This window comes from Nocardia noduli (assembly GCF_019038455.1).
Lineage (GTDB): Bacteria > Actinomycetota > Actinomycetes > Mycobacteriales > Mycobacteriaceae > Nocardia > Nocardia noduli.
In genome coordinates, this window is record NZ_JAFMPL010000041.1 from 1 (window position 1) to 57,671 (window position 57,671).

Sequence of the window (57,671 nt, forward strand, 5' to 3'; positions counted from 1 at the left end):
GTGCAGGCGCGGCGGACTCGCATCGTGGTGTGCGCGTGGTCGACCGTGATAGGTGTCGTCGGGGGTGGTGTGGGCGGCCATGACGAGCAGGTCGCTCAGCGGTCGGGCATGGGGCCTCCAGTTCGAGAGCCCGGTTCCCGGCGAGGGGCGGGCAGGGAGCTGGGTCGCCTGAGGATTCGCGTCGTCAGGGTGCGCCTGCTGCGGGGGCGTGCCGCGCACGCACGCCGGGCGGTCCGGGGAAGCACCGGCGTGGAAACGACCGTGGCTCCGGGACCACTCGGGTCACGGAGCCACACATCGGGATCGGGGGCTCGAAGAGCCAAAAGCCAAATCCGCTTTACCGAAGTTCTTTTGGGAGTTTCGGGCGCAGATCAGGCGCTGCACCAAGCTTCACGTAAGAAAGATCAGAAGTCAACCCTCGAACGAAAGATTTCCCAGTCATGCTGGTAGAGAACATTTGCGAGGGGCGCCGCGCGATCGAGCAAACCTAGACCATGAACGCCGCCGAGGTCATCACGACGTTCGAACAGTGGGTCCAGACAGCCGCAGGCCGCAGCCCGCTGGCGTCAGCGTTGTCTACGAGATCATCTCCGACACCCCCTACCCTGCCGTCGGTGACCTATGTCGATGGCAACTCCGCGATGCAGCAACAGGCGCCGCTACGGCGCCATGGACGAAGAAGTTCGTCAACAGCTCGACCTACGTCATCCTCGGCGTGAGTGCACAAACCGAAGGAACCTCGGTCACCTGCCGCATCGCTGTGAACGGAAGACCGTCGATGAGAAGACCGCCACCGGCGAGTACGCGCCATCGTCGAATTCGAACGCTCCCTCATCCTGGAGCGCCAACGCGAAGGCATCGTTGCGGCCAGGACCCGCGGCGCCTACACCGGACGCAAACCAGCCCTCACCCACCGAACAAGCCTATCGCCTGTCCAGGGAAAGAGACCACAAGTTCGCAGCTGTCTGCAGCAGGCAGACACCGAGCTGACGAGGTGCGTCTCGGCTCGTATCTCCCCTCCGCTCACTGCTTCGGACCGATGTTGACGACGACGCTTCGGACCGATGTTGACGAGGGTCCGACCTCAATGTGCTTCGCCGCACCAGCCTCGGAATCATCGTCGGGATGCTGATCGGGATCCCATCCTGATACGGGGCATCCTCGCCGGATCCACCATCGGAGGTCTCGTCGGTATAGCCATCACCTGATTGTCCCCATCCCGGGCGCACGTGCCTCGGATGGACGTGATGACGAAATTCATTCGCTGCCAACAGGGTACGAGCCCTACGGCGGATAGTCCCCAACAGCGGCCGCGTCTTTGTGGGTCAGGCCGAGAACGCGACCGGGGCCCAGGATCTGCCCGCGTCGCGAGTCATCAGCAGTCGGTGTTCGGCACGCGCCAGTGTGACTCGGTCGCTGGGGAACGACCTGGTCTCCAGCACGAACCCTTGGAGCGGCGTGGTCATCGCGGTGTCGTCGTAGGTCACAGTGGACTCGCCGACGCAGGCGGGAGTATAGGTGGTTCGCCAGGTCAGGCCGTCATCGTCCGAGACGAGGATGGCATTGGCCGCGTCGGTGGGGCACTCGTGGGAGAGGCCGGTCGCCATCGTCGGCCCCTTCGGGGCGACGCCGAGCAACGCTACGCGCCTGCCGGGAATCGGACCGTGGTCGGTGAAGGTCAGGCCCGCGTCCTCGGATCGGTAGAGGCGGCTCTCACCCGCGGGGTCGTCGATATTCGTACGACACACCGCCACCAGGGTTCGATCCGACAGCGCCGTCAGATCGGTGAGCTGGTTGTCCTATTCCCTGATCGCCAAACTCGCCGACTGGGGCATCCGCGGACATATGGGCACCCTGTTCGGGCTACTCAACCAACTCCTGCTGCTGGCCGTCGCTCTGCTCCTCGTCACGATCATCGTGCGCGGCTACCGCATGTGGTGGCAACGCCGCCCCACCCGCGGCGCGACATGGGCGCTCGGAAGGCCGCCACTGCGCGGCGGCATCGCCCGAGCACCCCTCCCCGGCGTCATCGTGCTGGCCGTGGTCGCCGTCGCGGTCGGCTGGTTCCTGCCCCTGCTCGGCATCACGCTGCTCGGTTTCCTGGCCGTCGACCTGATCAGCGGCGCTCTCCGACGCCGAACCGGACCCCGATAACCGACACCCGCGCCGTCCCGACCACATCCCCGGCCTCACTGTCCACATCGGTTTCGGACCCCCACATGGCGATGGCTCCTGAACCTCATGTTCGGGAGCCATCGTCGAAGGTGCTCACTCAGATGTACGCGGTCTGGGTGGTACCCCAGCCACCGGTGATAACCGCCTTCACGTGATGCACGGGGGAATAGATCATCTTCGACCACGCCTGACTGCCGTTGTCGCCGCTGTAGCCCTGTTCGTAGCCGGTGTCCTGAACGACCTTGATCGTCGCGGGGACGAAATTGGCGGTCGCCCAGTTCGTCTTGCAAGTGGCCGACTACCACAGTTGGACATATGACTCGCCGTAGGTGCCGTAGACGGAGGCGCCGTCTTCGAGATGGGCGTCGGCGGCGCAGCCGGACGCGTAGGGGTCCTGGCCAGAGCAATAGTCGCCGTAGCACGCGACCGCCTGCGCCCGGGGGACGTGAAGAAGTTGGCCACCCGAGGCCAGTGCTACCGCGGCGGCCGCAACGAGGAACGGTTTGACCAACGAGACCGGCCGGGAGAAGAACTGATGAGACGACATCCAGGTACCTGCTTTCGTCACCGTGTAATCGGACCTTCGTTTCGGTTCTGGCGGCTGATCGCCGTCAGGTGGATCGGATCGGTGCGGGAGGGGTCGAATTCGGTTACTCGGACGACCGCTACGTGGTCGAGGTCGGTTGAGTCAGGATTGCGGCGGCGGGCGCTGGCACCGTCGACGGGCAACCGCGGAGTGCGCGTCCGGGGCGCGAGGATGCGCGGAGCGAGGACGACGCGAATACGCCGCTGCCCGCAGTAAGGCCGTGAACAGCAGCAGATTCCGGCGGCGCTTCATCGCGAACGCCCGGTATTCCCCTCCCATACCGGGATGCCCGTCGTTACACCGATGACAGTCGGTCGCCGGAATCAATTTCCAAGGGTGCTCCTGTGCATCCATTCCGCAGTCTCACAACGAAATTCGATCACGCCGCCGCGCAACGACGCCAGCAAGACGATGTTGAGTTCGATACTCGTGGATGGTATTCCGTCCAAGTGGTGCTTGATTCCGGGGTCAAGGAGATCACGGAAATCTCATGCCCGGGCCGCCGTCCGGGGCATACTCGACCCGGATACTCACCACCCAGCGAACTTTCGACGCGATGCGTCACCAGCCCAGATAGGGCATGCCGTGGGACCGACGATTCCGTCCTCGACACGTGAGCGGCTTCTGGCGGCCGGTCGCGAGCTACTCGTCGAGTTCGATGTCGGGGTGCTGACCAACGGACTGTTGGTCGAACAGGTCGCCGAGCGCGCCGGGTTGTCGACGCAGACCTTCTACAACATCTATCCGCGGCGACCGAACTCCGGCCTCCTCGGCGGCAAGGCGGCGTTCATCGACGAACTGCTGTCCTCACCGCCGCCGCGCGACCGCGCCGATCTCCGACGCCGACTCCAATCGGAGTGGGCCGATCAGTCGGCCGAGGCCACCGGGGACCCCCGCCGGTTCATCCGGGCCATCTGCCGCTGGGATTTCGAGCGAGTACGGGACTCGGCCGAGACGCAGCTCCGTTTCGTCATCTGCGCGTTCGCCTCCGACCATCGGGCCGCGGTGGCCGAGATCCGCGCCCAGTACAGCAGTGTCCTCGATATCGCCAACGAAACCAACGCCGAAATGCTTCGCTCCTGGAGCGCGAGTCTGCGTCAGCCATTCACTCTCGATCGCTTGGCGGTGGTGTTGTCGGCACTGGTCGAGGGGCTGGTCTTGCGTTCACGCTTCGATCCGGACGCCGTTCCAGCAGATCTGTTCGGAGAAGCGGTCATTGCGTTGCTCGGTTCCATCGTCGATATCGATCAGACCCACGAGCACATCGACGATGTCATGGCCGCGCTGGCGGAGGCGGCGATCGAGAGTTATCAGATCGCCCACGCCACCGAACTTCCGGACGATCCCGAGCAGGCCATCATCGATGCGGCTGGCATCGAGTTCGGGCAGCGTGGTTACTTCGCGACCGAACGCGCCCATATCGCCACCCGAGCCGGCGTCGATCTCGAAACGCTGCGGTACCTGTTCCCCTCGAATGTCGATATCGTCGTCGCGGGCCTGAAGCCGGTGTACGAGGCTCTCGCGAAGAGGATCTCGGCCGATACCCGGTTACAACGGTCACTGGTCAGCGTCGTGCAGCGATACGGTCTGCGGCTCGCTGACCTCATCGCGGCCAACCGATCCTTCTTCGACGCCATGGCGTTGGTGATCAGCCTGCAGACCGCTCAGGCGCCGGTCAACGCTACCCGGTTGCGTGAGGAAGTCTTCTTTCCGGGGCTTATCGTCGAAACCTTCGCACAGGGACAGGCCGACGGGGTCTTCACCGCCGATGTGGCGGCCGTCGAACTCGCGGCCACCTACACCAACAACATCGTCTTTCGTTGCCTGACGCGACGCGACGAGCCGACGACATCGGTCCTCGAAGTCATCGATCGGCTTTTCCTGCACGGACTGCTCGTCCGAACCGCGGCAGCCCGAGAAGGTTAGAATGACAACACGTATCGGTACCGCCCGGAGTGACACGATGCCACGACCAGAGCGCCCTCTCGATCCGTCGGCCGGACCGATTCAGGCATTCGCCGCCGATCTACGGAAGCTGCGCGAGCGTGCGGGAAACCCGAAATATCTCCAGATGGCTCGCGTTTCAGGACGATCGCGCACCGCGCTCGCCGAGGCCGCGGGCGGCTACCACCTCCCGACATGGGAGACGACCGAAGCGTATGTCACCGCGTGCGGCGAGGCTCCGGCTTCGTGGCGCGCACGGTGGGAAGACCTGCACGAGGCAGGTCGACGACAGTCGTCCGGAATCGGTTCGACCAGTACGCAGCCGGAGACCGCGGGGGTGGATACCGGCAACTCCATCGGTCCGGGTTCGGTGGTCCCGGCATCCGGCCACACCGAGGTACTGCTGAGGATGTGGCAGGAACAGCGGCAGCAGGCGCGACAATCGGAGAATCAGCGGGCACTGATGTCGGGCATCGTCGTGGTGGTCGCACTGTGTATGTCCGCCTATGTCACGCTGTCCGACGAGAGGCCCGTTGCCCGGCTCGCCGTCTCGATCGGAGTCGTGTTCCTCGGTCTCTTCGGCATGGTGGTCACCGCCAAGTACTACGAGCGTTTCACGATGCATATGGATGCGGCGCAGCGGTTACGAAGCCGACTCGACGAGATCTGGCCGCAGGCCGCACTGGAGGCCGATTGGCTTCGCAACCGCACCGAACACAGCGGCAACTTCGCGTTCCTGTACCGGACGCCGCTGCACCATCTCTGGTTGCTGGTGCATATCGGGGTGGCGAGCGCGGGCGCGATCAGCGCCACCGTCCTCACCGCCGGAATCTGAAGCGACGCGGCGTCGCCGATCTTTCCGACGTTGATCAGGGCTTTCTTCGCCCCGATCACGGAGTAGACCGTCGCCGCCCTTCGTTGTCCGTCGCCCGTCCGGACAACATCGATCCGCAATAGAAAAACTGGGCGGCACGCGGTAACCGAGGGAGCGATCCTGCATTCCCCATCGCGAGTCGGCGCAGAAGTTTCGGGAGCCGTCATGATTTCCCCTCCTCCACGATCGATGCCGAATCCGGTGGCGCCGTATATCGCTTCGGGCAGTGCACAGGCTTTCGAGCTGTTTCGCCGAGCATCACGCGAGATCGCCGGATACCCGGAGTTGCTGGCGTCGCGCGGTGTCCGCGTCGATGAGATACGGACCCCGGCGGACCTGGCGCGGATACCACCGATGACGAAGGAAGACATCGCGCATCTGCGCGCTCCTGCCACGACGGTCGCACGGGGCCGAGAACTACCGACGATGTGGGTGACGAGTTCGGGTACGTCCGGCCGACCCACCTATTGGCCTAGAGGACTGGCTTCGCTCGCCCAAGGCGAAGAACTCTTCGATCGCCTGTTCGGCGCCCGGACCTCGACCGGGTCCGGCAACACATTGGTCGTCGTCTGCTTCGCGATGGGCACCTGGACCGGTGGCACATACGCCCTGCTGGGATTGGTCGGGACGCGGGCGCGTGGTCGCGACATCTCGGTCGTCACCCCGGGGATCGACCTCGACGCCGCGTTGGACGCAATGGCAACGCTGGGTCCGCTGTACGACAAGGTCGTTCTCGCCGGGTATCCGCCCTATGTGCGCGATGTGCTCGACCGGGCGCCCGAGCATGTACTGCGACAGAATATCCACCTGTTCGTCGGGGGTGAGTCGACCAGCGAGACGTGGCGTGACTACGTACTGAAACGGATCGGCCGGGTAACGGAGCCGGCGCGCGTCCTGGCGGGCTACGGATCGTCCGATACCGGATTCGTCGGATGCGAGACCTCGTTGACCGTCGCCGTCCGGCGCGCGGCACGAACCGATCACGCTCTCGCCACCGCACTGTTCGGGCGATGCGCGGGCGACCACACGACCATGCCGACACTGGTCGAATACGACCCTGAGCTCTGCTTCGTGCAAACCGACGTCGACGGCTATCTGCTGTTCACCCTCGACGGCATCACCCCCTTGATCCGATACCGGGTGAACGACCGGGGTGAGGTGATCGACAGTGACCGCTTCGCCGAAACGCTGCGATCGACCGGCCACCGCGATCTCGCCGATATCGTGCCACCGGGTGTGGGCTACTTGCTCATGTACGGCCGCACCGACGTCGCCGCCATCTACTGCTCGGCCAACATCTATCCCGATCCGATCCGAGCGGCACTGTACGACTCCACGGTCAGTGAATTCCTGTCCGGAAAGTTTATCCTCGACACAATCGGCGACGACCACGGCCGCGACACCTTGCGATTACGAGTCGAAGCACGTCAGGGCACCGCCTCGGACACGGTTCCGGTGGACCGGGTCCGGGCAGTGGTCGTCGACTCGTTGATTCGAACGAACAGCGAATACCGCATACTCCACGAGCGACTCGGAGCGACGGCGGAACCTGTCATCGTCACCGAACCGTTCGGGACGGCGGAATTCACACCGGGTATCAAACATCGCGAGGTCGGCACCACGGGCTGAACACCTTGTCCGATCCCGTTTCGACTCACTGAACCGTATGGCTCACGAGCCGATCCTGCGGCCCGGCAACGTCTCCGGCACGCGGAGCGAAGGCGTCCAACAGCCGGGCGAACCCCTGATCGACGGCATCGGATCGATCCACCCACGCTCGCACGTGATCCCGGAGGGTGTCGGCGTCCGCAGCGAGTTCGCGATACCACGCGGATTTCTCCACCGTGCCGTGAGGTGCCACTCGGCCAGCCGCGACATGCGGCGCGAGTTCCCGCGCGCGATGGCCGATCGCGATGGTGCTCATGGCCAGGACAGCTTCGCGTACACGCGGATCCGCGTACTCGGGTTCGACGGCCCCGTGGAGCGGCCCGTCCAATGGGGCGAGGTCGTGACGGTGCCGCCGCAGACGCGGGCGACCGTCGCGCCCGAATTCCACCGGACTGTTCTTGCTCCCCGAGAGCAGAGCTTCCACGGCGACGATGGCCTCGTGGTGGTAGAAGGTGAGCGCCGGGTCCGCCGGGAGTTCACCACGCAGCGCTGTGCCGTCGCCGCCGTACGCGCCGTCGAGATGCAGGACATAGCCTCGTTTAGTGCCCGGATGCGGATCCTGCGGCGCCGCGGCGAAGAACGCGTAGAGACCGCAGAACCGGACTGTGGGATAGGCCGCCGTCAGCATCTCCTGGATACTGCCCTTCAACCCGGTGTCCACCAAGCAGACCATGATGTCGCCGGACTCCACGTCCAGACCCGACAGCGCGAAGTAGGCGGTGAGTCGGTCTCGGGAGCCCACCGGGTCGGCGGTGGACGTCGGGCGCTTCCGATAGACCTCGATGGCCGAGAAGTCCAGGCCCAGATTCTGTTCCATGTCGCGCAGGGCGCTGTCGACGAGCGGGCGCGGCAGATACATCGTGACACAGTGTCGAGCGACGAGATCCGGCTGGAGAATCCCCAGGACAAGCCCGAGGACGATGCCGTCGCGACCGACGAAGACGATCTTCGCGTTCGGCTCCCTGTCGATGATCCCGCGCAGATCCGCGACCATATCGACCACCACTTTGACGACGAAGGGCGCGAGATACCGACCGATGAGTCGATAGGCCTCGGCCACTGTCGACAGCTTCGCTTCGCTGTCGATGCGGAAGGCGCGCAGCACGCCGTCGACGACATCGGTATCCAGCCCGAGATCGGTGTGGTCGCGGCCGTCGGGCACGACAGCCCGCGGATCGAGCCAATGCTGGAGCAGGTCGCGCCGCTCGACTTCGGTGGGCACTGCGGCCCGGCATACCGGACATGGCGTCACGGGTGTGTCGACCTGCGTCACGAGCGTCCCGCTTGTCCGAGCCACAGGATCGTCTCTTCCATCATCGTGATGGCCAGGCGAATGATCCGCGCGCTGTACTCCGGCGACACGCTCTGGTGATGTATCGCGGTTTCGAGCAACTCGCTGACGGCCTCGTCGACCGCGTTCAAGACCAGTTCGACAAGGTGCCCATTCAGTCGGCTGCTGCTGTCGTCGTCCATTCCATCCTCCGGGTTCCATTCGTGCAGAACAGGTTCGGTGGGCAGAACGTAACCCGGCGAATATCGCGGTTCGGGCGGCCGATCGGACAGAACGCAACTACTCTGATCGACGGTCTGTCAAAGTTTTGTCGAACCGCTGATGGCGACTTCGCGATCTTTGTCGAAGTTCGGACAAAACTATTCGACAATCACCGTCTCAGGTAACGCGTTGTGGAGTGGAGCGGCCGGATTCGCCGCTGAAGGAGGGTGGCACGATGCCCGAGGGGGCAGCCGGTTTGCCTGTGGTCAGCGCTGTCGTCGTCGACCTTCATCGCGTCGTCGCAGTGGCCGACGGAGCGATGGATGACCGTGTACTCGCTGGATGTCCAGCGCTTCGTTCGCTGACCGCGCGGGTTTCGCAGGTGCCGGACAGGTCGGTCGAGGCGTCCGACATCCGAGCGATGATCCTCGCGGTGCGCGCGGCGGCGGAGCGCACGCCACGCCCGGACGAACAGGGTGCGAAAGAGCTAACAGATTCGGATCGAGTCGTCGTAGTCAGCCGATACCTTCGCCCCGAAGCGGGGGTTCCGAAACTGCGGGCGCCACGTGCCGAATTCGCGATGCAGGGTATGAGATCGGGCCCTCGCACGATGTATCGAAAATTCGATGAATACTTCGATTCCTTCGCGAACTCCGCCATTCGATATGCGCAAGCGAGCGGCGAGGCCGTCGACTTTCTATCGGAGTCGCCGGGCGCCGCGGCGGCTCGTCCGAGGATCTCCGATGCTCGCATCGAGCGGCTGCGTCGAATGTCGTCGCAATTGGCCGCCGATATCGATACCGCCAACGGAACTCGCGCGGCCGGTTCGGGAGCCGTTCGCGCGAAATTGAGCGCGGGCATGTACGTCACGCGAACCAAGGAACAGGCGATCAGGGCGGGGATGACCGGCGCGGGCACGGTGCGCAGATTCGTGGTCGTCGGCGAAGCCGGGCACGGAAAAACCAGCCTGCTCTGGTCCCTGCACCGATTCCTGACGTCATCGACCGACCGCACTCCGCTGTTGCTCTCCGCGACATGGCTTCTGCACGGTGATCGCGGCACGCCGGTGGTCACCGCCGACGATGTGCTCGGATTCGCCGAGGCCGAACCCGACCTCGTCGTCCTGCTGGATACCGCGGATCTGCTGCTCCACGGCGGACCCGCCCACGTCGAGACCCTCGATCTGCTCTATCGTCTGCGTGAACTGGGCATACCGACTGTCGTGACGACACGCCCTCGGGAAGCCATGGCGTTCGACGGCGACCTCGGGGTCGAGGTCGTTCTCGATCTCTACGACGACCGCGAATTCGAGGCCGCCGTGAAGAATTTGGTCGAATTCTTCGATGACGCCGCGGAAGTTCCCAGCGATCCGACCGCGACGATCGCTTCTGCCGCGGCTCGCGGACTGTTGGTGCGGGAAGTGTCGCGCAGCCCCCTGCTGCTTCGTCTCGTCTTCGAACTCGCCGCGCCGTCATTTCCGAGCCTCGAGATCGACGTCACCGGTCTGTACCGACGCTATTGGGAGTATCGCGTGCGGGGCGACAACCGCGGAGTGGTGGGCGATATCGACTATCGGTCCGATGACGACCTCGGCCTCGATGCCGGGTGGATCGGTGTCGCGCTCTTGGCGATGGGCAGCCCGGAGGCACAGGAGTCACATATCGTGCGGTACGCGTGCGAGGTCGCCGCTGACGCGGGCCACGCCAGCGTCACGCCCGAGCGAATCACGCGCGCGATTCAGATTCTGACTCGGCGCGGGGTTCTCATCAGGGGCGTGGAGAACATTCGCTTTCTCCACCAGACGTTCTTCGAATTCGCGGCGGCCCAGGGCTTGATCGCCCGGACGGGAAAGCGCGAGAGCGTCACCTTGATGCGGCGGGTACTCGCACATCCCGACGATCTCTTCGTCGGCGCGGTACTGGAGCAGTACTTGATTCTGCTCGGCGACGATCGACTGTCGCGGGTCGTCGTGACCGAGTGTCTGGACCGGTTGATCGAATCGGGTCACGCCAGTTTGATCGAAGTCGCGATGCTGGTCTGGGCGCACCACCCGCACGCGGTTCCGAAGACTGTGTCCCACGACGGTTCCCGGGTGCCGGTCGAGGCACTCCGCCGATTCGTCAGAGTCGTGCCGACGGTGCACGACGCCGAACCGCGAGATGTGATCGACCGCCTCGACTATGTCTGGCGCCAGGGGAATGCGGTTCGCTGGACGGTTACCGAATCGTTCGAACTCCTGGCCCGACGTGCACCCGATCAGGTCGCCGCGGCAGCGAGGGCGGGCGGGTACATCGACGAACTGATCGCGAGTCACCGCGATACGCTGCGTTCGCAGAGCACCGTCGAAGATCTGTTGCATTCGCTGACGCCGGTCGATCCGCGATTCGTCTGCGACTGCCTGATCGAAATCGTCCGCGTGCTGGCCGATGGCAGCAAGGGAAAAGAGGCGGCAGCACGCTATCTCGCTCTCGCGGAACGTGATTGGGGTGCGATCGGTTCGACGGAGTTCCTCGTGCGCGTCGAAGATCTCACGCGTGCGATGCAGCAGGGTTCCGGCGACAGCGACGCCAGACTGGTGCGCGATACGCTCGGCAGGGTGATCGCTGCGCATTGGCGTGCGGAGCTCGCGGGAGCGAGTGAGTCCGACCGTTCGCGATACTGGCTGGATACGGTCGCGGCGGTGTGCCGCGAACTCGCATCCGACGACCAGGACGTCGTCCACGGAGCCCATCTGATGAGCGTCGCCTACATCGTCCGGGACATGACGCGCGGCGACCTGCTGTTGAGGCAGACATTGAGTATGCTGTTCGCCCTGAAGGACTACAAGGCACCGAGGCAGCTGGCACGCGGCGCGATGACGCTGCTGTTGGCACAGCCAACGGCGGCAAGGGATCTGCTGACCGTCAAGTTCGGGGAACTGTTGTCCCACTTACCCGCCCGACACAACGCACCGACATCGGCGCCCGAACTCTGGGCCGCGGTCGCCCGGTCGTGCCTCATCGACGCCGAGATTCCGAGCGCGGTCGTCGCGGAGGCCATCAGAAGAAGTGGACTGGCCGCGCGGGCGAAACTGTGGCGACACAGTCACGGGCTGCTCGGTCTGCTGCCGGCGGGCGCGATGGGCGGGATCACCGAGGCGCGGAGCCAGCTGGACGCCGTCACGGCGGATCCGGGCGTCCTGGGTGACAACACGCAGCTGAACGTCTTCCTCGACCGCTGCGTCGACCGTGTGCCGCAGGAACCCGAACTGCTCCTGCCGCCCCTGATCGCCGTCGCGGCCAAGGCCGAGCGGCTCGCCGTCCTCACCAAAACAGTGCGTAGCGCGGAAATTCGCGCGTTCATTCTGCCACGAGGGCCGCAGCTAGAGGCCCTCGCCTTCGGCCTGATGCGAGGGTCCAACGCGCAGCAGCGCAAAGGCGCCGAGCTGCTTCTGGCGATCGTGGAAACCCGGGTGGTCGCGGTGGAATTCGATCGGTTGGCCACCGCTTTCGACACTGCGACGGCTCCCGCGGCGAAAGCACTCGTACTGCGGGCGATTCCGCTCGTGGTCCGCGACGCCACCGCGACGACGGCCGCCGCGCTAACGTTGTTCCGTTCGATCGCCACCGTCGAGGACGGTATCCTGTGCGCGGCGGACTGCCGCCGCGTGAATCCCATCGTTCTGGACGCGGTCCGCGATGCCTGGCTCGCGGTGCTCGGGCACATTCCCGATCCCGCGCCGTCGCTGTGGCGGACGGTCCACGGGCTCGCATTCGCCCCACGGCCGACCGGCAACCGTTCCGTGGACATCACGGGATTCGCGAGTATGTCGATGGTATTGGCCCATATGACGGAAGCGGGTTCGGCCGAGCAGGCGGCGTCCGCGCTCATCGAGGTGTGCGGTGCGCTCGGGGACGACCGTCTGCGAAAAGGGCAGAAGGAGAATGCCGCGAACCGCTTCCGCGGCGGTCTCAACTCGGTGGTCAAGAAATGCGGGAGAGCGTCGCTACACAGAATCCTCGACTGTGTCCTCATCACCGAAGCGACTATGGGCAAGATGATCGTGCACGCCGCGATACGGCATAGATACCCGGACTGCGAGCAGAAGATCGACCAACTCAGGGCGACGGATATCGCTGGTGAGGTCGCGCAGCAGATCGAGACCGACCTCCGATTCCGGATTCGCACCCGTGGCTTCGACAGCTTCGAAGAGATACTGAAACCGGCGCGCGGCGAAGGGTGAGCGCCGGTGCGCGAGCTGGCGCGGTACTACCGATATCCGTCGACGAGCAGCAGCCGCTGTTCACCGGCACGGTGACCGCTATCGAGAGGTCCGGCGTCACCTTCGTGGACATCGGGGGCGTGGCCGCGATGACCGACACCGCCAGATCCTCACCCGTGAGCCCGAGACTACGTGCTGGACAGCGACTTCACGAGGTGACGCGGGAGCATCGGGGCACACAGGCCGACTCCGCCCGGCCGCTACGCTCAATCACAAAGTGCGACCGGCGATTTGAAGCGCTCCCCGTCGACTTCCACGAGCCCGACGGCACAGACCGACCCGCGACTGCCGCTCCTGATCATCGGAGTCCACGCGGCGCGGATGTCCATCTTCTGCACTTTTTGCACGTCCCGCGCATCCGATCCGTCCGGGCCGGCTGCCATGCGATAGATGGTGGCTTCGATCTGCGCGGGCTGCTGGTCCAGCGGACCGAGCCAGGTGATCTTGGCCCATGCGGTCCCGCAGCGCTCCGACTTCACGATCTCCAGGAGGAATCGCGGATTCGCCGTGGTGGACTCGCTGATCTGCGGGTCGACATGGCAGTTCGCCTCGCGGAAGTCCCTACCGGCCATGGCGTCGCCGAGTTCATCCGGTTGCCGCCAGTGATCGATCCCGTAGCACGCGGCGAGTCCGAGCAGGATGAGCACCATGACACCGCTGAACGTCGCCGTGAACCACCGCTTCCCGCGACGTGCGGGCTCCGACGGCTCGACCGGCGAAGGAGTCGGGAGCAGCGCGGCGGACGCGGAACCATCCGCCGCGCTCAGGCTGGGGGGTGGCTATCACCCTTCCTCAGCCCCTCGGGCCAGACACGGCGAATCAGCTCGAGCGCGCGCTGGACCGCCGGCTCCCGTTGCTCGAGCCATGAGGTGATTGCCTCGATCAGTTGAGCACGGCCGTCATCCTCGTACACGATGCACGCCCTGACCAATTGCCCCAGATCCGAAACGGCGGTACTGCCGAGGGCGAAGGACAGGCCATTGCGGATGTAGGGAGGGAAGTGCTGCTTGAAGGCATTCCGACCATTGAATTCCTGAAGCGTCTCGACACGAGCCAGTGCGTTGGCGATATCGAGAGCTATGTCGAGGGGTCGCCCGGTGTCGCCGATGGTGACACCCGATCGACCCGTCCCCGGATCGCGGAGTTCGGTGATCGGTTTCTCACTTTCTGTGACGACAGGATCCAAAGCCTGCCGCAGGATCTGGTATGCGTCCGAATCCCTCGAGGTCGGCCGGATGATCTCGCTGTGATCGCCCGGGATGCTGCCGCCGCTGCCGAAGACAGCTCTGGCCGAGTGCGGCTTCACGATATTGTCCGAAAGGCCCGCATACGCTTCGAACCGGATCGGCACCGTGGTCGCCGTGACCTCCCGGGCATGCACCATCCGGTTGGTGACCTTGCTCAGGGTTTCGACAACCTCGCGTGTGGCGAGCCGGAGTTCCGCCTCCTGGGCATTGTCGACGAGCTTTCGGGCCACCCTGCGCAGAAACTCCAGGTAGTCGGAGCCCAGATTCGGGGTCGCGAACATCAGCACGGACTTGACCCTCCGCAGCTCGACACCGCGGCCGGCTTCGAGCTGCTGAACGAGGAATCGCTGCACGATCAGCCCACCTTGGCTGTGCGCGGCGAAGACAATCGGCATTCCGGCGGGCAGGCTCCTCTCGATCCGGCCGCGCAGACTGTCGGCTACCGAGGCGATGTCGGGGAACGTGCGTGCCGGCCTCCACTCCAACTTTCCCGTCGGATACACGAAATTCTCGATCTGTACCCAGGGATGAATGTCGGGATCGTCGCGGACCAGCGCGATCATCCGATCCCAGGCATCGGCGCCGGAATCGATTCCGTGTACCAGAACCAGCGCCACCTTCGCGGGCAACAGTTCCATCCTTCGAACTCGACTGTGGGTCCCAGGTCGACCCCCACCTGATGAGATAGCCGAAACCACAGTGCTACATACAGACCGGTTGCTCGATCGCAACCTCGTCCGGGCCCCGGCTCACGGAGGCAGTCGCGCACAGACGATCGGTCGGATCCTGCCGGACGATGACCATCGTGTAGGCCTGATCGACGTTCAACTCGTCGGCCCACTGCCGGGTCCGCCCCTGCGGATCGGCGAACTGGAAGACAGCGACCTTGATTCGCTCGCCATATCCGGCGCCGTCCAGGCGGTTCACCTTCGCCCATGCGGCATTACAAGCCGCCGAGTAGAGCAGCTTCAGCTCGAACGCGCCGCCCTCCGGTCGCGCGAGACCGGCGGTGACAAAATCGTTCAAGCACGCGGATCCCAGGGGATCGCCACCCGTCGCGATCAGCGAGTGCGCGGGCTCCCCATCGTCGTCGACGACCGATTTCGTCACCAGGGCGGTGACAGCGTTCGTGATGACAAGGCCGACGACCATGATCAACGCCCAGATCCAATTTCGATTCACAGGTCTGGCCCTGCCGTCCTTTCCAGAGTGCCGGTCACGATCAGACGGCCGTGGCCGAGCAGAAGCGGGTTCCTTAATCGCCATTGCCCGATTCGATCACGGGGGTCATCCCTCTGACCATCAATTGCGGCCTTGCCTCGGTACCCACTTTCGGACCGGGATTCGGCGCTACTTGACTCAAAAGTCAAGCGCCCGGCTAGGATCAGCCGTCAGTGTCAGTTCGACCGAACCGGGGAACCACCATGCCGGAGCGTCACCTGTCCGCACGACAACGGTTTCTGCAGGCAGGAAGGGAAGCGCTCGCAGCAGGCGATCTGAACCTGCTATCCGATGGGCTCGTCATCGACCGGCACGTCACGCAGCGCGCGGGCCTGTCCAAGCAGACCTTCTCCACGACCTATCCGCGCCGAACGGGTGGCGGCGGCGGTAAGGACCTGTACCTGAACGAGTTGCTGCGAACCCTGATGCAGGGCGGCGCACAGCGCGCGGCCGAGGTGGTCGAGGACGAGGTCAGCCGCCGTACCCACGCGAGCGGAGGCGATCCCCGCGCGACCATCCGCGATATGTGCCGGTGGAACCTGGAACAGGTCCGAACCGACCCGGGCACGCAACTCCGGCTCGTGGTCGCCGCCGCCGCCGGAAATCACGCCGGAGCACTCGAATCCGTCCGCGACGAGTACACCCGGACCACCAACATCTCAGCGCGCGTACACGCCGCAGCCCTGGAACGTTGGGGCGCGAGCCTACGTCAGCCGTTCACGGTCGAGCTGCTGGCGGTGACAGTGGCCGCGCTGGCCGAAGGGCTTACTCTCCGAGCCCGATTCGATCCCGATTCCGTGCCCGACGACCTCTTCGGCCACGCCGTCGTCGCTCTCTTCGCCTCCATCGTCGACCCCGACCAGACGCACGGGCACATCGATGACACCATCACCCCGCTGGCGGACAAAGCGGTCGGAGGATTTCAGCTGGCAGGCTCTACCTCGCTACCGGACGATCCGGAGAGTGCGATAATCACCGCCGCCACCACCGAATTCGGTGAGCGAGGTTATTTCAACACGACCCGCACGCGGATCGCGATCTCCGCCAATGTGGCGCCCGCGCTGCTGGATACGCTGTTTCCGACCACTCCCGACATTGTCGTGGCCGGTCTCACCACCGCCTTCCAGCAGCTCGCGAAACGTACCGACAGCGACACCCGCTACCGGCAGGTCGACGATGTCCTGCGCCGGTTCCTCACCCAGCTCGCCGAGCTGATCGCCGCGAACCGGACATTGATCGAAGCCATGACGATGATCATCAGTGTCGAGCGGTTCCAATCCCCCAACACGGTCACGCGGGTACTCACCGCGCTCGACTTCCCCGGGCTCATAGTGGACGCGATCGGGTCGGGCCAGAAGGAGCGCGCCCTCGTCGACGACGTTCCCGCCGCGACGATCGCCGCCACGCTCGTGAACAACATCCTGATCCTCAGCCTCCGCGACCCACAGGCAGCGCCCGCCGATGTCGCGGCGACCGTCGAGCGGCTCTGCCTGCGCGGTCTGCTCGTCGGGAAGGACAGGACCGGGCTCGGTGAGTGACAAGCGATCTTCACGACGACGCCTCACCGGAGAGCCGCGTCCACTCTCCCATGAGCTTCGCCGGGATACGACGGGAGGTGGTCGGAAGATCCCAGGAAACGGAATACGGTCGCGTCCACGAACACACCAAAGTTGCGCATTCGCCGCGTTTTGTGTGTTGTTGGGGTGTCTCCAACACCGCACGATGGCGAATCCGCTGCGTCACGAGTGTTGGTTGACCGTAATGACACCGGATCGATCAGGCACCGACCGAATCGCGGCCAATCTCGTCGTGGAGGGACACGCCGGTGAGCGACGCGATTCCAGCCCCAAGCCTCACGCTGCTGCCACATCAGGCGTTCGAAACGGGGCACAGCCAGCCTGTCGGCACCCACGCTGTCGGCTCGCAGTGGCGTGTGCCGCTGCCGCTGCCCGCACTCACCGCACCGGCGTCGAAGCCGCGACCCACGACCTACGACATCCGCCCGATCGATCGGGCAGGGCGCGTGCAACAAACCGTTGTTCGACGCGCTCGGCTGGTGCGCCGAACAGCGCTTGGGTGTCCCGGTGGTGTCGGGTGCACTCGCCATCGTCTGCTCTGCCGAGGGCGAACTGCATCTGGACAGGGACGGCTACCTACGGATACCGCTGCGCGTACGCCGCCGCTCCGGAATCCGGACCGGAGACCGACTTCTCCTGGCCGCCGATACCCGCGGCCGCCGACTGCTCGTCTTCCCTCCCCCAACCATCGATCAGCTCTTCGCAGGCCGGATCCACGAACTCGGGCAGGTACAACCATGACAACGCAGCAGCCCTCCGCCGCCGAACTGGCCGCAGCCCGAACAATCCTGGCCGGCCTCGGCATCGATGCCGCGCGCCTCCTCGACACCCCCACCCCGACGCGGCCGGTCCCCACATTCGCCGAGTACATCCCGGTGGTCTACGAAGCGATGCCCGACACACCGACGCGTCGACACCACATGTCCTACTGGACCAAACTCCTCGCCCAGTGGGCGCAGCGCCGCGTCGACGAGCCCTCGGCCTCCGAGCTGAGTCGATTCGTGCACATCACCAAGGAGCAGCGGCGGATGCGTCGCAGCGATCGAGGTGGGTTCGGCACCGAACTGCACTGCATCTACGCCCTGCAATGCCTGTACCAGCATGCCGTCGACGACAAACTGATCGACGCCGCGGACAATCCGATGACCACACTCCCCACACCGAACCTTCCACCCTCACGCAGACAAGCCCTCCCCCACGACGCACTCGCCGAGATCAACCACGCCGCCGCCACCGGCGGCGACGACCCCGCGCTCGACAGCCTCATCCTCCGTCTACACACCGAAACCGCCTGCCGACGAGGCGGAGCACTCGCACTACAACCCCACGACCTCGACACGGGCCGATGCCTGATCTTCCTGAAAGAGAAGGGCTGCACCACCCGATGGCAGCCGATATCACCCACACTCGCCGCAGCCCTGGCCCAGCATTCCGACACCAGAAAACCCGACCACAAGGCGCTGCCGCAACGTGCACGAAACGGCCGACCGATCACCGCCCACGCCAACCACAGACTGCTCCGCTACAGCAACGGCAACCCACTCACCACACGACGCTACGACGTCCTCTGGGAACGCCTGGCGCGCCAACTGCCCTGGATCGCCGTCCACGGAGTCACCACCCACTGGCTACGCCACACCACACTCCGATGGGTCGAACGCAACTTCGGCCGCGCCGTAGCCAAGGCCTACGCCGACCACTCCCACCGGCGCAGCAGCGGAGACGCCATAGACATATACACCCGCGCCACCATCGAGGAAGTCGCACAAGCACTTTCAATGCTCACTGGCGAAGCACACCCCCTCGCCTACAACTCCACAGAACCTTGGTGGAAAGACACAGATCCTTCGACCCGCTTAGTCGAATTACCCCTCACGACAACACAACTGAGCTGACAAAGCCGGCCCGAGGCACTGCAACTGTCGTATCCCGTCGGGCCGCAGTGCCCGGCGGGCGAACGAGAAAAACCCACGCCCACCTGACACAGGTTCCAGTTTTCCGGAAAGGGCTCGATACAGACTGGCTGACGCGACCATTGATCAGCTAGTTCGCAACCACGGGCAGAAACCGCCTAGTGCCTCGTCCCGAAAGGTTGATGCTGGAACCCGTCAGCGGGGTGGCGGGTTGATCATCGGCCGGTGACCGGCGATGCTGCCGGTGGAGGTGGTGCCGGTGGCTCGCAAGCCGGATGTGTTCGTCAGGGCCCTGACATCGGAAGAGGGCCGCAAACTCGCCCAGATCGGTCGGCGTAGCAAGCAGCCGGTCCGGATGCGGCGGGCGATCGTGGTGATGGCCTCGGGGCAGCATCAGCCTGTGGGGTTGATCGCGAAGTTGATGCAGGTTTCCGAAGCGTATGTGCGGCAGGTGATTCACGACTTCAACGAGAAGGGCATGGACGCGCTCGACCCAAAATGGAGCGGGGGCAGACCAGCGAAGACGGACCCGGCCACGCGTGACCGGATTTGTCGGATCGCCCGGTGCTGTCCCCGTGATCTGGGATGGCCGTACTCGACCTGGAGTCTGTCGAAGCTGGCGGATGTGCTGCGGGGCAACGGGATCGCCGACATCAGCCGGGAAACACTGCGCCGGATCCTGAAAGCCGGCGGGGTGTCGTGGCAGGCGACGAAAACATGGAAGGCCAGCAACGACCCGGATTTCGTGGCGAAGATGAACCGGGTCCTCGACCTCTACGACCACCCGCCCGCCGACGGCCGCGTGATCTGCGTGGACGAGTTCGGGCCGTTGAACCTGATGCCGCGCGCCGGCCGGGGCTGGGCGCGGGCCGGACGGCCGAAACGTCTGCGCGCGACCTACCACCGCTATCACGGGGTGCGGCACATGTTCGGCGCTCTGGATCTGCGGAGCGGCCAGTTGTACTACCGGATCCGGGACCGTAAACGAGCGATCGAGTTCTCGGCGTTCGTGAAATCGCTGCGGGCCCGCTGGCCGGGCGAGCGCCTGTATCTGATTCTGGACAACTACTCGGTCCACAAGCGGCGTGAAGTGCGGGAGTGGTGTGCCGACAACGAGATCGAGTTGGTGTTCCTGCCGACGTATTCGTCGTGGCTGAACAGGATCGAGTGCGAGTTCGCGGCGCTGCGGTACTTCGCGCTCAACGGTACCGACCACCGCACCCACGCCGAGCAGGATGCGGCGATCGGTGACTACATCCGCTGGCGCAACCAGCACGCCCGACCCATCCGAGACTTCGCTGTGGGCTCGAAGATCCGCAGGCCGGATTACCTAACCAACGTTGCGTGACGAGGCACTAGTGTTCCGCGCCGGAGATCCGTTGAAGATATTTAGCGAGTGATTCGAGGATCTCTTCCGCGGTTTTGCGCCAGACGAAGGGTTTCGGGTCGGCGTTCCATTGCTTGATCCAGGCACTGATGTCTTTGTCCAGTGCGGCAACGCTTTTGTGGACTCCTCGGCGCAGGAGTTGGTCGGTGAGGAATCCGAATCAGCGTTCGACCCGGTTGAGCCAGGACGAGCCGGTCGGGGTGAAATGCATATGGAACCGAGGATGGCGGGCCAGCCAGGTGTTGATCGCCGGTGTCTTGTGGGTGGAGAGGTTGTCACAGACCAGGTGCACGTCCAGTTCAGCGGGCACGGCTTTGTCGATCGCGATGAGGAATTTCTTGAACTCGGTGGCACGGCGGCGGGAATAGAGTTTGGAGATCACGGCTCCGTCGGCGATGTCGAACGCCGCGAACAGGCTGGTCACACCATGGCGGATGTAGTCGTGGGAATATCGCTCGGGCATGCCGGGCATCATCGGTAGCACCGGCTGGGATCTGTCGAGGGCCTGGATCCCGGACTTCTCGTCCACGCACAGCACGACCGCCTTCTCCGGTGGATTGTGATACAGCCCGACCACGTCGACGACCTTGTCCACGAACAACGGATCGGTCGAGAGTTTGAACCCGTCGGCCACATGGGGTTTCAGCTCGAACTTGCGCCAGGTCCGCCCGATCGTCGACGGCGACAAGCCACTTCGTCGGGCCATCGAGGTTCGTGACCAGTGCGTCGCGTTCACCGGTTTCTGTTCCAGGGTCGTGGTGAGGACTTCTTCGACCTTGTCCAGCAGGATCGACGGAGCCCGGCCCGGACGCGGCTCGTCGGACAGCCCCTCGAGACGTTTCCGCGCGAAACGCGTGCGCCACTTACCCACCGTCTGGGCCGTGATACCCAACTCGGCAGCCACTTCCTGATTGGATTTCCCTGCCGCGCAACCCAATACGATCCGACAGCGTTCCGCGAGCGCCTGCGACGACTTCGCTCGACGCGCCCACCGTTGCAACATCTCGTGCTCTTGGACGGTCAACACGATCTCGACTACCGGCCGCCCACCGCGATCACGATCGACCAGCCCTTCCACACCCTCGTCGGCGAACTGCCGCCGCCATCTCGCCACCGATCCCACCGAGACACCGACAAGCCGCGCGGCACCCGCATTCGACATACCCTCAGCACACACCAACACGATCCGCGCCCGTTGCGCCGCACGCCGATCCGACGATTCCACCATGCCCATGAGCACCACCCGCTCAGCATCGGATACAACGATCTCAACAGCTGAAGGCCCACGATGCGACACAAGAACAGGCTAACAACTTAAGCTATGGATCTCAGGCGCGACACACTAGTCGGCAGTCGAGGTATCGACGCGAGTTTTCCCTCGGGCGGAGTTCAGCGCAGGCGTCCACTGCGGGCGAGGCAGTGGGCGCGATCGTGGAGTCGGTGTCCGGTCCGGCTCGCGCCCCACTGCACGGTGAACGGTTCGGTGCGGCCGAGAACTGTACGCAGCTGGTCCCTGACCGCTTCCGAGACCGGATAGTTTCCGACCACGCCGGTGGTGAGTGCCGAATCCACCGCGTCGACCGCCGCGACACAATCGGAGAGTATGTGCAGGGTCCGTCCGGCGAGTTGCGGCGCGGACGCCGCCTCGCAGATCGCGATGACCTCGCTTTCGGTCGAGGAGATGCCCCACGTGCAGCGGCCGCTGCCGGTACGACCATCGGCCGCCATCCACCCGTATCCGCCCGCACTTCCGTAACCGGACGCGTCGACGGCCACTTCGAGCGGATCGTCCGTGCAATATCCGGGGACTTCGTAAAGCGGCAGGGGGTCCTCGGCAACCGCCCGCTCCGGCGCGACGGCAGTGATCAACTCCTGGGCGAAATCCGACGCGGTGGCGAAGTCGAAATCCTCGTCTTCCCAAACCTTACGATGCGCCGCGACCACTTCTCGAACCTGTCGATACATCTCGGGATGCGCGCGAGCCACCGCAGCGGCCGCGACGGTGTGGCAGTCACTCACTATTCCGGCCTCGGCCTGCTTCACCGCTGTAGCGACAGCGTCCCGCAGTTCGTTGTACACGCGCAACGCCACGCTGCGATGCACGCGCAGGACAGCGAACTCCTCGTACAGTTCCCGCAGACGAGTCAATTGGTGCTCGGGCGCTCTCCGAGCGGAGCGGCGTAGGCGGCCCCGAATCGATCGCATGTCTTCTCGAATCAGGAGTTCGACCCGGCTCAGGGCGCGCCACCAGCGCTCCACGACCGGTGGTTCATCGAAGCCCGCGATATATTCGACGGTCAACGACCGCCGCACCGTGTCGACGAACGCGGACTCCCCCAAGGCCATCACCCGGTCCGTCTCCGGCGTCGACCGCGGCGTCGACCACCCGTGCTCGACGCCCCACGCATACCAGTCGTGCGACGGCAATCGTCCCCGATCCGGGCAACCGTCGGCCACGATCATCGCCGAGCCAAATTCACGCGAATAGTCCTCTGGCAACAACAGTTTCATCAGCCAGGCACACATCTCCTCGAAGGTTCGCGGGCCTGAATTACGATGTCGATCCGCGAGTTCGGCACGCCACCGGGACAGCGCGGCGAGCCGCAGCGTCTCCGCCCGCTGATAGGCCGAGGCGGCCTCTCGGCGTCGCGAATCTCTGCCGGAAAGCCTGCACACGTGCATCTCGCCCTCGAACAGAGTTTGCACGTAATGCAGGCCGTGGGTACGAACCCAGCACAGTGCTGGACTGTGCAGTACAGCGATGACCTCAGGCGATGCCGTGCCCTCGATCTCGGCGCGGCACGCCGCCGCCAGCACATCGAAATCGGACAGCATCGACTCCACCAACGGCTCCAACACCACGGCACCGACCATCGTCGAACGATAGGCCGTCCCACCGACAACAAACGCGGTCAGACATGTTCGGCGATCGCCGATCCCGTGACAGACCAAATCATTTCAGGAAATCGACGGGATTCGTTCACCATCGTGCACCAAGTCGCAGGAGGCCCGCCACGTCCAGTCGGTGAGTCGACATCTATCGGAAGCAAGGGGAACCGAGCCACGTGCCGATCATCCATCCACAAGACAGCGTTGACGACGCATCCTGATCAACTATTTGACATGGAGCACACTCCAGGTCGTAGCGTCGTCTCCGAACTCGACGGGCGACCCGCCGCACGGTAGGACGCATTCGCGGCAGTGAAGGAGAAGATCTCCGCATGATCCCGACCAGGAAACTCGGTGAACTGTCCGTCGGCGCGCAGGGGCTCGGCTGCATGGGAATGAGCCAGGCCTACGGTGTCCGCGACAACGACGAGGAGTCGATCGCCACCATCCACCGCGCGCTCGACCTCGGCGTGACACTGCTCGACACCGCCGATGTCTACGGCTCCGGAGCCAATGAGCGACTCGTCGGCCGCGCGATCGCGCGGCGCCGCGACGAGGTGGTCCTCGCCACCAAGTTCGGCATCGTGTGGCTGCCCGAAGGTATGAGCGCACGCGGCGACGCCGAGTACGTGAAGAAGTGCTGTGACGAGTCGCTGACCCGCTTGGGCGTCGACCACATCGATCTCTACTACCAGCACCGAGTCGACCCGAAAGTGCCCGTCGAGGAGACCTGGGGAGCGCTGTCGGAACTGGTCACCGCGGGCAAGGTACGCCATCTGGGTATCTCCGAGGCATCGGCCGCGACGATCCGGCGGGCGCACGCGGTGCATCCGGTGACCGCCCTGCAGAGCGAATGGTCGTTGTGGACCCGCGACGTCGAGGCCGATGTCGTTCCGACCTGTCGTGAGCTGGGGATCGGCATCGTTGCGTTCTCTCCGCTCGGGCGCGGTTTCCTGACCGGCGCGATCACCTCCACCGCCGATATGCCCGCCGACGATATGCGACGTGGACTGCCCCGCTTCAGCGAAGACAATGTCGACCACAACCTCGCGGTCGTCGCCACACTGCGAGAGATCGCCGCCGAAAAAGGCATCACCGCAGGACAATTGGCATTGGGTTGGGTAAAGAGTCAAGGTGCCGACGTGGTGCCGATTCCGGGAACCAAACGCCGCGCATACCTCGAGGAGAACATCGTGGCCGCCGAAATCGACTTGAGCCCAGCAGATCTTGCACGCATCGAAGCCACCGCACCGGCCACCGCATTCGCCGGTGCGCGCTATCCCGAACACCTGTCCCGGGCCGTGGACCGCTGACCGGCGTGTGCCCGGCAGCGAACGACTCGCAGCGACCACCGGGCACACGCCGATGTCGCTCCCGGTGTCGGCGGCGCCAGCGTCACGGCGCATCCTGGGGCCGATGGGCGCGGTCGTCGACGTCACCGCAACGTCGTACTGGCGTGTGAGGCCAGATGTGTAACGGTCCGGCGCCGGACGTGATAGTAGTTGCGGTAACGGGTTCGAAGCTCGTCGGTGTGGTGATGGAGGGGCAGTGAGGATGGAACGCACGGGCATTTGGGACTGCTGCACGGATCGGTGACATCTGATCTGTGGTGCCGTGAGGCACTGCTGGAAGGATGTATGCCGTGCCCAAGCCCTACCCCAAAGAGTTCCGCGACGACGTCGTGCGCGTAGCCCGCAACCGAGAACCCGGCCAACAACTGAAACAGATCGCCGCCGACTTCGGGATCAGCGAGTCATGCCTGGCCGGCTGGCTCAAGGCCGCCGACGTCGAGGACGGCGCCAAGCCCGGAATCACCAACGAGCAGTCCGCCGACAACGCTGAACCGCGTAAACGCATCCGGCTCCTCGAGCAGGAGAACGAAGTCCTGCGCCGCGGCCTATCTCTCGCAGGCGAACCTGCCGGGAAAATGATGTACCCGCTCGTCCGCGAGCTGGCCGCCGACGGAATTCCCGTCGCGGTGACGTGCCGGGTCTTCGAGATTGCGCGCCAACCGTATTATCGGTGGCTCGCCGATCCGGTCACCAATGCTGAACTCGAGCAGGCGTATCGGGCCAACGCGTTGTTCGACGCTCTCCGTGACGACCCCGAGTTCGGGTACCGGTTCCTCGCTGACGAGGCCGCCGAAGCGGGCCAGCAGATGGCGTCGCGGACCGCGTGGCGGATCTGCTCGATCAACAAATGGTGGAGCAGCTTCGGTAAGAAGCGCGGGGCGAAGAACCGTCGATCGGGTCCGCCGGTCCATAACGACCTGGTCGAGCGGAACTTCACCGCTGATTCACCAAATGCGTTGTGGCTCACCGATATTACCGAGCACCACACCGGTGAAGGGAAGCTCTATCTCTGCGCGATCAAGGACGGGCGGTCTCAAGGAACCAACGCAACACTGCTGATGAGTTCGTTCAGTTTCTCACGAGGGGTATGGAATCCGAGAGTCTTGCGGGGGCGGTTGTTGAGCTGATCGACCATTGCCTCGATCGCGCCGTCGGAGACGTTGTTGAAGTTTGTGCCCTTCGGGTAGTAGTCGCGGACAAGGCCGTTCAGGTTCTCGTTCGAGCCACGTTGCCAGGGCGAATGCGGGTCGCAAAAGAACACAGGGCATCCGGTCGCGATCGTGAAGTCTGCGTGTCTCGACATCTCCTGCCCCTGATCCCAGGTCAATGTTCTCCTGAGATGACTTGGGAGGCGCATGATTTGGTTGCGGATGACGTCGATCACCGTGATCGAGTCGCGCACGCCGGGTAGCCGTTCTATCAAGGCGAAGCGCGTGTTCCGCTCGACGAGCGTGACGATTCCGGAGTTCCCGGGCCCGACCACGAGATCTCCTTCCCAATGCCCAGGGACAGCACGGTCGACCGCGGAAGCGGGACGGTCCGTGATCCGGGCCCCCGCCAACCACGGTCGGACATCGCGGGATGGCAATCGTGAGGCAGGTGCTCTGCGAGAACGACCTGAACGCAACGCCTTGGCGACAGTCAGTTCGTGCCGCAACGATCCCCTGCCCTGGACATAGAGGGCTTGGTAGATCGTTTCGTGGGACACCCACAACTCCGGCTGGTCGGGAAACATCACCCGTTGTCTCCCTGCGACCTGCTGCGGCGAGTGCTTCTCGTTCAAGCCCGAGACGACGAGTGACCGCAGCTTACTGCAATCAAGTTTGCGTGCCCTCGTTCTCACGCGCGAGCGCATCGTGTGGTGCTGCGCGACTCCGGCATGGTATCTCGTCTCCCGCGACGCGCCTCGCCCTCGCCCGGTCTCGACTCTGTGACGTCGAAGCTCCCGTGAGATTGTGGACGCGGCAACGCTCAGGTGCCGGCCGATCGCTCGTATCGACCACGCGGGCGTGCTGCTGATCGCCATCTCGATGAAGACACGGTCCTCGTGAGTCAAGCGACGGTACCCGCGCTGAGGGTTCAATGCCGACATTGACTCATCGACAGGCTCGATGCCCCCTCGGGCTCCCATGCGGATCACCATGCCCGCCAGCCTTGCCCACTCGACGACCGCTCCCGTGTTCACACCGAATCGCCTCGCCGTTTCCTGAGCGGAAGCACCCTCGAGAAGCATCGAGTACGCGATACATCGATCGTTCCACGAAACCGTCACGACAACCTCCGAATGAAGGTGTTGCGTTGGTTCCTTGAGACCGCCACGTGTTCTCGAACCGGATCGTGGGCTACTCGATCGACTCGCGGATGAAAGCACGCCTTGCCGTCGATGCACTGAATTCGGCTGTGGCCCGACGTCGCGCCGCTGGCGAGGATGTCGCTGGTTGTGTGGTTCACAGCGACCGCGGGTCGCAGTTTCGGTCACGAAAGTTCGTCCGCACCTTAGGTATTCATGGTTTGGTCGGATCGATGGGCAGAGTCGGGGCGTGTGGTGACAACGCCGCGATGGAGTCGTTTTTCGCATTGCTGCAGAAGAACGTCCTCGACCGTCGGCCCTGGATGCGTCGTGAGGAGCTTCGGATCGCGATCGTCACCTGGATCGAACGGACCTACCACAGGCGTCGGCGCCAGGCCGGGCTCGGCAAATTGACCCCGATCGAATACGAGGCCATTATGGCCACACCAGCTCTTCGAGCTGCGTAACCGCTGTCACCGGATCGTGCAGCAGTCCCTGCCTCCCTCGGACGGGGCTTGGGACTGATATTTCGTGAACCGGCAAAACCCCAGGCCACAGGCACCGACCGAACGGTATGTATCGCCGATACACCGAAGGACACCATAAGTTCGCACCCCCTCAGCAGCACCGCCCCAGCAGTCCAGCCCGACCCACAACACGGCATCCCGCGAAAGCCAAAGCCCCTGACACGTGCACAGATTCGCGCCCACCACCGCCGCCGACACCCGCATCGACCGAATTCCACAGCGCCATCACGGCGTTCAGCAAGCATGAGGCCGACCCCGCCGGGCCCAACCGCCCTCTACGCCTGCACTCGACCGGGGCGGGCCGACAATCGGCGCGACCGATCTTTTACGGTAGACCGCGACAAAACCCGGTCGAGAAAGCCAGGGGGCCCGACGCAACAGTCCGCGTACGGCAAACCGACAGACTCTCAGCCCCGATTTTTCCCGACTGACCTCACGGGTTCCCCGGTGACAACCACCACCAGTGGGTTTCCGGAATACCAGGTGGGCGCAGGTTGTCGGGCAGCGGCGAGACCCGATGCGCGCGTTCGTGTAGCTCCTCGTCTGCCTCCCGCAACAATTCGACGTCGTAATCACCGGCGTACAACAACGCGGCGCCGTCGAATTCGTCCATGACGAACTGCACCGAGGACCGGCGTCGACACGCCGATGTCCACGAATCCCAGCCATCCACCGAGGAGTGCAGTGCCGACTCGGTGGTGGCGTCTATGTAGTTGTGGAACGCCCACCCGTTGCGCCGCATGAGACCTATTACCCGCTCCCGGAATTCGGCCCACTCGGAATCTGCCTTCACCGGCTCGGAGTCCAGGCAGACCTCGAACAGATACGCCATCGCCCGCCCGAACACGGAATCTCGCCGGTGCATCACATCCTCCGCGCCGGAATCCGCGATCATCGCGGATTCCTCGAATGCCGCGATCGCGTCACGCATCAACTTGTCTCTCACCGTCGAAGCCATCTGCCGTCTCCGCCATCGTCGGAACTGCGCCATTTCGACCCCCGTACGAATCATCCGAAATGGGCTGAATGGGTCAGCACCTTAGCTGATTCCGCTCGCATGTCCATTGTCGACCTCTGCAAGCGGATATCGAACGTCAGCGGCCGATCCTGCGATTTCCCGGCGCGAGCGACGGGCATCGCCGCATAGGTTTGCGGGATCGTGTGCTGAGCCATCTCGATCGTTTCCCGCAGGTGATGTAGTAGGTCATCTGCCCACGGTCACATATGTGCTGCGCCGTTGCCATCACGCCAGTGCTTGAACCAGCGAAGGCACCGAGGTGGACGCTGGCAGCGCCATTCCCGTTCTTCCGCCGCGCGCGGTGACCCAACGGAGCAGTGATTCTCACCTTGAGGACGAGCCCGGCAGAAACCACCACCAATGATTTTCCGGAATCCCCGTCGGCGGCTCCTCACCTGACAGCAGCGACACCCACGCCGCCTGCTTGCGCAAATTCGCGTCGGCTTCGGCCATCATCTGATTGTCATAATCGGGCGAAGCCAACAATTCCGAGCCATCGAACTCATCCAGCAGGAACTGTACTGTGGACCGATACCGACAGGCGACCTCCCAGCTATCCCAGTCCTCGAGCGCAGAATGCAACGCGTGGTCGAGGGTGTCATCGATGTAGTTGGTCATCGCCCCGCCACTCGCTTCGATCAGGCTTGTCGCCTGATCCCGGAAATCGACCCATCCAGCAGACCGCCGCCCCACCCCCCCGAGGCAGATCGAATACAGGTCCGACATCCCCTCGGCGAACGCCTGATCGCGTCGCCGAATCAGATTTTCCGCATTGGATGCCACGATCTCTGCCGCCTCACCGAACTTATCGATCGCTCTCCGCATATGCTCTGCGCGCGCGCTCAGATCCATTTCTTCCTCCCCTTGTCCTATGTGACGAACCACGATTTCTTCAAATCCTTTCGCCGCGCGATCAGCTCAGATGTGCCGAATAGGTCAGAACCTTATATGATTCCGCGTCCAGATCAGCCCGACGCTGAGGCACGCTGACATTGAATGTCAGCGACTGATCAACACGGCGGTCCGCGATCGGGCCGACGGGATCGATACCGCTGATCGGGTGCGGCACGGTCTGCTGGGCAATCGCAAGTGTTTCTCGAAGTCGTTGGAGTAGGTCAACAGCCCAAGGAGCCGTACCTGCCGCGCCCGCGTCGAATGGAGCATCGCTGGACTCCTGGCGGGGCCTGAGCGACAGGAGAGGCGGCACCACGAGTATGGGCCGCGGTAGGTGGGTCGGACCGGTCTCCACATCGTCCGATGAATCGGTCGGCGGTCTCTCACCAGGTCTGTCGAAGCTGTATTCCGGGAGTGGGTCCTTGTTCGGGCCGAGTTTCTTGGCCTTCGGTTTACCGTAGGACGCGAGAGACGCGCGGCCCTCCCGATCGACCCACACTATCGCCTCAGTAGTGGTGATTCTTCCTGTTCCATCATCGATCAGCCGGTGGAAGACCAATTTCGTCGCTCCGGTCTCCGGATCGAGGTAGTAGTCGACCAATCGACCCTCACGCACCGTCTTGGCCGCGCTGTTCTGGTATGCGTCGATCTCGTTCAGGCCGATCTTCTCGATCGTCGGATACTCGCGCTCATGCTTGTACGGGTGATAGGCGGCGGAATACTCGTCAGCGAATCCCAGTCGATCCGCATCTCGGACAGCCTGTACCAGAGCCGCCTCCGTCAGATTCGCGTCGATGTTCACGGCGCCTCGCCCGCTCTGGCGGACGAGTTCCAGATCTAACGCGAGCAGCTCATCCGCCATATGGGGTGTGAAGTCCTCGGCCGCGAGTTTGCCCAGATTCTTGTTTTGTTCAACGGGGTGTTGAGCGACTTCTGATACCGCTTGAACTGGACCTGGTAGTACTCGTACGCATTGGCGAATCTCCCGGGATTGCCCCGCGCCTCCTGCGCGAAAGCCCACCGGATCGCATAATCACGCTGCCCTGCCAGCACCGCGTCCTTCGGGAAGGCCGTTCCACCGCCGACCAGTTCCGCAGCGCGCGTCCGTGCGGAGGCAGGCAGGCCTCCCCAGATCGCGTCCGCCATCGACTCATCGGTTCCGTCGACCTTCATACCTCTTAGGATCGATTCGCCTTCAGCGCGAAACTCCAACTTCGCTTGACTGACCGGACGACCGCCTTCGGTCTGAGGCATCGTGGATCCCTCACCCTGCGACGGCTTCGTGGACCCGCTCCCCTGGGGCTCCGGCCGACCGGAAGGTCTGCTCGGCCCGGGACTCGGCGGCACGCCGACCTCACTTTCGGCACCGGCCCGGGCGCCGAGACCGTCGAATTCGCTGCCGAGCGCGGGCCCGCGCGGACCGACACCGTAGGGTACGGAGCCATCTGCGATCTGTGCTTTGGCTTCGGGAGACAGTCGTTCGAATCGGTCGATGGCGGACCGGGCCGCGGCCATAGCCTCTGCCTGGGACATGCCTTCGGCCAGTGCGGCCGTGGCGGCTCGGCGGCCGATTGTCTGCGCGGCGGCGCGTTCGGCGAGGCTGAGGCTGAGGTCGATTCCTCCGGTCACCAGCAGGCCGATGTTGAGGCCCGCGAGTATCTCCTCGGTGGTGCTGTGTTCGGGCGCGCGGTGCGTGACCATCGGGTGCAGCGATCCGTCGGGCCCTGGGGTGAGGGTGGCCATATCCAACAGCGGCGCGTAGAGGCGGTTGTAGGCCAGGTCGCCGAGGATGTCTAGGTCGCGGCCGATGCCGTGGGCGAGATCTATGGCGCCCTGTACGCCGTTGCCGTCCGGGGGAATGCTGCTGCGGCTGGCGGGAATGTCGCCGAGCACGGTTCGAAACCTTGCGGCCCGTCCATCGAAGACGCGCAACCCGCAGTGAACGGCACCAGCGCAGATGCGCAACCCACGATCATTCCGGTCCGCAACCAGCGCAGCACCTTCCCACCCATCGCCATGTCGGGCGACCAGCGTAGATCGCGCCGACAACGATGGGGGGACTCCGGTAGTAATTTGGGGCGAACTCGGTCATCGACGTCGCCTTCACACGCACTGCCGGAACGTTCTTCACCTCGCTCTACAGCATCAACTTCACCTCGGCGGCACTCGCGACAGGTGGACTCGCGACGCCGTGAGCAGTGCCCTCGCAACACCCGCATAGCCCGATATCTTCATTACTTCCGCGCACGAAGGCACGGCCTTCGACCGCCCACCGGCAGAACAGCGGCGAACACACGCCGACGGTGATCCGCCCGCGATCAGCCCGATCCCGCGTCCGAACAGCGCCGTCGATCTGGCGCGAGACCAGCGCCGGGACGAATCCCTGCACCGGACATGCCTAGGCGACTCAAAGCAGCGGAAGGGAAGTCGTTTCACCTACGTCGAAACCTCGATCGCAAAGTTCGAAGTCGTACCGTCCTGTGCGGTGGTGTGACCGGACCGAAGGTGTTGAACGAGCTCACTGCGCTGCCCGCACCTCGGTAGAATCCGGTCGCCCCTGTCACTCGTACGGCGAATGCGGCGAGCGTGGCGGCCATCTGATCGTTAGCCTCGACGACCGGCTTGGCCAGGTTCGGAAGACTGTGGGCTCGTGCCCATTCGCATACGATCTGGGAGTCGCGGCTCATGTCGGGCAGGATGCTCTCGTTGAAACATGCCCACATCCCCATGTACCGGCCCGCGTGTTGTGGCTGCCGATGATCTGTGCGGGTGCGGTGGCGGTCTTGTCGGGGAAGGTCCATGAAATCAGACCTGTGCGCTGGTCGAGATCCCCACCGATCCGCCGAGCCCAGCCCCCAGGACATGTGCGCATTCGCCAGCTGCTCGATCAGATCTTCGCCCTGCGCCAGCAACAACGCTAGGTCAGGCTGATCGACACCCTCTCCGGACCTTCTTCTCATGCACATCCTCGCCGTGAGCCGAGCCGATTATGCGACCTTCCGTGTGGGATCGTCCGGAAAGTTCCAGTCGATCTCGACCCGCGCCTGCGGCACAACCTGTAGGGCGGCGCGGGTGACCGCTTCCTCGAAACCGGGACGCCACCGATCGAAACCCGCAATCAGGACCGGCGTGTCCTCGGTATAGCCGAAACTGCTCCACCAGCCGTCAGGCTCCTCACGCCAACTATTGAGCACGTCCTCACCCAGATACTCACGATCATGGACGTCGCCGAGGGCACCGAGCACCTCATGCGCGTGCTCCCGGTCCCTCAACCCACTCACTCGATACCCGTAGTGAACTCTCGTAGCGGTGCAGGCCCACGCTGAGGAGAAGTACTCTGCGGACCGCGCCCCACGCAGCGCATTGTCCGCCCGGAAACCCGTCGCCAACCGCGCCAGTTCGGTAGGTACTTCGTAGAAGTAGTCGACCTCCGCACTAGACGCCTGATTCGCACGCGCGCGGGCCAAAAAATCGGCGAACTCGCCCGGCGGATCATCTTCGTGTTCGAGGTGATCGACCGCAACATCCCGATCATGACGCACGCCCCAGATCTGCCGCCCGTCGCTGAACCCCGCCGCCGAACTACTCGGTCCGAATGAGGACTCGTAGTACGCCACTACCTCGGCCCCCTTCGACAGTGGTCGTAACACCTCGGGATAGCGCAGAAACCCCGGCGGATTCACATAGGGGTCGAACACGATGTGCCAATCGGCGAACGACACAGACTCTGCACCGGACGCCCCGCTCTCGATCTCGGCCAGACCCAGCACATCGAGAACCGTTGTCCTCGACCGTCCACGCACCGCGACCCACGAAACGATATCTCCCACGGCTCAGACTCTAGATCGGCGATCCAGGTCCGCAACTGCCCTGGACACCGCCGGACAGCCCGGAAACCGACAGAAGCACGCCCTCGGTACAACGCCCTGCACACCATCGCGTTGACGCAAGTACGTATGCCGGGCACCCGGGGCCGGATCTACTACGACGGCAAGATGAACCGCCCCCACTTTCTGGCTGATTTCATGGTTGAGTCATTACCGGCTGGGATGGCTGAGATCCGCATGATCAGAGAGTTGTAGATGGTCTCCCAGGCACCATCGACACGGCACATGTGAGGCATGTACCTGTACCCGACGTCCCGTGGCCCCCCGCGACGCCGATCCGCACGGGCCGCGCGCCCCATCCGAGACCGAACGGTCTGACCGCTACCCTTCGTCCTCTTCTTCCAGGCGCTCGTATTCCGCCGCTGCGTCATTGAAGGCCTGGTATACGGGATTGATCAGCTTCAGCCTGATCGCGCCGGTGGGCTTGGGCGGGGATTGCACCGGATAACTAGCCGACAACACGATGACCGATTTCGGCAGCTCCCAACCGACTTCCCGGTCGAGGCCATCGTCTCCGGTAGACCACCGTGTAGGTTCGGCGAGTTCGGAGGTCAGGCGCGCGGTCAGGCCGGCGAACGCGTCGGTCAGGTCGGCGTCTACATCACCGACGGTGGTGACGTCGGTGATGTAGACGCTGAAGTCATTCAGCATTGTTCGCGACGGTCGCCATCGCTTGACCTCGAGGACACTGGCCCGGGCGAGGCCGTCCTGGCGGTTGACAGCAAGATCGGTCGTCACCTGGAGGCTCAGCGTCTTGCTTGTTTTGGGGAATGGCTCGAAGCGCCAGCCCGCCGCGGCACAGAAGGGCTCTACATCGGCAACGGTCCAACTCCAGTCGAATGCCGCTGCCAGCCGCGCGATCCGGACCGCGCCGTCGTAGTCGACCTGCATGTTGTGTACTACTTCCTGTTGAGATGTGACGGCGATCGCCGTTGTTACGCGGCCGGTTCTCGAAGCTGGTGGCTAGCGTAGGTGGGCACCGAGTCCAAGCACTCTGACTGCTTCCTGCGGGCTCGGAGTGGACGAGTCGATGTGCGGGGTGACGATGTTGACGGTCATCGACTTATTCTCGGATCTGTTGGCGAACAGTATCGCGGGCGCGCTCGGGATCGCCGCGACCGCGGCAGGGGTCGGTGCTGGTGGTGGATTCGCCATCGACCGGGTGAACCCGATCAGGCTGTCGGTCCACGAGTCGAACCTGGTTCCCAGCACCGAGCCCATACCGAACACCGCACCGAGACCGCTCGACCACGGTTCGATCGACACTCGCGGTATTTCCCACGCGATCGGACCGGCGGGTGGGGTGGTGTTCTGTGGTACCGACTTCCCGAATGGCGCCCGACCACCGAAGTGGGTGGCGTCGATAGGTATCCGCGGCATACCTTCGATGTCGAACTCTGACACGGTCGCTTGACCGTCCTCACCGACCTTGACCAGTTTGTATTCGACATTGCTCAGGTCTCCCGCCTCGACCGCGTCCACCAATTCCGGGTTCGTGACACGCAATTGTGCCAAGAACTCCTCATCGGTTCTCATCAGATACCGCAGATACTCGGCCGTTCCTTGCTGCTCGTTGTGCCAAAGACCCTCCTCGGGCGATACCCACCTCGCACCCAGCCGGGCCCCACCACCTTTGGCCTCGATCACCATCAGTTTGCCGTCGATCACACCGACGACATCGAGGTGATCGCGACCTCCCGGACCGACATAGATGACCTTCCCGCCCAGCTGATTGATGTAGTCCCTGGCACCGATCACCCCGAGCTTCTCGGAAGCGTTGGTGACCGGCGTGATCGCCCCTCTGGCGCGATCATCCAGCGCGGCCAGTTCGTCGGCCTCCATCTTCCTACCACTGTCCCGCAGGTTTTCTATGGCATCTTCAATCGACTTCGAGCTCAGGTTCTTCGGGCTGCCGTCGATCTTGAACGCGGGATCGGCGACGCCGTGCTCCATCGCGTAGTTGTCGCGTTGCCGTAGTAGTTCGTCGCGCGCGCCGATCGCCTCGGCCCGTTCTCGCAATGTCCGGTTGATCTGCCAGCGGGCATACCAGCTGGGCTGGAACGCTTCGGTTCCCTTGATCATCGCCGGGACGACGTCGTCGTTCTTACCGATCCGCCCCGGGATCGCTGGTTTGACCTCGTCAGCCAGGGCACCGGGACGGAAGGCACCGAAAAAGTCTTCGATTTCACCGCGAACGGTATCGACCCACCCCGCCAAGCCCCGCGGCTTCTGCCGCGGGGCGCTCGGCGTGGACTCGGGGGCGACGGGCCGGTCCGGGTTCTTCATGATCTGCCCGTTGGGACCACGTAGGTTGCCATTGCTGTCGTACCAGGTGCCCGGCTCAGCTCCTGGTTCATAGCCCTCGGGCGTTCTTAGGGGCGGGGGTGTCTGGGAACCAGCCGATCGGTCACCGTCGCCACTGGGGCGCTCACTGCCCAGTTTCGATCCTGGGTGATTCGAGGGAAGGTCAGGATTGCGGGGTTCTTCCACTGCGGGGCCGAGCCCGTTCAGCGTCGGATCGTGCGGGTCCAGAAGTCCCGCGGGTAGCGGTGGTGGTGCGCTCCGCGGGTTCGGCGTCTGGTCCGGACGTCCCGGTACCGGATGCGCAGGCCCGTCCGGGCCATCTCTCGGCGTATTACGAGGAGTACCGCCGGGAGAACTTGGAATGCCATCGCCACCAGTGCGCATATCGAACCCTGGCTTCTCCCACGGTGCCGCTCCTCTCGGATAGCCGCCGGGGAGGGCAGGGATCGGATGCGATCCGAATCCGAGGCCGAAATCGCCGAGGCCGCTCCGAACAGCGGGAGGAATATGCGGTGAAGGCGTACCTCCACGCGCCGCTCGGGGAACTTTGGGAAGGAAGAACAATGACGTGCCGAGTACTGCGTCGCTGAGCGTCTGGCCGGGTTGCTCGTCGAAGTTCGACAAGTCCGCTCCGATGGCCAACTGCCCGAACAGATTCAGTGTCCCGAGAACATTGTCCTGGGCTGTGGACGAGGCATCATCACGCAATCCCCCACCGAACGTTGCGTTGTAGCCGTCCTCCACCATCAGCGCAGCACCGAAGAGCACCGCGGACGGCATGAGTATCATGTCCAACCAGGCACCATTTCGATTCAGCCGCTTGGCTTCTTCGGGTGAGAGGCTGTCGTCGCCGTAGGTCTTCGAATTCTGTCCTACCAGCGATTTGACACCGTCGACGAAGCTCTCGGCAGAATTGCCCATGTAGTCCCAGGTCTTCTCCCAGTTGCTCCTGGTGTCCGGGTACACACGTTTGGGCGCCGGTCGGTTGACAAGAAGCTCACCCTTGCCGTCGACGACGACGAGTGAACCGTCGTCGCCGAGTTTGGTGGTCGTTCCCTCACTGTTGCGGTAGGTGAAATAGCCCAGCTCCGGGGAGATCTTGGAGGTGAATCTGTCACTGTAGGCACCGGTCTCACGGTCGATCGTCTGCGTGTGAACGCCGATCGAGCTCTCTTCGATCCGATTCAGCAACGGCGAGTCGGGGGTGAGTTCCCAGCGTTCCGGTGATCCCGAGGTACCGGTCGGTAGGTTGAACCAGCCGGTTCCGTCGCTGTTTTCCTGCCCTTTCTGCCAGCCGACCATGCCACCGGATTCGGTGGATCGGTTCTGCCAGTAACTCAGGTTTCCGAATTTGTCCCGGTAGACGTTCTGATACACGTCGGGACTGCCGTCCGGGCTCGGTACGACTCCGAGTTGCCCTACGACTTCACCGTTGTCGATCAGTGGAAATGCTTGTTGGAAGTCGGGCAGGTAGGCCTTGGCGCTGTCCGGTGCGCCGGTCGTCGGTGTGCCCTGGTTATAGATCCCCGCGTACGGATTGGTGTAGGTCGTGTCCTGGCCGAGGTAGATCGAGGGACCATCCTTGACGTCGATCCACTCCTGGAACCCGCCGCCCTGCTCGTTCATGGCGGCGCGCATGGATCCAAGTAGTCCGCCCTCGGCGCCGACGACGCTGATATCCACGGACTTGTTCCCGTTACCTTCGGGAATTCGGTAGTTGACGATCTGACCGTCAGGTCGGGTAACCGACCACTGGTCGCCTTCTTTGCGTCCGCTCAGGTCGGGCATCCCGCCGAAATCGATCTTCGGCTGCGGTCGGCCCGATACATCCGACTGTTGGGACGGTGAGGGTGCTGCGGGCGAGGGGGACGGGCCCTTGTCCAGCGGTGATTGTTGCCCTCCCCCTACCCCGTTAGTATTGGATGGGACCGACGGTGGCAGTGAACTATTCGAACTGGGTGCGGGCGTCGTGCCTGGCGCTGCACCGGCCTTCGGCTGGGTCGGTCGCCGTTCCGGCGCTTTGCGGCTGTCATCCTTGGTCGGTTTGTCAGCCGGATCTTTCGGTGCCATCGGATACCTCACGGTTTTGCTATCGGGCTCCAGTGAAAAGACCGAGCCGGGATTGAATGCACCTCGACTGCGGGTGGTGAGGTGCTGGCTTGTGGATCGGACCTGCCACTGGAGTGCCGGTCGACGTCGTCGGGCGATCCGACGGGATTTGGTCAGAACGAAAAGAAGACGCCGCACCCGACCGAGAGGTCGAGCACGGCATGATCAGGAGTTGAATGCTGGAACTGGGCGGTATTTCGCTCAGCCTCATCGCCAGGCTTTGCGACAGCGCCTCGCGTAGGGTGACCTGTTCGTAGGCTCGCTGATGTCGAGGGTCGCCTGTGCGAACCCGGCGAGTTGCCGTTGCTGTACTTCGAGGGTGACGTCGTTCTCGGCGACCGCGACACTGTTCGGGCGGCGGCGAGGAAGTCGGACATCGCCATCCGTCGTACTCAAGATGCTCGTGCCGAGGCGCCCGTCCTTCTGTCGTCGGCGCGCCTCGAGGGCCTGGATACGGCTGTGGCCTCGGAACCGATGCGGTTCCGAGGCCACAGCTCGAGCTCTGTGAACGACCCTGTAATAGCTTGTCGTATCAGGTGATTCGTATGTAGGTGCCGCTGATATTGATCGTCGCTGGCGAGAGGCTGGCCAGGCTCTGGCTGTCGCTGACTTCGAGGGTGATCTTGTCGCCTGTGGCGACGGTGACGCTGGTACTCACGGTTGCCGGGTTGGCCGCTGATCCGGTGGCGATGACGGTGCCGTTCTTCTTCAGTCGTGCGGAGATCGAGTTCGCGAAGGCGCCCGCGGTCCATGCCACGTTCGCGGTGACGGTCGCGGCCGCCGTGGCGCCTTGGCTGAGGAGGGCGTTGGTAGCGGCGTCTACCGTCGAGCCGGGATAGTTCGTGGTATCAGCGGTCCAGTTGATCACCTGTACCCAGGAGTTGGCCGCGTTGGGACCGGGCTGGGTTCCGGTCTTGTTCATACCCGATGCCCGGAACCCGGGCACCGCGGTCGCGGCCAAGGTTCCGCCACCTGCGAACGGTGCCGAAACCGGTGCGGCCGGGATGACACCGCTAGCTTTGGCTGCTCCGAAGAACAGCGGTAGCACTGCAGCACGGGGATGATCGTGGCCGACAATTCACCGACACCACCGGTGGTGGCATGGGCCGACACCGCCCGGCCCTCGCTGCCGAACGTCGCCGAAACAAGAATCGAAATCGAATTACCTGCTATAACAGCGGATTTCACCGATCTTTGCGCGGCGAGGCCTGCGAGGTCGGTCGGTCGGGGAACGAGTACCACGGCGAGTTGCCCGTTCGCACTGTTCGTTGCCGACGTCCTCGCTGGGGCGAGCGTATTCGCAAGCAGAGGTATCCGCAGTGGCCGATACCGTATTCTTGACGGCGAGACTGCCCGTGTCGCCGTCGGCTCGTCCGACTCTCCCGGCTCCACCCGCGAACATCGTGACGCTACCTTCAGCACCGAAGACCTCCGGCAAAGGCTGGTACGTGCCGTTCATCGCCGCCGCCCTGACCGGTGCTGGAACGCTCCAAAATATTGTAATCGAGGCTATTTCGATGCTTCGGCAGGCACCTGCGACGGGTTGCCGGTGGCGCGTCCGGTTGTCTCCCCGACTGCCGCGCTTGACCATCAAAGAGTGGGCGATGACCGAGACGGTTCGGTACGTCCCCCGTCCCGTTACCACTGCTCGTCGGGTCGGTTGGCAAGATCCTCGTCGATTCGGTCTTGCTCGGCTCGGTACTGAGGGCTCGTCATGGCCACATAGTTGTCCCGGCTTGCCCGGCGAGCAACGATTACCACTGCGGGCAGGTCCCACCGAAGTTCGGTTTCTCTGCGACGGTTGGGCAGACCGAGCTCAGCCACCAATCGATCAGACAGACCGCGGAACCACACCGCAGGCAACTCGCTGGATTCGGCTTCTTGCTTGCCCAAGCGGTCCGTGACACTGAAGTCGATGTATTCGACACTATCGACATCCAGATATGCACGCCCTCCAGGCTTCACGATGTCGAGGTCCGTGGTAATCGATGCATGCAGTGGCCGGTATTCGGTGACGGTCCAGTGGGCGGCTGCACAGAATCTGTCGAGATCGTCTCTCGACCATGTCCAGTCGAAATCTGCTGCCAAGCGGACGATTTCGGCAGCACGGTCGAAGTCTCCACGCATGGCCGAATCATACTGCGATGGTGGCACTTGGGCACCCCCTGGTGTCGTGTCGGGCAAGGGCCTCGACGGGTCAGTTTGCAACAGTGCAACGAACGCCTGTGCGAAAGTTAGATGTGGGCGAGAGATCCGTACTCATGGAGTTCTTCGCCGCGAAAAAAGTCGCCGCGGGGCTGTGGCGTAGGTGTGATGTTGATCTGTAGCGTTTGGTTGGTTGCATGCTTTTGAGGTCGCGGGTTCAGGCCGATTAATGGCGGGATTCCGACCAGCAATGCCGCGACTCCGTTGACTGACGAGCCGAGACCGTCGAGCATCGCACGATTCAAGTCGGACACAATCGGCACGCCGATGTCAGATGCGATATCGACCAGGTTCACTCTCGGCGTAAACCCGGGGGGCGGCACATAGCCGGGATGTTTCGGACCCAACGATTCATTGAACTTCCAGTTGGTTATTTTTCCACTCGGATCGGTTTGTGTCGCACGATATTCAAAATTGGACAGATCCGGATTATCGCCGAGCTGTTGCTCCAGGTTCCAGCCGTGCTCTCTATCGAGCTCCTGGAATTTCTCACGAAGCCCCGGCTGCCGTCGCATCCTATCGAGGACGTACGGCGTCGTCCCTTCAAGAGCTTTGACTCTTTCTCCGGGAAATTCACCGGATTCTATAGAAGCCCCTTTGCCCAGGTTGGGCCTTCCACCGCCTTTCGCGTCTACCACGAGCGTCTTACCGTTCACCTTGCTGACGAATACGAGGTCCAGCACGCCGGGGCCGCGATCTATCGACACCAGCTCGTAATCCATTGCAGTGTCGGCAAATGCTTCAGCTATCGCACCCACTTCCCCCATATCCTCACTCGCCCGAGCTAGTTCGTTAACTTTAATATGATAAGGTTTCACGCTCGCACGGAGCTCGATAATCTGGTCCAATTTATCTGGGAAACTCTCTTCGAGATCACGGAACACATCCTCCCTACCTCCCCCGATGGTTTCACGAAATGTTACAGTGGTTTGACTTTCATTTGCGCCTTTTTGTATTTCGTCGAGTTTACTCTGCATCTTATCTTGCAGCGCAGTGGTGTCATCGACGGCGTTTTGACGTGCTCGTACGAATGGATTATCTTCTGCTAATTGAGCTTTTCCTGGCGTCGGGTCATAAACCTTCGCTTTATAGTGCAGTTCCTGCTTGGGTAGATCTGCGTAGCGTCCTCCATAGTGGAACTCCCCATCATATGTGCCGGACTTCTTCCACCTGTACTTCCCATTCTCGGCGGGCATGACGAGATCCCAGAAGTTCTCGGGATTCTCGCCGGGCCCCATGCCCCCTGGTTCGCTACCGACGCCGGGTCTGCCGCCGTGGGGTCCGCTGCCGTGCGCGCCGGGAACGTTGTCGCGCCGGGGAATCTGGATGCGAGGACGTTGCGGCCCGAGCGGAAAAGGATCGAGGTCGGCGAGACCGGAGCCGAGTATGCCGTTCGGTTCGGGTCGGTTCCATGGGTTGTGGCTCGGCCCTCGGGCCGGTGGCACCTTGCCCTCGAGCATGGGTGTGGTGACGGGAGGTTGGATGACCTCTCGCGTATTCCATGGCAGCTCGCCGGGTTTGGGGTAGTCGAGGATGGCAGGTACGGCCTCATCACCTGCACGCGCACCTGCACCCGCACCGAGATGTGTGCCCGCATTGTAGGGATTGGCAGGCTCGGGGATGAACGGTGAGGTTTCTGGATTCAGCTTCCAGGTCGCATTGAATGCAGGAGAACCCTCGGCCCCCGCCGCGCCGGCCCTACCACCGGTTGCACCCGATTTGCCGAGCGTGCCGAGTTCAGCCGCGAGTACCTGCTCGGTTTCACCGAAGAGTTTCCCGCCGAGGTGACTGAGTCCCTTTCCCAGAGGCTTGAAGACAGCTCCTGGGGTGAAGGTGAGGATCGTCATGCCCGCACCGAAGGCTGCTTGCCCGTAGTTGCCGTCCAAAAGTCCCTCTTGGAGGTCGTTGAGGCCGGTGAAGTCGCCGAGTAGTTCGCGGAAGTCGCCTTCGTTGAATTTGTGGCTGGGGCTCACGTAGGGCGAGTGGTCGGGTACGAAGGGGCGGCGTGGGTCTGTGGGATAGGACCGGTCGGTGGCTTCCAACGCTCTTGCCTGTTCGACGGTCAGCAGTGAGATGCCAGCGCTCGCCAGACGACTGCGGGCATCGACTGCTTTTTGCCACAGTACGTTTTGCACTTGGGAGGCGGGGATACCGGCGGCGAGAAGCCGGTCGACTTCCTTCTTGCGGAGCTCGTCATCGATCGGTAGGTATTGCAGGTTGGCATAGACCTGGTCATAGTCCTGGTCCTGCGAGCCGTAAATGGAGCGGCCCAGCAGTGGCCCTGCAGCTTCACGCGAACGCTCGCCCGAAGGAGTTGTTGTTCTTGACCATTGAGGGCCCTCGTCGACCTGAACAACCGTCAGCGTATAGTCGTGCGGGTTGTAGGTTGACTTCGTCTGCTTCGAATAGTCGAAATGGGTGTACACGCCGTCGATGTCGAGATACCCGACGGAGAGCACTTCGTTGGAACACAGGCCGCGGACTTCACGTTTCTCTACGCCACGGCTGTCGACATAGATCGAGAGAGTGTTGCTGTCTTTGGTAGTTTCGGTACGCCAGTGCAGTAGCGCACCGGGATCACCACTCGGGTCGGGCGCGATATTCCAGCGGGTTCCCTCGGGATCGGTCGACCAGCCGTAGCCCTCCTGGTTGACCTGACCAACCAACGCACCCTGGACGAAGCCGCCCTTGCCGTCGGGAATATCCCCGAAAAGAGTTCTGTTGCCCTCGGAGTCGAACCCCCCGCTGTCCCAGTTGCCACGCGAATTGCGACTGCTGTTCAGGCGGTCGACCGGATTTCCGTTCTCGTCGTACCGCACGGCCTCGACCTGACTGAGATTCGGGTTGCCGCCGAATCCCACATCGGGCGTACCGGATGTCGAGTTTCCGGGATCGTAGACTTGGCCGTAGACTCCGTCGGTCGTACCGCCCTGCCCCTTGTTCATGTAGGTGGCGGGCCCGTTGGTACTGTCGGTCCACGATTGGAATCCACCGGCGCCGTCGTCGACCATGCGGTTGGTGCTGGTGCCGCCTGCGCTGTTCGTCCAGGTTCGGTCGACCGATTGGTTACCGTTGCCGGCCGGGATGGTGTAGGTGACCTCGACGCCGTTCTCCGTCACCTTCCAGGTATCACCTTCCTTCTTGCCCGTGGTGTCGGGCATCTGCAGGTCTGCGGGCTTGTTCGGTTCGTTGGGAGCCATGTCCCATCACCTCGATATCGGAGTTTGGTGAGCTGCGGTGGGTGAGAACCACTGCGGGCTGGCATTTCCGCGACCGGGCACCGACATGTGGCGGTTCGGGGGCGGAAAACAGAAATGCTGTGCTCGACCTTGGGGTCGAGCACAGCATTTCGGGTGGGGTCCGGCGGACTCCGCCGCGGTCCTTCTCATTCAGATGCTTCTGCCATCGGTGCCCGTGTCGACGAGCCGTTTGCAACGATGTGTCGCCTCAGGTGATGCGCACGTAGGTTCCGGTGGCGTTGATGGTCGCTGGTGCGAGGCTGGCCAGGCTGTAGCCGTCACTGACCTCGAGGGTGATCTGGTCGTTCTCTGCGACAGTGACGGTGGCGCTGGCCACAGCAGGGTTGGCGGTGCTACCGGTGGCGATGACTGTGCCGTTCTTCTTCAGACGCGCCGCGATCGTGTTCGGGAAGGTACTCGCCGTCCAGGAGACATTGGCGGTGACGGTCGCCGATGTCTTGTTTCCCTGGCTCACCAAGGCATTGGTGTTCACGGTCGAGCCGGGATAGTTGGTGGTGTCTGCGGTCCATCCGGTCACCTGTATCCAGGTATTCTGGGCGTTGGGACCGGTCTGGGTTCCGCTCTTGTTCATTCCCGACGGCCGGAACCCGGGAACTGAGGCAGCCGTCAGATTTCCGGTGCCGGTCAGTGCGGCGGTTACTGGTGCGGGTGGGGTATTGGTTACCCCGATAGCGGTCGCCTTCGCGTAGAACACCGGTGCCGCCGAGGCTTTGGGCACGACCGCAGCCGAGAGTTCGCCGGCACTGTTCGACAGCGCGTTCGCCGTCGTGGCGCAGCCGGCCCCGTTGAAGAGAGCCGAAACCAGCACTGAACCCGTGCTACCCACGGCGACCGCGGCTGTGGCAGTTCCGGTGCTGGCGAGCACAGCAGCAACTGTTGGTCGGGCAACGACCGCGGCGGTGAGTTGCCCGGAAGCGCCCGCTGTCACCGCCAGGACTGTAGAGGCTTTCGCTGTTGTGAGTAGCGCCCCGGTACCGTTGAGTGCTGCGGTGATGAACGGCGGGATGATCGGAATGTCGCGCCCCGCGATAACCGAGGTCGGCGCCGAGGGCAAAGCGACTGTGTTCACGGGTGGGCCGGGGCTGGTCGGAGTAGCCGACGGCGACGCTGGCAGTCCTGCCGTCCTCCATGCGGTATCTGCCACTGCGGTTTCCTCCAAAAGTATTGTTGTATATAAGCTTTCGATGCGGCGTGATCGCCGGAGTTGTCAGCGACAGAGCAGGCCGGTGCCGCGCTCGACCATCGGCCGAGCGCGGCACCGAGCGGTTTCGACACGCACAGAAGCAGAACCGGCGACTCGCTGGACGAGTGCGCGGTCGCCTTCTAGCGGTGTCGTCCTTCCTATGCCGTGGCGGTGCCTCGGGCATAGAACGCCGGCCGCGCACCGGCATACACGGCCGTTGCCGTCGCCAATACGCCGAGACCGGTCAAGCCTGCGCTGGCACTCGAGGCATTGGTGTCCGCCCCGAATGACGCGTTCACCACGATTCGACTGCCGACTCCGCCCGCCACACGCGCCGTCGCGGACCCCGTGCCGCCGAAATTCGGAACACAGGACTGTGAGTACCTTGCTGTCGCGGTCAGCGAGCCCACGCCGCTACCTGCCGTGATCGTGGGCGAGGACGGCTTGAACAGCACTGTCGGCACGCCTGTGCCTGCGAAGAACGCTGTCACGAATGCCGGGACAACCGGTACTCGCGTCCCGTCGATGTGGGCGACCGGCGACGATGGTAGCGCTGTCCCGCCGGTCGACGGCGCTGGAATGACGGGAGCCACGGTCGGTGGTGCGGGGAGCGTTGCCACGATCAGCCGTTGTGAGGCTGTCATTTCGCCTTCCTATTCAATTGTGGCCCAGCCATTTCAGGCGGGGTCGGCGCACTCAGCTCATGGCGAAGGTGGGTGTGACGAGCAGGGTGCCCTGGGCTCCGAGGGTGGTGGAGGCGATGGCGACCTTGTCGATGAAGGTGCCGCCGGTGGCGGCGCTCCACAGTCCGGCGTGGGTGTAGGTGCCCGCGGGCAGGTTGATGGTGACCTGGCTGCCGGTGATCTGTCCGCTGGCCGGGGCGGACCAGGTGGTGGCGATCCGGGCGTAGGCGGGCGAACCGCCGGAGGCCTCGTTGGTGCCGGTGGTGCCGGGGTCGGCGGTGTGGACCGAGACGTAGACGGTGGTGGCGATGTTGGCGTAGGCGGTGCACAGGGCGTTTTTGGTGGCGGTGACGGCGATGGCCATGGTGGCTCCTTCGAGAGGTGTTGTGCGGAGGGTTGTTTCGCTGCCCCTGCATGTGCAAGGGACGTGGTGGTGAGCTAGGTTCTGACGACGATGCCCGCGAACCAGGCGTAGGTGGTCACCGGCGCGGTCGGGTAGGTCACGAGCATCGTGTACCGCGAATTGGCGGGGATGTCGTTGCAGGTCGCGGCTGCCACGTTCCATGTCGCCGCGGTCGAGGTGACGGTGGCCGACCAGGTGCCAAGCGAACTACCGCCGGGTGCGGTCAGGACGATCGATACCGTTGTACCTGCCGGAAATACGGCTCCGTCGGAGGGCTGGATCGTTTGTACGAAGCCGGCGCCCGTGGTCAGCTTCAACGGTTCGAGTGTGGGCTGATAGCCCAGATAGCCGGGATCGTTCGATGTGGTCATAGGGTTCCTTTCATGGTTGTGCCCCGTCCATCGGCTGCGGTGGACGATTCGGTTCGACGATTCGGTCGAGACCTGCCTCATCACGCCCCGAATGTTCAGACCGATTGCGGAGCGCGACATCCAATGGATGCGCGCCGACTGCTCTCACGGCAGAGGGGCCTGTTGGGTTGGCGTGATGTGCGCACGCTCGGAGCCAGGCGCGAATTCGATAGGGCGGCCTCGGAACGACTTGGCCGGTGATGCTCGTGCTGCGCCGAGCATTTCGAGCGTCAAGAGAAGGAGCAGAGGGTGCCGTCGAAGTAGGTTCGGGTGCCGGAGGTGTCGCCGTACATTCCGTTCGAGCCGGCGATGTAATAGCCCGGCGCCCAAACGGTCCCCTCGCCGGCGAAGACGACGAAGGTGCCTCCTGAGCGATAGACCACGGAGCCTTCGGTTTCACCGCCGCCGCGGACGAGTTTCCACAGTCCGCCTGGATTCGGTGCGCTCCACAGGGATACGTTGTAGAGGTAGCCGGTTCCACACGGCTGGTTCCATTGAGCGCTGACGTTCATGATGTACCAGCCGGGTTTGGTGATCTGGATCTGTCCGGAGGCCAGGTCGAGAACGTTGATCTTGTTCGCTTGGCGGACGGTGTCGAAGATCGTGCCGTACCGGTTGCTTCCCGCACTCTGGGTCACGGCGGTGGTGCTCTGTCGATACAGCGACCAGCCGGTTCCGACCACCGGTGGTGAGGTGGTGTCGGCTGCGGCGAAGGATTCGGCATCGAATCCGTAGTACATGGTCGTGCCGCCCCAACCTGTTTCGGCGAGGAAGGCGCTGTAGAAACCGACATAGCGGTTGTTCGCGCCGACCGGGGACGTGACTGCGGTGTCGGTGTAGCCGAGTCGGCTGACGCCGTTGATCAAGACCTCGTAGGCCGAGCCCGTCGCAGCGACGGTGACGGTATCCCCCGTGCTGAGTGTCAGCCCTGTCTTCTCGACCCAGGTGGTGATGGTCATGGTCCCACCGACCAGAGTGCCGCGCTGCAGCATCACTTTCGTCGTCCCGATCTGAACGATGACGAACGTGGAAAGGTCCGCGGCCGCGCGGATGAGCAGGCCACTGCCGGTGTAGTAACCGGCCTGGTTGGCTCGACCGAGCACTAGCGACACCGACTGGGCATCGGTCATCAACGGCGTCTTGTACAGCGCGAAGTCACCACCGGTACCAGTGTTGCCGCCCTTGGCGATACCCGCCTGGTTGGAGACGATGACCATGTCGGGAACCGCGGTCGCGCCGCTGTTCCACTTGATGACATCCCATTTGGTGGTGTCCCAGATTTCGAAGACGTCGGTGACCGCGGCTCCGCCGACGTCGTTCTGGGTTTGGCCGGTTTGCAGGTTGGCGATCGCTGAGGCGTTGGACGCGGAGGTGTTCTGCGCGGCGGTCGCTGTCGACTGCGCGTCCGAGGCGCCGACCTGTGCCGAATTCGCGGCGCTCAGAGCACGGTTGGTCACCGAGTTCAGGTTCGAGCCGACCGCGTCCACGCCGGCGAATGACCCCATGACACTGGACAGGATCGATTGCTGCGCCGCGGCCCAGGTGACGCTTTGCAAGCTGCGGATCGAGCCGCCGGTGTACGCACCGGAGGGGACCTTCTTATCGGGACTCGTCATCGGTCACCTCCTCCAGCGACACTCGAGCAGTGCCGACCTGCGCGTGGTTGGAGTCGAGATCGCGAGGATCGACCAGGTGTTTGAGCTCACCGGATTCGCGCAATTGCTGCACCAGGTACGCGCGCTCATCCGGTGTCAGATGGGTGACGTCGGGGGCCGAGGCCTCGGCCGGCTGTACGGCACCCTTCTCGGCCCATTGTCCCGCGCCGTTGAGCCAGTGTGTGACCCCCCGTGCGGGCGGGTGGAATTGTTTGGTCTGTTCGTCCGGGTAGTGGCGAAATCCGAGGTCCCACAGATGTTTCGACCACTGCCGAAGCACATCGGGATGCACCAGTAGCGGTGAGTTCCGAGGCCCCGGCAAACCGACCAGCGCCCAGACGAACGCCTCGTACGGGTCGTCCGGGTCGCAGTCCTCATGCAAAGGAATGGGCATAGTTCTCTCCGACAAATAGAAGAATGGATGACCGGCCTGGACGGATCACATCTGGATGGCCAGAGAATGGATGTCGTCGACGATGTCGGAGACAACCCGCATCGACTTGGCGAACGGCATGTCGTGATCACGGTCCGAGCCGATGGTGATCTGCCAGGCGGGGCTGGCCGTGCGTGACCAGGCGAGTTCGAGTTCGGTCACCTGGTCGACGTAGACCGAGCCCTCGGGCATGCCCTTGACGGTGGAGCCGACACGATCACCGAGGAAGAAGTGCCCTTGGCCCTGGTCGCCGATCAGGTACGGTTCGCCGTTGGCGACGGTGAACTTGTGGGTGAAATGCCGCCGTGTCTTCCACAAACCCTCACCGAGAGTGAGCAGCGAGCCGAGGGTATAGGCACGGTCGGCACTGTTCTCGAAATGCTCGTAGTAGTGCGACCAGCCCGAATTCGCTTCGCGCTGTGGCGAACTGAACTGCATCCAGGCCAGCAAAGTATCCGAGAGCAACGCTGTGGCGATGGTGTTCACCACCGCGGTCGTACCGTTCGCGATGCCGGCCATGATGGGACCGACATAGGCCACTGAGCCGAGTGCGCCCGCGGTGACCATGCCGACGAACTGGATCGCCGAGGAGATCGCTTCGTTCACACCCGGCATCGAATGACCGCCGGTGAGGATCTGTGTGGCCGAGGACGGGTTGATCACGAACTGGGAGGTCTGGATTCCGGTGTGGTCGTTCTGGCGATACACCACCCATGGGTTGGACGGCAGTGTGCCCATCCATCCCGGGTTCTTGTACTGCGCCGGGGCGTTCTGATCCGGCAGGACATCCGGGCTGTAGTCGAGCAGGGTGTTGTCCAGGACCTGCATGGTGTGCGCCAGGCCGTCCCATACGTCGCCGCCGGTGCTGGTACCGGTCCAGAATCCGGATTTGTCGACGATATCGATGACCAGGCAGCCGTGGCGCAGGTTCGCACCCGGCCACGGCGGCGGATCACCGCGCAACCAGCGGCGGGTGACGACGGCCAGTTGCGCGGATTCGAGTGCGCCGGAGGCAGCTTCGTGGAAGTTCCGGAATCGGGAACCGAAGATCGTCCACATCGAGGTGTCGGAGGCGAAGTCGCCGGGTTTGACCACCACGGCCCAGTTCGACTGATCGAGCCCGCCCCACTGGCTGGAGTCGATCGGATCCTCGGGTATCGGTGCCGACAGCGAGGATTCCAGTCGCAGCAGGTTCAGGTGCAGCGCGGTCTTGAGCACCCAGACGCTGGGGCCGGCGAGCATGAACTCGCGGGGGATCTGCACGGCTGCGGGCAGGAAAGGGTTGGACCAGCAGTAGATGTGTTTGAGTTCCTGATAGGAGTGCATGAACAGCAACTCCACGGTGGTGACGCCGTGCTCGTCGGTCTTGATGACCGCCTTCTCCAGCCTGCCGTCCCAGCGCGCACCGTCTTTGTCGACGGTGATGTGCACGTTCTGCGTCGCGCGTCCGTTGATGTCGACAGCCCACACCGCCAAGTAATAGTCATACGGCAGCACCAGCATCCCGGTGCCGGACTGGTTGAGCACCCAGCGGAAGTCCGCGTTGATCTCGGCACCGCAGATGCCGCGCAGATTCCAGTCGCCGTCCCACAGCCGCACCAGCGGCCGTCCGTAGCGCTGCTGTTTGCGAGTCGCTCTCGACTTTTGCGCGTCCGCGTAGATCGCGGGCAGATCGGTCACGGTAGTCACTGCAGCCCCCACGGACGCGACCAGTTGCGTGGCTGCACCACCAGTACCGACGCGCCGACCGGTGCCCCGGTCACCGTCACTGTGACATTGGTGGCCGCGGTGTAGGGAGGCACCGGGTACAGGAAGCTGACACCGTTCATCAACGCCCAGATCTGGGACCGATCGGCCGCGACGATCATCTCCTCCATGGGATCGGTGTCGATGGTCAGGTCTTGGCCGGTCGTGGTGACCGGGAGGGTGATCGTGCGCGCCGCGTCAGCGGCGTTCGCACCCCAGGAGAAGTCCGGCAGGGTCCACTTGCCCGGCGCCGAACACACCCATTTCAGCCACATCGGCTGATCGGTCGGATTGGCGATACTCAGGGTGCCGCTCTGGCTGGTACTCGGGGCGGTCGTGGAGATGGTCGAGGCCCACGCGCTGGTGACATTCGATTCCACCCACCACGGATTGCCCGCGGTGCAGGTCATGACGACTTTGCCCCACCGCTTCAGATGCGGGTCTTTGTCCGGTTTGAAGTCCGGCTGCTCCGACATGCGCAGTTTCAACGATCTCGTGCCGAAGTCGGTGGTGATCGTCAATGTCGAATCCCGGTCATACGCCCACGCTTTGCGCCAGGCCGAATCCACCGCCTCCCACGACCGTCCCGCCGCTTCGGAGATATTGAGCGCGAACACGACATCGCGTTTGTTGGTCCGGTATCCACCGAACGACGAGCCGACCTGAAAGGCCGACTGATTCCAGATCGTCGTCACCGGAGCGTCGTACAAACCGCTCGGTGACGTCGCCAATTCCACACCCTCACGACCACGACCCTGACCAGCGATCGTCCATATCGAACCATCCACCCCGGTCACCGTGATCATCGCAGCATTCGGCGCCACAGATTCACCTCAATCCATTCATCGAGCCACCATCACGAACGGGACAATTCCCATTGGATGGCAAGCACTTTCAATCTGCTGATGATGTCTTCGTTGCTCGACATCGAAATATTCACCGTCGCGGGCTGCCCCGGCGCCGCGGGCGGCGCGTACGCGTTTCCGGAACTACGCCGGCCCTGGTCGGCCTGCGAGGCCAACATCTTCTGCAAGAACTGCGGATCAGCGTTGAGCGCCTGCAGGAACGGTCGGTTCACCGACGTGGTACGCGCGTTCATCACGAACTCGCCATCGGAGAGCCAAGCCGGGATCTTGTCGCCGACCGAGGAACCAGGACCGGTGACGTCACCACCGGTTGCTCGGCGGATGGCAGTGGTCGGAACAACGCCCGACGTCGCTGGCAGCGGGGACGCGCCCAGCCGCTCGAAATTCTGCGTGAATCCCAGGTGGGCCGAATCGGCGATTTCGGGAGTCGTCGAGCCGATATAGCGGTCGAGCAATGTTGCACGCGAGGGCTCCCGCGAAGGTTCCTCCGCATTCTTACCTCGGACTGATGCCATGGTTTCTCCAATAGTGATGGACTCGGACGCGAGCCACTCGGTCCGCGGGCCCTCTGGCCGGACGGGCCCTAGATTGCTTATTCGCCCGCGCGTGGTATTCCGTGAGTGTGAAGATGACTTGGCTGAGGCCGATCGCGGCGATCTGTGCGGTATCGGCGACGATCGCCGCCCTCACGCTGGTCGTGTGGAATCGCGAAGCCGTCGGCACATGGCTCGATCTCGATACCGTCCCTTGGGGATCAGCCGAGCAAGAGATTCTGCGTGCATTCCCCGAACTCATGCCGGACCGAAAATTCGGCGACGCGTGGCAGACCGGGTACCACTGCGGTGGTCCTGAGAGCCAGAGTCCACCCAAGATTGTCTGTGGTGGTGAGACTGTCGATCCTTATCTCACGATCACCGACTTCGGCAGCCGCGACGCGGTACTACACCACATCGGGCTCGAATCCCATGCTGTGTGGCCCGATCGCCCCGTCGGTCATCCGAGTTTCCCGCAGCCCCTGACCGGAACACCGAGAATGCGGTTGGACGACACCGCGCGGGTCCTCGTGCGATTTCCCGCGAATTCGACGAAATCACGTTTTCTGCTCGAGATCTCCTGGCCACACCACAGCGAGGACGACGTCTTCGATCAGTGGGTGCCGAATCTGCCGATTCGTCCCTGACGGGCGATCAGCTGACGTACACACCGATCCAGAGTCCGGCGCCGATCGCTTGCCCGGTGCCGTTCTGATGCATTCGGATGTCGATGACATCGCCGGATTGGAATATCGGCTGCGCGGTGATCGGCACCGAAATCGGCACCTCGGCAGCGAGATTCACCCCCACACTCGTCGTCACCGAACCGAAGGTCTGGATCACCGTTCCGGCCCGTAGTTGACGCACGGAGATGGTGGCGTTGTTGGTCGTCGCTCCCGTCACCGTGGAATAGCTCGGTGGAGCGACGATTTCGATATCCGTCACGGTGTCGCCACTGTAGAAGACCGGCGAGTAGACACCGGCCAATGTTGTGACGTCGGCGCCGGCGGCGGCCTGTGCGGGCAGTACGGCGGTGTAGATCATCAGCCCTCCCAGGCAGGTGTGGTGAACTGGTCGATGAGGTTTTGCAGGGATTCGTCGCGACGCTGGTCTCGCGCCAGGTCGACGGCGCTGACCGGGCGGGGCATCGGTGTGATCGCCGGCGGGTCTCCGCCGGCGGCAGCGATGACGGCGACCTGTACTCCTTGCAGGGCGTCGATGATCGACAGCAGCAGGTAACTGTCGATGGTGTACCCCTCCGGTGTGGGACCGGTGAGTTCGTCGGTCTCCTCGTAGAGGTCCAGGTCGACCTCGACTTGTTCGGCGGCGAGGATCTGTTCGGCGAGTTCACGGTCCATGGCCAATGCCGACCGGTATTGGGAGCCGTGGGGCAGTCGGTCCTTGAACGCCCAGATGGTCCGCCAGTCGCGGGTGCGAATTGTGTCGGGCCCGAAGCAGTCCCGGACGTCGATGCCGCGCTCGAGCAGGTCGTAGTCGAGCGCGGCACCGAAGCGTTCCCAGAACTCTACGAGCCCTGCGATCCCCCCGGCAGCTCCGAGGAGCCTTGGCCGAAGAGGTGGGCGTAGAGGTCTTTCTGGAAGGCGTACCACTCATCCAGCGGCCGTTCGGCGAAGAGGGCCTCGACGGCGTCGTACTGGTCGCCCAGGACGACGGCCATCTGCTCGTCGTCGTTGTGTGTACGCCGCAGGGCCAGAAGTTGGCCGCGGGTGACCGGCGCGATGGAGATCTCGTCGGTCAGGCGGTAGGGAGCGCGGCGGCGCGGAGCGAGTTCGGCCTGCAGCTCGTGGAAGCGGCCGCCGACTTCGGTCCCGACGGGAGTATCGGATGAGTGTGTCATGGTGGTCTCCGGATGTGTTGTGTTACTTGGACTTCGACGCGTCGTTTTCGGTGTCGACGACGACCGCGGCCTCGATCTTGGGTTCGTGGCCGAGCTTGTAGACGGCGTTGACGTATTCCGAGGCGTTGGACACGATGTAGTCGTTGTCGCCGTCGGTCATCGTGACGGGGTACTGGGTGGGAATGGCGGACACGTGGACCCGCTTTCTTCTCCGGAAGAATGGATAGGGAGGTTGTGGGGCGTGCCATGACCGGAGACACACGACACGCCCCACGCCCAGGCCTGGGGCCTGGGAGTTCGAGCACCCTTTAGCTGACGGTGACCGCGCAGGTCGCGGTGGCCGCGGTGCCGCCGGGCGGGGTGAAGGAGGCCGTGATGACCGTCGCGCCGGCCGAGACGCCGGTGATGACGCCACTGGCGGCGACGGTCGCCTTGGCCGGGACCGAGGAGGTGAAGGTGACCGCGGAATTCGCGATGACCCCACCGAACTGGTCGGTCACGACCAGCGGGGCGGAGGCGGCACCGGTGGCCACGGTCAGGGTGGCCGGGGTGACGGTGAGGGTGGCGTTGTAGTTCAGGCCCGACTGCGCTACCAGCTTCTTCCAGCCCAGGCCGCCGAAGCCGTGGGCGACCGCGTAGCCGGCGGTGTCGTCCTTGAACGCGACCATGGTCAGTTTCTGAGCGAGAACCTCGGTCGGGTTCCACTGCTCCCCGCCGAATTTGCTGACCGCGACCTTGGGCAGGACCTTGTAGATGTAGATCGGGTTGGCGTCGTTGCCGTCCTTGCCGATGATGATCGCCGAGTAGTAGGTGATCTCCTCCGAGGCCGGCTGGGGGAAGAACACCTCACCGGAGGCGGCATCGGCCTTGACCTGCGTCAGGTTGGCGCTGGTGGCGAGCTTCAGCGTGAGCGCGTTGGTCTGCTGCGGCTGGAATTCGATGGTGGTGATATCGCTGGTGACGTCGTTGCGCACCGGCTGCAGTTCACCGTAGGCCTCGATCGGCGCGGCGGTGATACCGCGGGCGAAGGCCACACCGGTCTTCTTGTCGATCAGGCCGACCGGCTGGAACGCCGAAGGCAACGACTGCAGGTTGCCGGAGGTATCGGTGAACGCCGCGGGCGCCGGGGTGTACCAGGGGGCGATGAACACGGCAGCATCCAGCGGCTTGAGCAGCAGCGATCGCTGCGCCGACTTGAGCGCCGTGAGATTGGTGGCAGGCATATGTCTCCATTCGAGCGCCCGCGACATGCGGGCATGGTTAACGCACCGACACCGGTTCGATGTCGGTGAAAAGCCCCATCCGGGACGGGTTTTCGCTCCGCCTACTGGCGGCGGGCTTCGATCGCGAAGGCGACTTCGACCATCTGATTGAGGGGGTCGAGGTCGGGCACCTCGGTCAGACCGCGGCTACGGCGCAGAATCGGGGCATGGAATTTCGGCTCGTCGGCTTCGACTTCCTCGACGTAGTCGACGAGCACACCATTGACTCGGCTGGCCGGTGCGCCCAGCATCGCGGTACGGATCTGAACAGCCAACTGCTGTGCTTGGGCACGAGTAGTCCCGAAGGCGACGACATCGACCTTCGCCTTGTAGGTGATCGCGTTGATATCCAGCGTTCCACCGGAATTGCGGACCCAGATCAACGGAAGCGCCGACTGCAACGCCGTCGAGGTGGCAGGCAGTGTGGTGACAGTAGTGGCGACCGGAGTGAACAGATCGAGCATGAACTGTTCGAAATCAGGGAACTCCCCCGCCACGGGATAGGCCGGCATCACACCACTTCCGGTGCCGAGCCGAGCGAAACGGTCGCGTCCAGACCCTCTTCGGTCGGAGCGGGCGCCGGAACCGCCGCGACGACGGTCATGGCGAGACCCTGCGCGAGATTGGACAGGACGTCGATATCGGCCTTCAGCGTCGCCAGCCGGGCGACCACGGCTTGAATATCGGTGACGATCTGTTCGGCGAGGGATGTGGGGGATTCATCGGAGGTGGGCACGATCTTCTCCAAAGTCGGGTTCACGGAAACTCCGTGGAAACGAATACATTCGGGTGTGGGCCGACAGCTCGCAAACGGCGGTCACGGCCACAGGGAATTCCAGGGATACGCGGCACATCGGCGTATCCGCCCCGCGAACCCCGCTCCGGCACTGCACGGATCACAGTCCGAACAATGGCAGCAACAGCGGAATCAGGTCACTGATCAATTTCACGATGTCTGCGATGACGGTGAGCATCCCTTCACCCCCTCTCTCTGATCTGGGACGACATGGTCATAACTGCACTACTCCGAAGCCCAGGCGGGTTTGGAATCAGTGCACGTGTGAGAGGTAGGTCAGTGCGCGATCACGCAACGCGTTGTTCGGCACCACCGGGCCATAACCCTCGGACCTGACCACGTTGATAGTGGTGGACCGGTCGATCTCCGGACCACTCAGACGGCCTTCGAGACTGCGCAACCGCGGCTGCGACGCCCTCGGCAACGGAGCAGTCTTTCGCAACGAGTCGACCTGGTTCGAGAATTGCTGAACCACATTCCCGACCACGTTGGTCAACGCGGTCGAGGCGGCGGCGGCCGCCGCTCCCGCAGGCCCGGTCACCGCGCCGACCAGCGCCGACATCACGTCCTCCCCGCCCGCACCGGCAACCTGCGTGCGGGAGCCCTGGGCGATGTTGTACCAGTTGTGCCACTGCAGAAACGGGAACAACGAACCCGACTTGGCGGTGGAAAGAAAGCCGCCGTCATTGCTGGGGCCGTGCTCCTCTTCCACTTCGCCTCCGGCCGCGAAAGCCTTACCCTGTAAAGCTTTCCCCAGCATCGCTCCCCCGGTCGAGGCTACGGTGGACCATTGCAGGAACGGGACAAGCGAACCCGGGCGTGACATCGCCAGCATCCCGTCATCCCAGTCCGGGCGCCGCCCTTCCTCCACGTCGCCGCCGTCGGCGAAACGCACGAATTGCACGCCATCGCGTACGTCTTCGAAAGACATATCAACCATCCATCAGCTTCTAATCGTTCGGTATGCGCAACGCGCAGGATGAGACGCCGCCACGACTGTCGGACGGGCTCAGATCTCTTCTTCGAGCGAGGGCGGGATCTTGTAGCGTGCCTGCGGTGGTTCCTGGCCTGGCACGTGTAGCCGCAGGAAGAGTCGGAGTTCGTCGATGTGGTCCTGCAGGGCGCGGATCAGGCGGATCGCGTCGCGGAAACGTTTCTTGTCATCGACAGCTTGCGCCTCGAGGGATTCGACTCGGGTGCGGAGTTTGTTGACCTCGCGGGCCTGCCATGCGGTGATTGCGCCGATCACCGAGGCCATCGCCATCCCCGATGCCTGCACCAACTCGGGGTTGAACCATGCGGGCACCGTCAACGCCCGCTGTCGGGGCGGGCCACCGGACTCACCGCGGGACGGATGAGCGCACCCGCCAGGACGGGTGTCAGCAAGCCGTAGACGGTCAGTACCGCTTCGATCCAGGCGGTGTCGATCGTGTGGCCGAGCAAGTACGCCACGACACCGGTGATCGCGACCAGTACCGACCGGACCAGCGCGGGCTCGGGCAAACCGTGGATACGCATCAGAGTTTCTCCTCTGTCGCACTCAGCAGCCGGTCGAGTTTGAGTTCCAGCGCCTTCAAACGTTGTTCGGTGCGATAGTCGGCGGCATCGGCGTTGAGCACATACCCCGCGATGGTGTCGCGGTACTCCGAATCGGAGACCCGTGACTGGAAGCCGTAGGTCAATTCGAAATGCACCCTGCGCAACTTGTCGAGCAACTCGCGTTGCTCGGGATCGGAAAGCGCCATCAGCGCACCGCCTTTCAAACGATCCGCGACATCGGCGCGGAAGAGATCCATATCCATGGCGCCGGGATCCCACTTACCTTGTTTGGGTCCGGCCCATTCCTTGTGGCCGATCACGCGATCGGCACCGTGGCCCAGCCTGCGCAGAATCGCCGCGCAACATCCCACGTAGGCGTCGTACTGCGCGCTCGACCAGCCCTCGGTGCCGTTGTTGGCAGCCTCGACACCGATCGTGTGATAGTTGGCGTTGTCCTCCGGCAAACCCGGCCACGCTCCCCGACCCGCGTGCCAGGCGACCCCTACCGCGACGACGGTCACGGTGCCGTCCCGGGCGAGGTGCACTTGGGAGAGCGGGCCTTCCAACGTCGGTAGTCCGTAGGCGATTTCCGACGCGGGGGTGCGTGAGCTGCCGGTGTGATGGGCGATCACACCCCAGATCTCACCGAAATCGCCGTGGCCGCGCTCGCGCCAGTCGGAGAACTCCACGACCCGCAGGCCTTCTTCTCGCAGTACATCGGCCAGCCACACCGGATCCCCAGTCCACGACATGGGCGTCCTGCCTTTCTCTCTTCGATTCGAAACATTGCCCGGCACGCGCGATGCGCACTCCCGGTCGCCGGGCAGGGCTCGACGACAGCGAGGACGTTGTGGGCGGTGCGGTCAGCCGACCGCCGAGTTTCTTCAGTGCTGCCGCGACGAGTCGGGGACCAGTCGTCCCGCTTGGACCAGAGCACGGTAGGCCGCGGCCTTACGCCGACACGTGTCGAGCGTGCAGTCGCGATGGACACGCATCGCGGTATGCGCCAGGTCCAGGGTCAGTGGCTCGGCGGGCTCGTCGTGAGCGGCTCCCTCGAGCAGTTCGAGCAGTGGATCAGACATAGTCGCCTCCCTTCGTGCAATTCGGGTTCTCGCGCAGGATTGGCTGCTCAGTGCCCTTTCGGGCCATATCGGATCAGGAAGGGGGCAGACTCCGGAATCGGCAGCATCTTGCAAGGTCTGCGCGCCGCCGAGCCGTCACCGC

At 63.7% G+C, this 57,671-nt stretch carries 54 protein-coding genes and 3 pseudogenes; 14 read left to right on the top strand and 43 right to left on the bottom strand.

What is annotated here, in order from left to right:
- Positions 1–219, bottom strand: a 219-nt coding sequence (locus JZ792_RS21695; protein WP_216912744.1) for a hypothetical protein, incomplete at its 3' end; no start/stop codon positions are given.
- Positions 220–806: 587 nt separating this feature from the next.
- Between JZ792_RS21695 and JZ792_RS42130 the strand changes: the two are divergent.
- A pseudogene (locus JZ792_RS42130) lies at positions 807–911 on the top strand (recombinase family protein); the annotation flags it as partial.
- A gap of 414 nt (positions 912–1,325) precedes the next feature.
- Here JZ792_RS42130 and JZ792_RS21700 read toward each other — a convergent pair.
- Positions 1,326–1,748 carry a beta propeller repeat protein gene (locus JZ792_RS21700; RefSeq protein WP_216912746.1) on the bottom strand — a complete coding sequence of 141 codons (423 nt, stop codon included), beginning with the start codon at positions 1,746–1,748 and terminating at the stop codon, positions 1,326–1,328.
- 37 nt (positions 1,749–1,785) lie between these two features.
- Here JZ792_RS21700 and JZ792_RS21705 point away from each other — a divergent pair, with 37 nt between their 5' ends.
- Positions 1,786–2,154, top strand: a complete 369-nt coding sequence (locus JZ792_RS21705) for a PepSY domain-containing protein (protein ID WP_308165394.1) — start codon at positions 1,786–1,788, stop codon at positions 2,152–2,154.
- Between the two features lie 319 nt (positions 2,155–2,473).
- Here JZ792_RS21705 and JZ792_RS21710 read toward each other — a convergent pair whose 3' ends face one another.
- Entirely contained in the window at positions 2,474–2,722 is a 249-nt protein-coding gene (locus JZ792_RS21710) for a hypothetical protein (protein WP_216912748.1), read from the bottom strand.
- A 624-nt stretch (positions 2,723–3,346) separates the two neighbouring features.
- On the opposite strand from JZ792_RS21710, the gene JZ792_RS21715 reads away from it, so the two are divergent.
- The 3 genes from JZ792_RS21715 to JZ792_RS21725 all read left to right on the top strand — a co-directional run bounded on the left by JZ792_RS21715 (position 3,347) and on the right by JZ792_RS21725 (position 7,208).
- A complete protein-coding gene (locus tag JZ792_RS21715) occupies positions 3,347–4,687 on the top strand; it encodes a TetR/AcrR family transcriptional regulator (protein WP_216912750.1) in 1,341 nt (446 codons plus the stop codon).
- Between the two features lie 37 nt (positions 4,688–4,724).
- Positions 4,725–5,540, top strand: coding sequence for a hypothetical protein (locus JZ792_RS21720; protein ID WP_216912752.1), 816 nt, complete (start codon positions 4,725–4,727; stop codon positions 5,538–5,540).
- A 393-nt stretch (positions 5,541–5,933) separates the two neighbouring features.
- A complete protein-coding gene (locus JZ792_RS21725) occupies positions 5,934–7,208 on the top strand; it encodes a phenylacetate--CoA ligase family protein (protein WP_216912754.1) in 1,275 nt (424 codons plus the stop codon).
- 25 nt (positions 7,209–7,233) lie between these two features.
- Here the strand turns inward: JZ792_RS21725 and JZ792_RS21730 are convergent, their stop codons facing one another.
- A complete protein-coding gene (locus JZ792_RS21730; protein ID WP_216912756.1) occupies positions 7,234–8,469 on the bottom strand; it encodes a hypothetical protein in 1,236 nt (411 codons plus the stop codon).
- A gap of 47 nt (positions 8,470–8,516) precedes the next feature.
- Positions 8,517–8,720, bottom strand: a complete 204-nt coding sequence (locus JZ792_RS21735; RefSeq protein ID WP_216912757.1) for a hypothetical protein — start codon at positions 8,718–8,720, stop codon at positions 8,517–8,519.
- A 788-nt stretch (positions 8,721–9,508) separates the two neighbouring features.
- Between JZ792_RS21735 and JZ792_RS21740 the strand changes: the two genes are divergently transcribed.
- On the top strand, positions 9,509–12,961 hold the full coding sequence (locus JZ792_RS21740; protein ID WP_216912759.1) for an NACHT domain-containing protein: 3,453 nt from the start codon (positions 9,509–9,511) through the stop codon (positions 12,959–12,961).
- 245 nt (positions 12,962–13,206) lie between these two features.
- Here the strand turns inward: JZ792_RS21740 and JZ792_RS21745 are convergent, their stop codons facing one another.
- From JZ792_RS21745 to JZ792_RS21755, 3 genes are all read right to left on the bottom strand, one after another.
- Positions 13,207–13,650 (bottom strand): DUF2690 domain-containing protein, encoded by a 444-nt coding sequence (locus tag JZ792_RS21745; protein WP_216912761.1) that lies wholly within the window; start codon positions 13,648–13,650, stop codon positions 13,207–13,209.
- A gap of 113 nt (positions 13,651–13,763) precedes the next feature.
- Positions 13,764–14,885 (bottom strand): esterase/lipase family protein, encoded by a 1,122-nt coding sequence (locus JZ792_RS21750; protein WP_216912763.1) that lies wholly within the window; start codon positions 14,883–14,885, stop codon positions 13,764–13,766.
- Between the two features lie 64 nt (positions 14,886–14,949).
- Positions 14,950–15,399 carry a DUF2690 domain-containing protein gene (locus JZ792_RS21755; RefSeq protein ID WP_254190152.1) on the bottom strand — a complete coding sequence of 150 codons (450 nt, stop codon included), beginning with the start codon at positions 15,397–15,399 and terminating at the stop codon, positions 14,950–14,952.
- A gap of 272 nt (positions 15,400–15,671) precedes the next feature.
- On the opposite strand from JZ792_RS21755, the gene JZ792_RS21760 reads away from it, so the two are divergent.
- The 4 genes from JZ792_RS21760 to JZ792_RS21775 all read left to right on the top strand — a co-directional run bounded on the left by JZ792_RS21760 (position 15,672) and on the right by JZ792_RS21775 (position 20,306).
- Positions 15,672–17,006: a TetR/AcrR family transcriptional regulator gene (locus tag JZ792_RS21760; protein ID WP_216912767.1), complete on the top strand. Its 1,335-nt coding sequence runs from the start codon at positions 15,672–15,674 to the stop codon at positions 17,004–17,006.
- A gap of 498 nt (positions 17,007–17,504) precedes the next feature.
- The gene (locus JZ792_RS21765; RefSeq protein ID WP_216912769.1) at positions 17,505–17,786 is read left to right on the top strand and encodes a hypothetical protein; all 282 of its coding nucleotides are present in this window, start codon (positions 17,505–17,507) and stop codon (positions 17,784–17,786) included.
- On the top strand, positions 17,783–18,940 hold the full coding sequence (locus JZ792_RS21770) for a tyrosine-type recombinase/integrase (RefSeq protein ID WP_216912771.1): 1,158 nt from the start codon (positions 17,783–17,785) through the stop codon (positions 18,938–18,940). Before JZ792_RS21765 ends, JZ792_RS21770 begins: the two co-directional genes overlap by 4 nt.
- A 373-nt stretch (positions 18,941–19,313) precedes the next feature.
- On the top strand, positions 19,314–20,306 hold the full coding sequence (locus tag JZ792_RS21775; RefSeq protein WP_216912773.1) for an IS630 family transposase: 993 nt from the start codon (positions 19,314–19,316) through the stop codon (positions 20,304–20,306).
- Positions 20,307–20,313: 7 nt separating this feature from the next.
- Here the strand turns inward: JZ792_RS21775 and JZ792_RS21780 are convergent.
- Together JZ792_RS21780 and JZ792_RS21790 are read right to left on the bottom strand one after the other, a co-directional pair.
- Positions 20,314–21,642 (bottom strand): annotated as a pseudogene (locus tag JZ792_RS21780) (IS630 family transposase).
- 92 nt (positions 21,643–21,734) lie between these two features.
- Positions 21,735–23,219, bottom strand: a complete 1,485-nt coding sequence (locus JZ792_RS21790) for a hypothetical protein (RefSeq protein WP_216912775.1) — start codon at positions 23,217–23,219, stop codon at positions 21,735–21,737.
- Between the two features lie 347 nt (positions 23,220–23,566).
- On the opposite strand from JZ792_RS21790, the gene JZ792_RS21795 reads away from it, so the two are divergent.
- On the top strand, positions 23,567–24,547 hold the full coding sequence (locus JZ792_RS21795) for an aldo/keto reductase (protein WP_216912777.1): 981 nt from the start codon (positions 23,567–23,569) through the stop codon (positions 24,545–24,547).
- Positions 24,548–24,876: 329 nt separating this feature from the next.
- On the top strand, positions 24,877–25,713 hold the full coding sequence (locus tag JZ792_RS21800; RefSeq protein WP_216912779.1) for a hypothetical protein: 837 nt from the start codon (positions 24,877–24,879) through the stop codon (positions 25,711–25,713).
- Here JZ792_RS21800 and JZ792_RS21805 read toward each other — a convergent pair.
- A complete protein-coding gene (locus JZ792_RS21805) occupies positions 25,620–26,819 on the bottom strand; it encodes an IS30 family transposase (protein ID WP_216912851.1) in 1,200 nt (399 codons plus the stop codon). The genes JZ792_RS21800 and JZ792_RS21805 overlap by 94 nt on opposite strands.
- An 80-nt stretch (positions 26,820–26,899) precedes the next feature.
- Between JZ792_RS21805 and JZ792_RS21810 the strand changes: the two are divergent.
- Positions 26,900–27,343 (top strand): annotated as a pseudogene (locus tag JZ792_RS21810) (DDE-type integrase/transposase/recombinase); the annotation flags it as partial.
- 493 nt (positions 27,344–27,836) lie between these two features.
- Here the strand turns inward: JZ792_RS21810 and JZ792_RS21815 are convergent.
- The 20 genes from JZ792_RS21815 to JZ792_RS21900 form a co-directional block, all read right to left on the bottom strand.
- Entirely contained in the window at positions 27,837–28,361 is a 525-nt protein-coding gene (locus tag JZ792_RS21815) for a hypothetical protein (RefSeq protein WP_216912781.1), read from the bottom strand.
- Positions 28,362–28,745: 384 nt separating this feature from the next.
- Positions 28,746–29,273, bottom strand: coding sequence for a hypothetical protein (locus tag JZ792_RS21820; protein ID WP_216912783.1), 528 nt, complete (start codon positions 29,271–29,273; stop codon positions 28,746–28,748).
- Positions 29,274–29,334: 61 nt separating this feature from the next.
- Positions 29,335–30,177: a hypothetical protein gene (locus tag JZ792_RS21825; RefSeq protein WP_216912785.1), complete on the bottom strand. Its 843-nt coding sequence runs from the start codon at positions 30,175–30,177 to the stop codon at positions 29,335–29,337.
- Positions 30,153–31,208, bottom strand: coding sequence for a hypothetical protein (locus JZ792_RS21830; RefSeq protein WP_216912787.1), 1,056 nt, complete (start codon positions 31,206–31,208; stop codon positions 30,153–30,155). The genes JZ792_RS21825 and JZ792_RS21830 overlap by 25 nt, the downstream gene beginning before the upstream one ends.
- Before the next feature lie 539 nt (positions 31,209–31,747).
- Positions 31,748–32,044 (bottom strand): DUF6882 domain-containing protein, encoded by a 297-nt coding sequence (locus tag JZ792_RS43230; RefSeq protein WP_368858162.1) that lies wholly within the window; start codon positions 32,042–32,044, stop codon positions 31,748–31,750.
- Complete coding sequence (locus JZ792_RS43235; protein WP_368858163.1) at positions 31,999–32,187, bottom strand: DUF6882 domain-containing protein; 189 nt, start codon at positions 32,185–32,187, stop codon at positions 31,999–32,001. The genes JZ792_RS43230 and JZ792_RS43235 overlap by 46 nt, the downstream gene beginning before the upstream one ends.
- Before the next feature lie 115 nt (positions 32,188–32,302).
- On the bottom strand, positions 32,303–33,085 hold the full coding sequence (locus tag JZ792_RS21835; RefSeq protein WP_216912789.1) for a hypothetical protein: 783 nt from the start codon (positions 33,083–33,085) through the stop codon (positions 32,303–32,305).
- 438 nt (positions 33,086–33,523) lie between these two features.
- Positions 33,524–34,093, bottom strand: a complete 570-nt coding sequence (locus JZ792_RS21840) for a DUF6301 family protein (RefSeq protein ID WP_216912791.1) — start codon at positions 34,091–34,093, stop codon at positions 33,524–33,526.
- Between the two features lie 72 nt (positions 34,094–34,165).
- Positions 34,166–36,808, bottom strand: coding sequence for a hypothetical protein (locus JZ792_RS21845; protein WP_216912793.1), 2,643 nt, complete (start codon positions 36,806–36,808; stop codon positions 34,166–34,168).
- A gap of 1,339 nt (positions 36,809–38,147) precedes the next feature.
- Complete coding sequence (locus JZ792_RS21850; protein ID WP_216912795.1) at positions 38,148–38,576, bottom strand: hypothetical protein; 429 nt, start codon at positions 38,574–38,576, stop codon at positions 38,148–38,150.
- Between the two features lie 677 nt (positions 38,577–39,253).
- Complete coding sequence (locus tag JZ792_RS21855) at positions 39,254–39,742, bottom strand: DUF6301 family protein (protein ID WP_216912797.1); 489 nt, start codon at positions 39,740–39,742, stop codon at positions 39,254–39,256.
- Between the two features lie 107 nt (positions 39,743–39,849).
- Positions 39,850–43,020: a hypothetical protein gene (locus tag JZ792_RS21860; protein WP_216912799.1), complete on the bottom strand. Its 3,171-nt coding sequence runs from the start codon at positions 43,018–43,020 to the stop codon at positions 39,850–39,852.
- A gap of 247 nt (positions 43,021–43,267) precedes the next feature.
- The gene (locus tag JZ792_RS21865) at positions 43,268–43,945 is read right to left on the bottom strand and encodes a hypothetical protein (RefSeq protein WP_216912801.1); all 678 of its coding nucleotides are present in this window, start codon (positions 43,943–43,945) and stop codon (positions 43,268–43,270) included.
- 1,014 nt (positions 43,946–44,959) lie between these two features.
- Positions 44,960–45,310 carry a phage tail fiber protein gene (locus tag JZ792_RS21870; RefSeq protein ID WP_216912803.1) on the bottom strand — a complete coding sequence of 117 codons (351 nt, stop codon included), beginning with the start codon at positions 45,308–45,310 and terminating at the stop codon, positions 44,960–44,962.
- A 74-nt stretch (positions 45,311–45,384) separates the two neighbouring features.
- On the bottom strand, positions 45,385–45,720 hold the full coding sequence (locus JZ792_RS21875; RefSeq protein WP_216912805.1) for an LtfC-like domain-containing protein: 336 nt from the start codon (positions 45,718–45,720) through the stop codon (positions 45,385–45,387).
- Positions 45,721–45,989: 269 nt separating this feature from the next.
- On the bottom strand, positions 45,990–47,375 hold the full coding sequence (locus JZ792_RS21880; RefSeq protein WP_216912807.1) for a DUF7257 domain-containing protein: 1,386 nt from the start codon (positions 47,373–47,375) through the stop codon (positions 45,990–45,992).
- A complete protein-coding gene (locus tag JZ792_RS21885) occupies positions 47,359–47,808 on the bottom strand; it encodes a phage gene 29 protein family protein (RefSeq protein ID WP_216912809.1) in 450 nt (149 codons plus the stop codon). Before JZ792_RS21885 ends, JZ792_RS21880 begins: the two co-directional genes overlap by 17 nt.
- 45 nt (positions 47,809–47,853) lie before the next feature.
- Positions 47,854–49,536, bottom strand: a complete 1,683-nt coding sequence (locus JZ792_RS21890) for a Gp37-like protein (RefSeq protein WP_216912811.1) — start codon at positions 49,534–49,536, stop codon at positions 47,854–47,856.
- Positions 49,533–50,288: a phage tail protein gene (locus JZ792_RS21895; protein ID WP_216912813.1), complete on the bottom strand. Its 756-nt coding sequence runs from the start codon at positions 50,286–50,288 to the stop codon at positions 49,533–49,535. Before JZ792_RS21895 ends, JZ792_RS21890 begins: the two co-directional genes overlap by 4 nt.
- A gap of 161 nt (positions 50,289–50,449) precedes the next feature.
- Positions 50,450–50,914 carry a hypothetical protein gene (locus tag JZ792_RS21900; RefSeq protein WP_216912815.1) on the bottom strand — a complete coding sequence of 155 codons (465 nt, stop codon included), beginning with the start codon at positions 50,912–50,914 and terminating at the stop codon, positions 50,450–50,452.
- Positions 50,915–51,087: 173 nt separating this feature from the next.
- Here JZ792_RS21900 and JZ792_RS21905 point away from each other — a divergent pair, with 173 nt between their 5' ends.
- Entirely contained in the window at positions 51,088–51,639 is a 552-nt protein-coding gene (locus tag JZ792_RS21905; RefSeq protein ID WP_216912817.1) for a hypothetical protein, read from the top strand.
- A gap of 7 nt (positions 51,640–51,646) precedes the next feature.
- On the opposite strand, the gene JZ792_RS21910 is transcribed toward JZ792_RS21905, so the two are convergent.
- The 12 genes from JZ792_RS21910 to JZ792_RS21965 form a co-directional block, all read right to left on the bottom strand.
- The gene (locus JZ792_RS21910; protein WP_216912819.1) at positions 51,647–52,036 is read right to left on the bottom strand and encodes a hypothetical protein; all 390 of its coding nucleotides are present in this window, start codon (positions 52,034–52,036) and stop codon (positions 51,647–51,649) included.
- Positions 52,036–52,356: a hypothetical protein gene (locus tag JZ792_RS21915; RefSeq protein ID WP_216912821.1), complete on the bottom strand. Its 321-nt coding sequence runs from the start codon at positions 52,354–52,356 to the stop codon at positions 52,036–52,038. The genes JZ792_RS21910 and JZ792_RS21915 overlap by 1 nt, the downstream gene beginning before the upstream one ends.
- 161 nt (positions 52,357–52,517) lie before the next feature.
- Positions 52,518–52,850, bottom strand: a complete 333-nt coding sequence (locus tag JZ792_RS21920; RefSeq protein WP_216912823.1) for a hypothetical protein — start codon at positions 52,848–52,850, stop codon at positions 52,518–52,520.
- A gap of 22 nt (positions 52,851–52,872) precedes the next feature.
- Positions 52,873–53,043, bottom strand: coding sequence for a hypothetical protein (locus JZ792_RS21925; protein WP_216912825.1), 171 nt, complete (start codon positions 53,041–53,043; stop codon positions 52,873–52,875).
- Positions 53,044–53,158: 115 nt separating this feature from the next.
- The gene (locus JZ792_RS21930; protein WP_216912827.1) at positions 53,159–54,073 is read right to left on the bottom strand and encodes an Ig-like domain-containing protein; all 915 of its coding nucleotides are present in this window, start codon (positions 54,071–54,073) and stop codon (positions 53,159–53,161) included.
- Between the two features lie 101 nt (positions 54,074–54,174).
- On the bottom strand, positions 54,175–54,624 hold the full coding sequence (locus JZ792_RS21935; protein WP_216912829.1) for a phage tail termination protein: 450 nt from the start codon (positions 54,622–54,624) through the stop codon (positions 54,175–54,177).
- Positions 54,624–54,872, bottom strand: coding sequence for a hypothetical protein (locus JZ792_RS21940; RefSeq protein ID WP_216912831.1), 249 nt, complete (start codon positions 54,870–54,872; stop codon positions 54,624–54,626). Before JZ792_RS21940 ends, JZ792_RS21935 begins: the two co-directional genes overlap by 1 nt.
- Before the next feature lie 289 nt (positions 54,873–55,161).
- Positions 55,162–55,839 carry a hypothetical protein gene (locus JZ792_RS21945; protein WP_216912833.1) on the bottom strand — a complete coding sequence of 226 codons (678 nt, stop codon included), beginning with the start codon at positions 55,837–55,839 and terminating at the stop codon, positions 55,162–55,164.
- 78 nt (positions 55,840–55,917) lie between these two features.
- Positions 55,918–56,214, bottom strand: coding sequence for a hypothetical protein (locus tag JZ792_RS21950; protein ID WP_216912835.1), 297 nt, complete (start codon positions 56,212–56,214; stop codon positions 55,918–55,920).
- A 2-nt stretch (positions 56,215–56,216) separates the two neighbouring features.
- Complete coding sequence (locus JZ792_RS21955) at positions 56,217–56,426, bottom strand: hypothetical protein (protein ID WP_216912837.1); 210 nt, start codon at positions 56,424–56,426, stop codon at positions 56,217–56,219.
- Complete coding sequence (locus JZ792_RS21960) at positions 56,426–57,199, bottom strand: N-acetylmuramoyl-L-alanine amidase (RefSeq protein ID WP_216912839.1); 774 nt, start codon at positions 57,197–57,199, stop codon at positions 56,426–56,428. Before JZ792_RS21960 ends, JZ792_RS21955 begins: the two co-directional genes overlap by 1 nt.
- A gap of 132 nt (positions 57,200–57,331) precedes the next feature.
- Complete coding sequence (locus tag JZ792_RS21965) at positions 57,332–57,529, bottom strand: hypothetical protein (protein WP_216912841.1); 198 nt, start codon at positions 57,527–57,529, stop codon at positions 57,332–57,334.
- Positions 57,530–57,671 lie beyond the last annotated feature (142 nt).

What these genes read in the sequence shown, in the direction of transcription:
- JZ792_RS21710 (WP_216912748.1), bottom strand. Translation starts at nt 2,722, where the DNA reads ATGTCGTCTCATCAGTTCTTCTCCCGGCCGGTCTCGTTGGTCAAACCG.
- JZ792_RS21720 (WP_216912752.1), top strand. Translation starts at nt 4,725, where the DNA reads ATGCCACGACCAGAGCGCCCTCTCGATCCGTCGGCCGGACCGATTCAG.
- JZ792_RS21725 (WP_216912754.1), top strand. Translation starts at nt 5,934, where the DNA reads ATGACGAAGGAAGACATCGCGCATCTGCGCGCTCCTGCCACGACGGTC.
- JZ792_RS21735 (WP_216912757.1), bottom strand. Translation starts at nt 8,720, where the DNA reads ATGGACGACGACAGCAGCAGCCGACTGAATGGGCACCTTGTCGAACTG.
- JZ792_RS21740 (WP_216912759.1), top strand. Translation starts at nt 9,509, where the DNA reads ATGTCGTCGCAATTGGCCGCCGATATCGATACCGCCAACGGAACTCGC.
- JZ792_RS21745 (WP_216912761.1), bottom strand. Translation starts at nt 13,650, where the DNA reads ATGGTGCTCATCCTGCTCGGACTCGCCGCGTGCTACGGGATCGATCAC.
- JZ792_RS21750 (WP_216912763.1), bottom strand. Translation starts at nt 14,885, where the DNA reads ATGGAACTGTTGCCCGCGAAGGTGGCGCTGGTTCTGGTACACGGAATC.
- JZ792_RS21755 (WP_254190152.1), bottom strand. Translation starts at nt 15,399, where the DNA reads ATGGTCGTCGGCCTTGTCATCACGAACGCTGTCACCGCCCTGGTGACG.
- JZ792_RS21760 (WP_216912767.1), top strand. Translation starts at nt 15,672, where the DNA reads ATGCCGGAGCGTCACCTGTCCGCACGACAACGGTTTCTGCAGGCAGGA.
- JZ792_RS21770 (WP_216912771.1), top strand. Translation starts at nt 17,783, where the DNA reads ATGACAACGCAGCAGCCCTCCGCCGCCGAACTGGCCGCAGCCCGAACA.
- JZ792_RS21775 (WP_216912773.1), top strand. Translation starts at nt 19,314, where the DNA reads ATGCGGCGGGCGATCGTGGTGATGGCCTCGGGGCAGCATCAGCCTGTG.
- JZ792_RS21790 (WP_216912775.1), bottom strand. Translation starts at nt 23,219, where the DNA reads ATGGTCGGTGCCGTGGTGTTGGAGCCGTTGGTGGAGTCGATGCTGTCC.
- JZ792_RS21795 (WP_216912777.1), top strand. Translation starts at nt 23,567, where the DNA reads ATGATCCCGACCAGGAAACTCGGTGAACTGTCCGTCGGCGCGCAGGGG.
- JZ792_RS21805 (WP_216912851.1), bottom strand. Translation starts at nt 26,819, where the DNA reads ATGCTTCTCGAGGGTGCTTCCGCTCAGGAAACGGCGAGGCGATTCGGT.
- JZ792_RS21815 (WP_216912781.1), bottom strand. Translation starts at nt 28,361, where the DNA reads ATGGCTTCGACGGTGAGAGACAAGTTGATGCGTGACGCGATCGCGGCA.
- JZ792_RS21820 (WP_216912783.1), bottom strand. Translation starts at nt 29,273, where the DNA reads ATGGATCTGAGCGCGCGCGCAGAGCATATGCGGAGAGCGATCGATAAG.
- JZ792_RS21825 (WP_216912785.1), bottom strand. Translation starts at nt 30,177, where the DNA reads ATGGCGGATGAGCTGCTCGCGTTAGATCTGGAACTCGTCCGCCAGAGC.
- JZ792_RS43230 (WP_368858162.1), bottom strand. Translation starts at nt 32,044, where the DNA reads ATGGGGATGTGGGCATGTTTCAACGAGAGCATCCTGCCCGACATGAGC.
- JZ792_RS43235 (WP_368858163.1), bottom strand. Translation starts at nt 32,187, where the DNA reads ATGCGCACATGTCCTGGGGGCTGGGCTCGGCGGATCGGTGGGGATCTC.
- JZ792_RS21840 (WP_216912791.1), bottom strand. Translation starts at nt 34,093, where the DNA reads ATGCAGGTCGACTACGACGGCGCGGTCCGGATCGCGCGGCTGGCAGCG.
- JZ792_RS21845 (WP_216912793.1), bottom strand. Translation starts at nt 36,808, where the DNA reads ATGGTCGGCTGGCAGAAAGGGCAGGAAAACAGCGACGGAACCGGCTGG.
- JZ792_RS21855 (WP_216912797.1), bottom strand. Translation starts at nt 39,742, where the DNA reads ATGCGTGGAGACTTCGACCGTGCTGCCGAAATCGTCCGCTTGGCAGCA.
- JZ792_RS21860 (WP_216912799.1), bottom strand. Translation starts at nt 43,020, where the DNA reads ATGGCTCCCAACGAACCGAACAAGCCCGCAGACCTGCAGATGCCCGAC.
- JZ792_RS21870 (WP_216912803.1), bottom strand. Translation starts at nt 45,310, where the DNA reads ATGGCCATCGCCGTCACCGCCACCAAAAACGCCCTGTGCACCGCCTAC.
- JZ792_RS21875 (WP_216912805.1), bottom strand. Translation starts at nt 45,720, where the DNA reads ATGACCACATCGAACGATCCCGGCTATCTGGGCTATCAGCCCACACTC.
- JZ792_RS21880 (WP_216912807.1), bottom strand. Translation starts at nt 47,375, where the DNA reads ATGACGAGTCCCGATAAGAAGGTCCCCTCCGGTGCGTACACCGGCGGC.
- JZ792_RS21885 (WP_216912809.1), bottom strand. Translation starts at nt 47,808, where the DNA reads ATGCCCATTCCTTTGCATGAGGACTGCGACCCGGACGACCCGTACGAG.
- JZ792_RS21905 (WP_216912817.1), top strand. Translation starts at nt 51,088, where the DNA reads ATGACTTGGCTGAGGCCGATCGCGGCGATCTGTGCGGTATCGGCGACG.
- JZ792_RS21910 (WP_216912819.1), bottom strand. Translation starts at nt 52,036, where the DNA reads ATGATCTACACCGCCGTACTGCCCGCACAGGCCGCCGCCGGCGCCGAC.
- JZ792_RS21920 (WP_216912823.1), bottom strand. Translation starts at nt 52,850, where the DNA reads ATGACACACTCATCCGATACTCCCGTCGGGACCGAAGTCGGCGGCCGC.
- JZ792_RS21930 (WP_216912827.1), bottom strand. Translation starts at nt 54,073, where the DNA reads ATGCCTGCCACCAATCTCACGGCGCTCAAGTCGGCGCAGCGATCGCTG.
- JZ792_RS21935 (WP_216912829.1), bottom strand. Translation starts at nt 54,624, where the DNA reads ATGCCGGCCTATCCCGTGGCGGGGGAGTTCCCTGATTTCGAACAGTTC.
- JZ792_RS21945 (WP_216912833.1), bottom strand. Translation starts at nt 55,839, where the DNA reads ATGTCTTTCGAAGACGTACGCGATGGCGTGCAATTCGTGCGTTTCGCC.
- JZ792_RS21955 (WP_216912837.1), bottom strand. Translation starts at nt 56,426, where the DNA reads ATGCGTATCCACGGTTTGCCCGAGCCCGCGCTGGTCCGGTCGGTACTG.
- JZ792_RS21960 (WP_216912839.1), bottom strand. Translation starts at nt 57,199, where the DNA reads ATGTCGTGGACTGGGGATCCGGTGTGGCTGGCCGATGTACTGCGAGAA.
- JZ792_RS21965 (WP_216912841.1), bottom strand. Translation starts at nt 57,529, where the DNA reads ATGTCTGATCCACTGCTCGAACTGCTCGAGGGAGCCGCTCACGACGAG.